Source organism: Streptomyces sp. ALB3 (genome assembly GCF_044385685.1).
In the GTDB taxonomy this organism is placed as follows: domain Bacteria; phylum Actinomycetota; class Actinomycetes; order Streptomycetales; family Streptomycetaceae; genus Streptomyces.
Window position 1 is genome coordinate 1 of the sequence record NZ_JBISCE010000043.1, and the last position, 48,649, is coordinate 48,649.

The 48,649-nt window shown below is 72.1% G+C and carries 41 protein-coding genes and 1 pseudogene; 14 read left to right on the plus strand and 28 right to left on the minus strand.

The window, feature by feature from the left end; translation table 11 throughout:
* Window positions 1-286: 286 nt before the first annotated feature.
* The 7 genes and pseudogenes from ACHFIV_RS28360 to ACHFIV_RS28390 all read right to left on the minus strand — a co-directional run bounded on the left by ACHFIV_RS28360 (window position 287) and on the right by ACHFIV_RS28390 (window position 6,498).
* Window positions 287-1,282, minus strand: a complete 996-nt coding sequence (locus ACHFIV_RS28360) for a cation diffusion facilitator family transporter (RefSeq protein WP_398974865.1) — start codon at window positions 1,280-1,282, stop codon at window positions 287-289.
* A gap of 86 nt (window positions 1,283-1,368) precedes the next feature.
* On the minus strand, window positions 1,369-2,559 hold the full coding sequence (gene manA, locus ACHFIV_RS28365) for a mannose-6-phosphate isomerase, class I (protein ID WP_398974868.1): 1,191 nt from the start codon (window positions 2,557-2,559) through the stop codon (window positions 1,369-1,371).
* Window positions 2,560-2,614: 55 nt separating this feature from the next.
* Complete coding sequence (locus ACHFIV_RS28370) at window positions 2,615-3,751, minus strand: SIS domain-containing protein (RefSeq protein WP_398974871.1); 1,137 nt, start codon at window positions 3,749-3,751, stop codon at window positions 2,615-2,617.
* Window positions 3,752-3,791: 40 nt separating this feature from the next.
* Window positions 3,792-3,974 carry a Trm112 family protein gene (locus ACHFIV_RS28375; RefSeq protein ID WP_398974873.1) on the minus strand — a complete coding sequence of 61 codons (183 nt, stop codon included), beginning with the start codon at window positions 3,972-3,974 and terminating at the stop codon, window positions 3,792-3,794.
* A 205-nt stretch (window positions 3,975-4,179) separates the two neighbouring features.
* Complete coding sequence (locus tag ACHFIV_RS28380) at window positions 4,180-5,547, minus strand: phosphomannomutase/phosphoglucomutase (RefSeq protein ID WP_398974875.1); 1,368 nt, start codon at window positions 5,545-5,547, stop codon at window positions 4,180-4,182.
* A gap of 145 nt (window positions 5,548-5,692) precedes the next feature.
* Window positions 5,693-5,885 (minus strand): annotated as a pseudogene (locus tag ACHFIV_RS28385) (L-lactate permease); the annotation flags it as partial.
* 241 nt (window positions 5,886-6,126) lie between these two features.
* Window positions 6,127-6,498 (minus strand): DUF3499 domain-containing protein, encoded by a 372-nt coding sequence (locus tag ACHFIV_RS28390; RefSeq protein WP_398974877.1) that lies wholly within the window; start codon window positions 6,496-6,498, stop codon window positions 6,127-6,129.
* A gap of 322 nt (window positions 6,499-6,820) precedes the next feature.
* On the opposite strand from ACHFIV_RS28390, the gene ACHFIV_RS28395 reads away from it, so the two are divergent.
* Window positions 6,821-7,249, plus strand: coding sequence for a metallopeptidase family protein (locus ACHFIV_RS28395; RefSeq protein WP_398974953.1), 429 nt, complete (start codon window positions 6,821-6,823; stop codon window positions 7,247-7,249).
* A gap of 18 nt (window positions 7,250-7,267) precedes the next feature.
* Here the strand turns inward: ACHFIV_RS28395 and ACHFIV_RS28400 are convergent, their stop codons facing one another.
* From ACHFIV_RS28400 to ACHFIV_RS28410, 3 genes are all read right to left on the minus strand, one after another.
* Window positions 7,268-8,824: a DUF5719 family protein gene (locus ACHFIV_RS28400; protein WP_398974879.1), complete on the minus strand. Its 1,557-nt coding sequence runs from the start codon at window positions 8,822-8,824 to the stop codon at window positions 7,268-7,270.
* A complete protein-coding gene (locus ACHFIV_RS28405; RefSeq protein ID WP_398974882.1) occupies window positions 8,821-12,642 on the minus strand; it encodes a glycosyltransferase in 3,822 nt (1,273 codons plus the stop codon). The genes ACHFIV_RS28400 and ACHFIV_RS28405 overlap by 4 nt, the downstream gene beginning before the upstream one ends.
* A gap of 274 nt (window positions 12,643-12,916) precedes the next feature.
* Window positions 12,917-13,180, minus strand: a complete 264-nt coding sequence (locus ACHFIV_RS28410; RefSeq protein ID WP_031093859.1) for a WhiB family transcriptional regulator — start codon at window positions 13,178-13,180, stop codon at window positions 12,917-12,919.
* Between the two features lie 650 nt (window positions 13,181-13,830).
* Between ACHFIV_RS28410 and ACHFIV_RS28415 the strand changes: the two genes are divergently transcribed.
* From ACHFIV_RS28415 to ACHFIV_RS28425, 3 genes are all read left to right on the plus strand, one after another.
* The gene (locus ACHFIV_RS28415; RefSeq protein ID WP_398974885.1) at window positions 13,831-14,331 is read left to right on the plus strand and encodes a cysteine dioxygenase; all 501 of its coding nucleotides are present in this window, start codon (window positions 13,831-13,833) and stop codon (window positions 14,329-14,331) included.
* A gap of 67 nt (window positions 14,332-14,398) precedes the next feature.
* Entirely contained in the window at window positions 14,399-15,355 is a 957-nt protein-coding gene (gene cofD / locus ACHFIV_RS28420) for a 2-phospho-L-lactate transferase (RefSeq protein ID WP_398974886.1), read from the plus strand.
* The gene (locus ACHFIV_RS28425; protein WP_398974888.1) at window positions 15,352-16,677 is read left to right on the plus strand and encodes a coenzyme F420-0:L-glutamate ligase; all 1,326 of its coding nucleotides are present in this window, start codon (window positions 15,352-15,354) and stop codon (window positions 16,675-16,677) included. The genes cofD and ACHFIV_RS28425 overlap by 4 nt, the downstream gene beginning before the upstream one ends.
* A gap of 9 nt (window positions 16,678-16,686) precedes the next feature.
* Here the strand turns inward: ACHFIV_RS28425 and ACHFIV_RS28430 are convergent, their stop codons facing one another.
* The 3 genes from ACHFIV_RS28430 to ACHFIV_RS28440 all read right to left on the minus strand — a co-directional run bounded on the left by ACHFIV_RS28430 (window position 16,687) and on the right by ACHFIV_RS28440 (window position 20,397).
* The gene (locus ACHFIV_RS28430) at window positions 16,687-17,691 is read right to left on the minus strand and encodes a DNA-3-methyladenine glycosylase family protein (protein WP_398974890.1); all 1,005 of its coding nucleotides are present in this window, start codon (window positions 17,689-17,691) and stop codon (window positions 16,687-16,689) included.
* 95 nt (window positions 17,692-17,786) lie between these two features.
* The gene (gene manB / locus ACHFIV_RS28435) at window positions 17,787-18,878 is read right to left on the minus strand and encodes a mannose-1-phosphate guanylyltransferase (protein ID WP_398974893.1); all 1,092 of its coding nucleotides are present in this window, start codon (window positions 18,876-18,878) and stop codon (window positions 17,787-17,789) included.
* Window positions 18,879-18,957: 79 nt separating this feature from the next.
* Window positions 18,958-20,397: an N-acetylmuramoyl-L-alanine amidase gene (locus tag ACHFIV_RS28440; RefSeq protein WP_398974896.1), complete on the minus strand. Its 1,440-nt coding sequence runs from the start codon at window positions 20,395-20,397 to the stop codon at window positions 18,958-18,960.
* A 139-nt stretch (window positions 20,398-20,536) separates the two neighbouring features.
* Between ACHFIV_RS28440 and ACHFIV_RS28445 the strand changes: the two genes are divergently transcribed.
* The 3 genes from ACHFIV_RS28445 to ACHFIV_RS28455 all read left to right on the plus strand — a co-directional run bounded on the left by ACHFIV_RS28445 (window position 20,537) and on the right by ACHFIV_RS28455 (window position 25,012).
* On the plus strand, window positions 20,537-21,289 hold the full coding sequence (locus ACHFIV_RS28445) for a TIGR03089 family protein (RefSeq protein ID WP_398974899.1): 753 nt from the start codon (window positions 20,537-20,539) through the stop codon (window positions 21,287-21,289).
* Window positions 21,290-21,476: 187 nt separating this feature from the next.
* Window positions 21,477-22,847, plus strand: coding sequence for an LCP family protein (locus ACHFIV_RS28450; RefSeq protein ID WP_398974901.1), 1,371 nt, complete (start codon window positions 21,477-21,479; stop codon window positions 22,845-22,847).
* A gap of 485 nt (window positions 22,848-23,332) precedes the next feature.
* Window positions 23,333-25,012 (plus strand): LCP family protein, encoded by a 1,680-nt coding sequence (locus ACHFIV_RS28455; protein WP_398974904.1) that lies wholly within the window; start codon window positions 23,333-23,335, stop codon window positions 25,010-25,012.
* Window positions 25,013-25,069: 57 nt separating this feature from the next.
* Here the strand turns inward: ACHFIV_RS28455 and ACHFIV_RS28460 are convergent, their stop codons facing one another.
* Window positions 25,070-26,092 carry a glycosyltransferase family 2 protein gene (locus ACHFIV_RS28460; protein ID WP_398974907.1) on the minus strand — a complete coding sequence of 341 codons (1,023 nt, stop codon included), beginning with the start codon at window positions 26,090-26,092 and terminating at the stop codon, window positions 25,070-25,072.
* Between the two features lie 190 nt (window positions 26,093-26,282).
* Between ACHFIV_RS28460 and ACHFIV_RS28465 the strand changes: the two genes are divergently transcribed.
* Window positions 26,283-27,791 (plus strand): LCP family protein, encoded by a 1,509-nt coding sequence (locus ACHFIV_RS28465; RefSeq protein WP_458575936.1) that lies wholly within the window; start codon window positions 26,283-26,285, stop codon window positions 27,789-27,791.
* A gap of 178 nt (window positions 27,792-27,969) precedes the next feature.
* Here the strand turns inward: ACHFIV_RS28465 and ACHFIV_RS28470 are convergent, their stop codons facing one another.
* Window positions 27,970-28,527 carry an acyl-CoA thioesterase gene (locus ACHFIV_RS28470; protein WP_398974911.1) on the minus strand — a complete coding sequence of 186 codons (558 nt, stop codon included), beginning with the start codon at window positions 28,525-28,527 and terminating at the stop codon, window positions 27,970-27,972.
* A 119-nt stretch (window positions 28,528-28,646) separates the two neighbouring features.
* On the opposite strand from ACHFIV_RS28470, the gene ACHFIV_RS28475 reads away from it, so the two are divergent.
* Window positions 28,647-29,924 carry an LCP family protein gene (locus tag ACHFIV_RS28475; RefSeq protein ID WP_398974913.1) on the plus strand — a complete coding sequence of 426 codons (1,278 nt, stop codon included), beginning with the start codon at window positions 28,647-28,649 and terminating at the stop codon, window positions 29,922-29,924.
* 71 nt (window positions 29,925-29,995) lie between these two features.
* On the opposite strand, the gene ACHFIV_RS28480 is transcribed toward ACHFIV_RS28475, so the two are convergent.
* Together ACHFIV_RS28480 and ACHFIV_RS28485 are read right to left on the minus strand one after the other, a co-directional pair.
* Window positions 29,996-30,205, minus strand: a complete 210-nt coding sequence (locus ACHFIV_RS28480; protein ID WP_398974916.1) for a DUF397 domain-containing protein — start codon at window positions 30,203-30,205, stop codon at window positions 29,996-29,998.
* A complete protein-coding gene (locus ACHFIV_RS28485; RefSeq protein WP_398974918.1) occupies window positions 30,202-31,074 on the minus strand; it encodes a helix-turn-helix domain-containing protein in 873 nt (290 codons plus the stop codon). The genes ACHFIV_RS28480 and ACHFIV_RS28485 overlap by 4 nt, the downstream gene beginning before the upstream one ends.
* A 162-nt stretch (window positions 31,075-31,236) precedes the next feature.
* Here ACHFIV_RS28485 and ACHFIV_RS28490 point away from each other — a divergent pair, with 162 nt between their 5' ends.
* A complete protein-coding gene (locus tag ACHFIV_RS28490) occupies window positions 31,237-31,662 on the plus strand; it encodes an ATP-binding protein (RefSeq protein WP_398974921.1) in 426 nt (141 codons plus the stop codon).
* 213 nt (window positions 31,663-31,875) lie between these two features.
* On the opposite strand, the gene ACHFIV_RS28495 is transcribed toward ACHFIV_RS28490, so the two are convergent.
* Window positions 31,876-33,033, minus strand: a complete 1,158-nt coding sequence (locus ACHFIV_RS28495) for an acyl-CoA dehydrogenase (protein WP_398974955.1) — start codon at window positions 33,031-33,033, stop codon at window positions 31,876-31,878.
* Window positions 33,034-33,230: 197 nt separating this feature from the next.
* On the opposite strand from ACHFIV_RS28495, the gene ACHFIV_RS28500 reads away from it, so the two are divergent.
* The gene (locus tag ACHFIV_RS28500; protein ID WP_398974923.1) at window positions 33,231-34,574 is read left to right on the plus strand and encodes a UDP-glucose dehydrogenase family protein; all 1,344 of its coding nucleotides are present in this window, start codon (window positions 33,231-33,233) and stop codon (window positions 34,572-34,574) included.
* A gap of 54 nt (window positions 34,575-34,628) precedes the next feature.
* Here ACHFIV_RS28500 and ACHFIV_RS28505 read toward each other — a convergent pair whose 3' ends face one another.
* Genes ACHFIV_RS28505 through ACHFIV_RS28515 form a run of 3 tightly spaced genes read right to left on the minus strand, consistent with a single transcriptional unit; the run spans window position 34,629 to window position 37,495 of the window.
* A complete protein-coding gene (locus ACHFIV_RS28505) occupies window positions 34,629-35,822 on the minus strand; it encodes a dipeptidase (RefSeq protein WP_398974925.1) in 1,194 nt (397 codons plus the stop codon).
* 9 nt (window positions 35,823-35,831) lie between these two features.
* Window positions 35,832-36,368 carry a 5-(carboxyamino)imidazole ribonucleotide mutase gene (gene purE / locus ACHFIV_RS28510; RefSeq protein WP_398974928.1) on the minus strand — a complete coding sequence of 179 codons (537 nt, stop codon included), beginning with the start codon at window positions 36,366-36,368 and terminating at the stop codon, window positions 35,832-35,834.
* On the minus strand, window positions 36,365-37,495 hold the full coding sequence (locus ACHFIV_RS28515) for a 5-(carboxyamino)imidazole ribonucleotide synthase (RefSeq protein ID WP_398974958.1): 1,131 nt from the start codon (window positions 37,493-37,495) through the stop codon (window positions 36,365-36,367). The genes purE and ACHFIV_RS28515 overlap by 4 nt, the downstream gene beginning before the upstream one ends.
* 195 nt (window positions 37,496-37,690) lie before the next feature.
* Here ACHFIV_RS28515 and ACHFIV_RS28520 point away from each other — a divergent pair, with 195 nt between their 5' ends.
* Window positions 37,691-38,209 (plus strand): GtrA family protein, encoded by a 519-nt coding sequence (locus tag ACHFIV_RS28520; RefSeq protein ID WP_398974931.1) that lies wholly within the window; start codon window positions 37,691-37,693, stop codon window positions 38,207-38,209.
* Window positions 38,210-38,226: 17 nt separating this feature from the next.
* On the opposite strand, the gene ACHFIV_RS28525 is transcribed toward ACHFIV_RS28520, so the two are convergent.
* The gene (locus ACHFIV_RS28525; protein ID WP_398974933.1) at window positions 38,227-39,495 is read right to left on the minus strand and encodes an ATP-binding protein; all 1,269 of its coding nucleotides are present in this window, start codon (window positions 39,493-39,495) and stop codon (window positions 38,227-38,229) included.
* A gap of 14 nt (window positions 39,496-39,509) precedes the next feature.
* Entirely contained in the window at window positions 39,510-40,187 is a 678-nt protein-coding gene (locus tag ACHFIV_RS28530) for a response regulator transcription factor (RefSeq protein WP_329210334.1), read from the minus strand.
* 489 nt (window positions 40,188-40,676) lie between these two features.
* Here ACHFIV_RS28530 and ACHFIV_RS28535 point away from each other — a divergent pair, with 489 nt between their 5' ends.
* A complete protein-coding gene (locus ACHFIV_RS28535) occupies window positions 40,677-42,167 on the plus strand; it encodes an oligopeptide:H+ symporter (protein ID WP_398974936.1) in 1,491 nt (496 codons plus the stop codon).
* A gap of 107 nt (window positions 42,168-42,274) precedes the next feature.
* Here ACHFIV_RS28535 and ACHFIV_RS28540 read toward each other — a convergent pair whose 3' ends face one another.
* Entirely contained in the window at window positions 42,275-42,766 is a 492-nt protein-coding gene (locus ACHFIV_RS28540; protein ID WP_398974939.1) for an ATP-binding protein, read from the minus strand.
* A gap of 199 nt (window positions 42,767-42,965) precedes the next feature.
* Window positions 42,966-43,334, minus strand: coding sequence for an STAS domain-containing protein (locus ACHFIV_RS28545; protein WP_398974941.1), 369 nt, complete (start codon window positions 43,332-43,334; stop codon window positions 42,966-42,968).
* A 293-nt stretch (window positions 43,335-43,627) separates the two neighbouring features.
* Between ACHFIV_RS28545 and ACHFIV_RS28550 the strand changes: the two genes are divergently transcribed.
* Window positions 43,628-44,620 carry an RNA polymerase sigma factor SigF gene (locus tag ACHFIV_RS28550; protein WP_398974944.1) on the plus strand — a complete coding sequence of 331 codons (993 nt, stop codon included), beginning with the start codon at window positions 43,628-43,630 and terminating at the stop codon, window positions 44,618-44,620.
* 184 nt (window positions 44,621-44,804) lie between these two features.
* Here ACHFIV_RS28550 and hutI read toward each other — a convergent pair whose 3' ends face one another.
* From hutI to ACHFIV_RS28565, 3 genes are all read right to left on the minus strand, one after another.
* Window positions 44,805-45,977 carry an imidazolonepropionase gene (gene hutI / locus ACHFIV_RS28555; RefSeq protein ID WP_398974947.1) on the minus strand — a complete coding sequence of 391 codons (1,173 nt, stop codon included), beginning with the start codon at window positions 45,975-45,977 and terminating at the stop codon, window positions 44,805-44,807.
* A 75-nt stretch (window positions 45,978-46,052) separates the two neighbouring features.
* Window positions 46,053-47,423 (minus strand): formimidoylglutamate deiminase, encoded by a 1,371-nt coding sequence (locus tag ACHFIV_RS28560; protein WP_398974950.1) that lies wholly within the window; start codon window positions 47,421-47,423, stop codon window positions 46,053-46,055.
* Window positions 47,414-48,637, minus strand: a complete 1,224-nt coding sequence (locus ACHFIV_RS28565) for an allantoate amidohydrolase (protein ID WP_398974961.1) — start codon at window positions 48,635-48,637, stop codon at window positions 47,414-47,416. The genes ACHFIV_RS28560 and ACHFIV_RS28565 overlap by 10 nt, the downstream gene beginning before the upstream one ends.
* Window positions 48,638-48,649: the final 12 nt, after the last annotated feature.

Sequence of the window (48,649 nt, forward strand, 5' to 3'; positions counted from 1 at the left end):
CTGGCGATTGGCGGCCGTCGTCATAACGGGCTGCTCCTCGTAGTGGGTCGAGGGTGGATGGCTGGCTCTGCGGCGGCCACGGGGCACACGAATGCCCGGGCGATCCGCAGTGCAGTCCGTCGGAGGCCCTCTCTCCCTCGGCCGGCCCGCTTCCGCGAACCGATCGACCGCCATCAGCAGCGACGTCTGGTACTCCCCCGAATCTACACCGAACGGCCCAGTGAGCCCCAGTCCGCCTGGGCGGCGGAGTGGGTCACGGGGCCGTTCGGGGCTGATGCCCGGCAGGTCAGTGGCCGGATCCCGCCGGTGTGCCGTCGGGGGTCGTGGGGCCGCCCGGAACCTTGCCCGGGTTGGTGCCGGCCGCGGCGGCCGCCTCGTTGTAGATGTCGGGCTCGAGGTAGATCACCCGGGCGATCGGGACTGCCTCACGGATCCGGTTCTCGGCGGCGTTGATCGCTTCGGCGACCTCGGCGGCGGACTCCTCGGCCCGCACCGCGATCTTGGCGGCGACCAGCAGTTCCTCCGGGCCGAGGTGCAGCGTGCGCATGTGGATGATGCGGGTGACGGTGTCGCCGTCGACCACCGAGGCCTGGATCTTCTCGACGTCCTCGACGCCGGCGGCCTCACCGAGCAGCAGCGACTTCGTCTCGGCGGCCAGGACGATCGCGATCACGATGAGCAGGACGCCGATGCACAGGGTGCCGATGCCGTCCCACACCCCGTTGCCCGTGCCCAGCGCCAGGCCGACGCCGCCGAGGGCCAGGATCAGGCCGACGAGCGCGCCGAGGTCCTCGAGGAGGACGACGGGGAGTTCGGGAGCCTTGGCGCGGCGGACGAACTGCGTCCAGGACAGCTTGCCGCGTGTCGCGTTGGACTCGGCGATGGCCGTGCGGAAGGAGAAGCTCTCGGCGATGATCGCGAAGACCAGCACCCCGACCGGCCAGTACCAGGCCTCGATCTCGTGCGGGTGCTTGATCTTCTCGTAGCCCTCGTAGATGGCGAACATGCCGCCGACCGAGAACAGCACGATGGACACGAGGAAGGCGTAGATGTAGCGCTCGCGCCCGTAGCCGAAGGGGTGCTGGGGTGTCGCCTCCCGCTTGGCCTTCTTGCCGCCGAGCAGGAGGAGTCCCTGGTTGCCGGAGTCCGCCAGCGAGTGGACGCTCTCCGCCAGCATCGACGACGAGCCACTGAAGAGGAACGCCACGAATTTGGCCACCGCGATCGCGAGGTTGGCGGCGAGTGCCGCCACGATCGCCTTGGTTCCGCCTGACGCGCTCATGGGTGCCTGGTGTCCCTTCCTCGGTGCTGCGGCACGGCGCCGCGTTACGGCCGGACATTGTTGCAGCCGCTGGTGCGGACCGTACGTCAGACCACCACGGTCGCGCGGAACAGCGTGCCCGTACCGGTGACTTCGACCGTTTCGTCCGCCGGTACGAACACGGATTCGCCGGGCGCGAGGTCGATCCGCCCCGCCTTCGGTGCTCCTGCCGTGCAGAGCAGGATCTGGGGGGTGGCGGCGGTCAGTTCGACGGAGGCGCCGCCGGGCGGAAGGACGAAGCGCGACAGCCGGAATTCGTCGACCGGCGTCTCGTACAGCTCCTCGCCGCTCGGCGCGGCCTCGGGGCGCAGGATGCGGGGCTCGGTGGCTTCGAAGCGGACGATGCGCAGCAGTTCGGGGACGTCGACGTGCTTGGGGGTCAGGCCGCAGCGCAGCACGTTGTCGGAGTTGGCCATGATCTCGACGCCCAGGCCGCCGAGATAGGCGTGCGGCACGCCGGCGCCGAGGAACATGGCCTCGCCGGGCTGGAGTCGTACGTGGTTCAGCAGCATGGCCGCGATGACGCCCGGGTCGCCGGGGTAGTGGTGGGCGATCTGGGCGTACGGAGCGTGGGCGCCGCCGAGCCGGGCCGCCGCCTCGGCCGCCTCGTCGACCGTCTTCGCCATCTCGTCGGGGTCGGCGGTGAGGATCGCCGTCAGGACCTCGCGCAGTGCCCCGTCCTCGGGGCGGGCGCGGAGCAGGTCCACGTAGGGCTTGAGGGAGTCGACGCCGAGGGCCGCCATCAGACCCGCGGCCTCGGCCGGCCTGCGGAAGCCGCACAGCCCGTCGAAGGGCGTGAGCGCGCAGATCAGTTCGGGCTTGTGGTTGGCGTCCTTGTAGGTGCGGTGCGGCGCGTCGACCGGGACGCCCCGGCGCTCCTCGTCCGCGTAGCCCTGCTGTGCCTGGGCGAGGTCGGGGTGGACCTGGAGGGACAGTGGTGCTCCGGCCGCGAGCAGTTTGAGCAGGAAGGGGAGCCGGGGGCCGAAGGCGCGGACGGCCGCGGCACCGAGTTCCCGCTCGGGGTCGGCGGCGATGAGGTCCGTGAGGGACTGCTCGCCCGTCGCGGCGTGCGCGGTGTCCGCACCGGTGGGGCGGGTCAGGCGGGAAGGAGCTCCCGGGTGGGCTCCCATCCACATCTCGGCCTGCGGTTCGCCGGTCGGGGCCGTGCCGAGCAGCTCGGGGATGGCCGTGGTCGACCCCCAGGCGTAGGGGCGCACGGTGTTGGAGAGCCGGTCCATGGAGATTCGTCCTCGTGGATGCGCGGGGGCGTGGTGCCCGGGGGAGGCCGGGTCGTCAGGCCCGGTTGTCGGAGGCCAGGGAGGCGTAGACGGCGGCGAAATCGGTGACCGCGAGGAGCTCGGCGAGGGCTTCGAGCTCGCTGCCCTCCTCCGGCTCCAGTTCGCTGATGGCGGTGTCGTGGCTCAGGGCGAGCTCGCGTGCGGCCGGGCTCGCGGTCAGGCCGCCGGCGGGCCGGTCGCGGAGCAGGACGACTCGGGCCCTCATGGCTTCGGGCTCGTCCACCCGGTCGCGGAAGAAGTCGTCGGGGTCGGCCCCGGCGGCGAAGGCTCCGGCGAGCAGTCCGCCGTGGAAGGGCAGCGCCTCGGGCAGTTCGGCCACGAGGGCGGGGCGGCCCGCCAGCTCTGCCAGGACGGCGGCGAACCGGCGTCCGACGGGGCCCGCGGCCTCGCCCTCGGTCCAGACGAGGGGCAGGCTGTCGGCGAGTTCCGCCGCGAGGGTCTTGGCCGGGTTGCTGTAGGTGGCGATGGCGGGCCCGCAGCGCTCGGCGGTGCGGTCCAGGCGGTCGGCGACCTTCTGCAGCGTGTCCGGGGGCGCGTCGATCAGGCCCACACGGTCCAGCAGGGCGAGCAGCGGGGTGAGCAGGGCCCAGAGCGTGCCGGGTCCCGCCGCCGAGGTCTCGGCGTCGTACTCGCCGTGCGGGGCGGCTGCCATGGGCACGACGAGTCCGTGCACGCCGTCGACGGCTTCCCTCAGCGGGGAACGGACGGGTGCGACGGCGACGACCGTGCAGCCGCGGCGGTAGGCCTGCTCGGCGAGCAGCGCGAGGCCCGGCTCCGAACCGTCGGCAGTGGCGATGAGTAGCAGGTCCACGGACCCCGCCCAGCCGGGCAGTGTCCAGCGCAGCGCTCCGGCGGCTGCCGCGACGCCGGTGGGGCGGATCGCGGTGACGGGCGCGGAGGCGCCCGCGAGGGCGCCGATCAGGTCCGCCACACCGGCTGCGGCGGTGCCGGGCCCCGCGACGAGGACGGCACGGGGCCGGCCTTCGGGAGCCAGGGCACCGATTCCCGCCTCGGCGGCGTGCCGGGCGGCGGTGCGGACGCGGGCTCCGGCCTCGGCGGCGCCGCGCAGCAGGCCCCGTCTGTCGGCTCGGGCCAGGGCTTCCGGTGCGTCGAGCAGCGACTCGTCGAGCATGGTGGTGGGCCTCCGATCACCGTGCTGATCAGGGTGCGGGTTACGCGGGGCGGCGGGCCTCGTCGACGAGAAGTACCGGGATGCCGTCGCGCACCGGGTAGGCGAGACCGCAGTCCGTGCCGGTGCAGACCAGCTCGGGGCTTTCGTCCGCGGACCGGTCGTCGAGCCCGGCGTGGCAGGCCGGGCAGGCGAGGATCTGCAGGAGTCCGGCTTCGAGCGGCATGGGGTGGGTCCCTTCGGGCATGCGGTGCGGATCCGGTCCGGACCCCGTTCGGGTCCCCGGAGCCTGGGGCGTGGTCAGCCTACCGCCGGGCCGAGGGGGTCGCGGCCCGGCAGGCCCCGCGCGACGGGGCATGCGTCGGGCGGCATGCTCCGTGGGCGCCTCGCCGTGCGGGTGGCCACGGGGCGTGTGCCCCGGTACGCGCCGGTCACGCGCGGACGAGGGCGAGTACCTCGTCGCGGACCGCCGTCATGGTCTTCTCGTCCCGCGCCTCGACGTTCAGCCGCAGCAGCGGCTCGGTGTTGGAGGCGCGGAGGTTGAACCACCAGTCCCCGCCGGTGACCGTGAGCCCGTCGAGCTCGTCGAACCGCACGTCGTCGCGGTCGTCGTACGCCGCCCTGATCGCCGCCAGCCGGCCCGCCTGGTCGGCGACGGTGGAGTTGATCTCGCCGGAGCCCGTGTAGCGGTCGTACCGGTCGAGGAGACCGGAGAGGGGGCCCTGCTGCCCGCCGAGCGCGGCGAGTACGTGGAGGGCGGCGAGCATGCCCGTGTCGGCGTTCCAGAAGTCACGGAAGTAGTAGTGCGCGGAGTGCTCGCCGCCGAAGATCGCGCCGTGCTCCGCCATCTCGGCCTTGATGAAGGAGTGGCCGACACGGGTGCGGACGGGGGTTCCGCCGTTCTCGCGTACGACCTCGGGGACCGACCAGGAGGTGATCAGGTTGTGGATGACGGTGCCCTCGCCCCCGTTGCGGGCCAGCTCTCGTGCGGCGACCAGGGCCGTGATCGCGGACGGGGACACGCCTTCGCCGCGTTCGTCGACGACGAAGCAGCGGTCCGCGTCGCCGTCGAAGGCCAGGCCGAGGTCGGCACCCTCGGCGAGGACCCGGGCCTGGAGGTCGACGATGTTCTTCGGGTCGAGGGGGTTGGCCTCGTGGTGGGGGAAGGTGCCGTCGAGCTCGAAGTACATGGGTACGAGGTCGAGGGGGAGGCCGGCGAGGACGGTGGGGACGGTGTGCCCGCCCATGCCGTTGCCCGCGTCCACGACGACCTTGAGCGGCCGGATCCCGGAGAGGTCCACGAGGCCCAGCAGGTGCGCGGCGTAGTCGGTGAGGGTGTCGCGCTCGGTCACCGTGCCCGGGACGGTGACGGTCGTGGCGGGCAGGCCGTGGTCCGACCACTGTTCGACCAGTGTGCGGATCTCGGTCAGGCCGGTGTCCTGGCCGACGGGGGCCGCCCCGGCGCGGCACAGCTTGATGCCGTTGTACCGGGCGGGGTTGTGCGAGGCCGTGAACATCGCTCCGGGCAGGTCCAGCGCCCCGGACGCGTAGTAGAGCTGGTCGGTCGAGCAGAGCCCGATGAGGGTGACGTCGGCGCCGCGGGCGGTGGCGCCGCGGGCGAAGGCGGCGGCCAGACCGGGCGAGGACGGCCGCATGTCGTGGCCGATCACGATGGCGTCCGCGTCGGTGACCTGGACGAAGGCTGCGCCGAACAGTTCGGCGAGCGGCTCGTCCCACTGGTCGGGCACGACTCCGCGCACGTCGTACGCCTTCACGAGCTGCGACAGGTCAGCAACCACGGCCGGTCCTCCTGGGATCTTTACGGACCGCCCAAACTACCCGGCGCCCCCGGGCCTCCCGTCAGGGGAGCATCCAGCCCGGTACCGCGGTGCTCCGGGCCGGCACGACCAGCACATCACCGGCAGCAGGCCGAGGCTCTACTGGACCGGACAGGTTCATGACGTTGGCGAGGGCGAGTACGGACCACGGTGAGGACGGCGTACCGCAGTTCGCGCACGGTGGCCGCCCGCTCCCGGGCGGCGGTACCGGCCCGCACGCCGAGCACGACGGCGGTGACCGGTCCCGCGAGCAGGACGAGGGCTCCGCCGGTGCCGACGAGCGGGAGGGTGAACACGTCGGCCCGTCACCAGGGGCAGGGAGGCGACGTGAGCGGACAGGACGAGCGAATCGGCCACGGGTCCGAGTTGCTGGACGAACACACAGACCTCCCCGGATCCCGTGGCGCGGAAGTGATCTCTCACGGGTGGGGGAATGGTCATGTCCGCGACAAGTCACCGTCGACGCTCCGTACCGGAGAACTTCTTCCGGACGACGGAGGGACGACGGGGTCCGGCTGAGGGGACCGACGGTGCGGGGGGTCAGGAGTCCGGGGAGCGCAGCACCCGGAGATGCCCCCGGCGCGCGACCTCGACCGGGTCCGCCGATCGCGGTCCCCTGCCGCCCTGCGGCCGGTCCTGGGGCCGGGCCGCCTCACGCACCGCGTTGGCGAGCGCTTCGAGATCGTCACCACTGGGACGGGTGGGGACCGACGGGTCGGAGAGCCGGACGACTTCCCAGCCGCGCGGCGCGGTGAGCCGCTCACCGTGCTCGGCGCACAGGTCGTAGCAATGGGGCTCGGCATAGGTGGCGAGCGGGCCGAGGACCGCGGTCGAGTCGGCATAGACGTACGTCAGTGTCGCGACGGCGGGACGGCCGCACGCGGTTCGCGAACAGCGACGTACAGGGCTCACGATGTTGGACGGTACCGCACTCTTGAGCGGGCTGCGACGACTCTCCCTCAGCTCACCCGCTCGTGTCGTCCCGGGGACCGGACCCGTCAGGGCTCCGGCGCGACCTCTCCGACCTGCGCGGGAGCCGGAACGCGCGGGTGCGGCCGGGGCGGCTCCCGGCCGCCGGGGGGAACACAAGCCGTCGTTCGACGGCTGGTCCGTGATCGCGGCAAGGTCCAAAACCGCCCCCGACCGTGGCCGGAATGCTCATCCTGAGACATCCGGCGGGCCTCCGGAGAAGCCGTGATCGCCCCGGCCCGAGGAGGGTTACGCTGCGTCGGTGATGGACAGTTCCGTGCCTCCCCTCCCGTCCGACCCACGGCCCCGCCGCCGCGACCGCCATGGCCGCGGGATGCGGGGACCGCTCGCGCCGCCCCAGGTACCGCTGTCCGTCAGCAGGGCCGAGAGCTTCCGCGATCTCGTCCAGGATTCGGTGGAGCGGCTGGAGCGGCGCTGGCCGCAGCTGGCGGACGTCGACTTCCTGGTCCTCGACGTGCCGGGTTCGCTGGAGGAGACCGTGCCGCTGGGGCGCGCGCTGTCCGCCGCGAAGGGGCAGCCCGCGCAGATCGTCATCTACCGGCGGCCCGTCGAGATCCGCACCAAGAGCCGCGACGAGCGCGCCCTGCTGGTGCACGAGGTCGTGGTGGAGCAGGTCGCGGAGCTGCTGGGGCTCTCGCCCGAGTCGGTCGACCCGCGCTACGGACAGGACTGAGCCCGCCCGGACGGGGCCTCAGTCGTCCAGGACGGACAGGTCCTGCTCCACGGCGGGCACCTCCACCGTGCCCCCGTCGTCGGGCAGCGTCTGCACCGTGAACATGCCGACCCCGCCCTCCGCGATCGTGAGCGTGCGGGCGGCGTGCACCGGGCCGCCCGACTCGGTCTCCACGGTCAGGGCGTAGCCGCCCTTGAGACCGGGCGGAGTTTCGGGCGTGACCTCGGTCGTCGTGCCGCCCTTGACCGTGTACGTCTTGACGGTCGCCTCGCCGCCCTCGCTGCCCGCCGATGCCGTGACCTTCACCTCGGCGGTTCCGCCGGGGGCGGTCAGGGAGAGCACGGAGCCCTTCGCCCGGTTGTCGGCGACGCTCGCCCGTTCGCCGACGGGACCGGTCGCCGGGATGAAGGCGACCTCCTGCTTGGCCCCGGTGCCGCGCACCACGCGCAGCGCGGCGACCACCGGGGTCGTCCCGCCGTCGGCGGGGGACAGCCTGAGCGAACCGGGCTCCCCCCTGGTGACGTCCTTGAGGTCGACACTCGTGGTCATCTGCGACTTGATGTGCAGGGTGGCGTTCCCGGCCGGCGCCAGCGGCCCGTTGCTGCCCAGGAGCTGGATCTTCACATCGGCGTCGTCCTCCCCGGGGGCGAAGGCCACCAGGCGTACGGACGTGGCGTCGGCGGGGATCCCGGGCAGGACCTGGGTGCCCGCCGGGTCGGCGGAGGCGGCCAGCCAGTCACTGCCCACCTTGTCCTCGGCAGCGCTCACGACAGCGCCGACACGGCCGGTCCTCGTGGTGACGTGCACCGTCACGTTCTCGGCGGCCTCGCCGGTCAGGGTCGAGATCAGCATCGGGACGCTCGACCTCGCGGGCACGGTGACGCCCTCCCCCACGGCGGACTCGAGAGGGCCCTCGGCGCCGTACAGCTCGATGTCGGCGACGGCGGCGGTGTCGTCGGGGTTGGTCAGGTGGACGTAGTCCTGGCGGGTCGCTCCGGTGCTCGCGCCGGGGAACCAGAAGTCCGTGTCAGGGGCGGTGCAGCTGACGCCGAGCAGGCCCCGGGCTCCGCCCGCGGCGGCCGTGGTGGTCTGCTGGGCGGTCCATCCGGGCGCGAGCCTGCCGGTGGCCGTGCCGACCAGAGCGGGTGCGTCGGACCTGGAGGTCTCGGCGGTGGCCGGCTCGCCCAGCTCCTTGAGGGAGACGACGGGCTTGCCGTCCGGTGCCTTCTCCTTCTCCGCGTCGTCCTTCTGCTCGTCCGCGTCCTTGTCCGCGTCGTCCTTCTCCTCGTCCGCCGGCGCGTCCTCGTCCGCGGGCAGGGGCTCGGCCGGCTTCAGCTCGGCGGCACCGGCCGCTCCGCCGCCCTTGCCGGCCGGGGTGAAGGACGTGTACGTCGTCTCCGCCAGGTCGGACGTGCTCGGCTCCGGGCAGAGCAGGCTGGTGCGCTCTACGGGAAGCCGGGCAGCGGCCTTCGCCTGGACCGGGGCCTCCTCGCCGGGCCCGGTGAGCGCGGCCAGACCGGTGACGGCGGCAAGGGCGACGACGCCCGCGATGAGGGACATGGGGGTGGACTTCACTCGGACTCGCCTCGCGATGCGTTGCCGTTGCCGTTGGTCGGCCACGGGTCCTGGCCCGGGGCCGTGTTCTCGTCGTGCCCTTCACTCCCGTCGTAGGGGGCGGCCTCGCCGCTCCCCGTGGCGTGGGGCTGCTGCTGGGCGTAGCCGTACGGGTCGTAGGCGCCCTGCTGCTGGTAGGGGTCCTGCTGTTGGTAGGGATCGGTCTGGTAGTACTGGCCGGCGTCCTGTCCGCCCTGGTACTGGCCGTAGTCGGCGCCCTGGTACTGCTGCTGCGCCTCCCACTCCCCGTAGTGCTGCTGCGGCACCGCCGCGTAGGTGCCGGTGCCGTCCTGGTCCTGCGGGACCGCCGCGTAGGTGCCGGTGCCGTCCTGGTCGCCCGGGGCCGCCGCGTACGGATCGGTGCTCTGCTGCGCCGGGATGTACTCCCCCGGTACCTGCTCCGGAAGGCCGGCAGGCGCCTCGCCGTACCCGTTCGCCGCGCCGTCCTGCGCGAGAGCGGCCTCGTCGCCCGCCGGCGCCGCGTCCGCCTGGGCGGCCGCGCGCAGCCTGCGGGCCCGGCGTCCCTCCCCGGCGACCGGCTCGGGCGCGACGGCCTCGGTCTCCTCGGGCAGGTCGTCGTCGATCTCCCGGCGGCGGCCCGGCAGGGCCATCACCACCAGGACGAGGCCGAGCGCCACCTGTGCCCAGACCCAGGCGGTGTGCGCGAGGGGCTCGTCGTACGTCAGGTCGAGCCTGCCACCCCCGGCGGGGAGCTCGAAGCCCTGGGCCCAGCCGTCCACGGTCTTCGGGGTGAGCGCGCGCCCGTCCAGCGTGGCCCGCCAGCCCGGGTCCGCCGCGTCGGCGATCCGCAGCACCCGGCCGGAGTCGCCCTCGGGGATCTCGGTGTGCGCCTCGACGGGCATCGACCCGACGGGGACGGGTTCGACGTCGGTGCCGCTGCCGCTGCCGCTGTCGCTGCCGGAGGGGATGATGGCGAGCCGGGAGACCTGGCGGTCGACCCGCCACAGAGCGCTGCCGTCCAGCTGGCTGAGCCTGCTCAGGCCCGGGGTCGAGTCCAGCACCCGGCTCATCTGCCGGGGCGCGCCGTCGCGTACGAGGACGTAGCGGATCGCGAAGCCGCTGAGCTGGCTGCCCTGGTCCGCGCCGGAACCCGCCACCAGGTTGGCGACGACCTTGTCGAGATGGGTGTTGCCGCCGCCGGCCTCGGTGAGCTCGGCGTCGCCCAGACGGGCGCCCGAACCTCGGACCAGGCTGTAGGACACGGCGGCCGGTGACGTCCCGCCGAGCACCAGGGTGCGCGCCTGGTCCCGCGTGCTGCTCTCCTCCGCCACGAAGGCGGGCACCTGCACGGGGTCGCGGCGCTCCACCGGGCCGGCCGCACCGCCGATCATCCAGCCGGCCGCGGCCAGGACCGGGGCGAGCCCGGCGGCCAGGGCGATCAGCGCGGCGACCGGCTGGCGCCAGCCGAAGCTCAGCGCGGCGACGCGGATCCGGGCGCCGTCCGCCCCGAGCAGCGCGGCGGTGAGCAGGGCGATGCCGTAGACGAGCGTGGCGGGCCCCGCCCAGGTGGAGCCGTTGGAGATCCCGGCGAACGCCAGGGAGACGAGCACGACCACCCAGGCGGTGCGGATCGCGAACCGGCGCTCCCCGCGCAGCAGGGCGGCGAGTGCCGCCAGCACGATGCCCAGCAGCAGGACGCCGCCCGCCGCCTTGGGGCCGCCGGGGCTCATGCCGAGCAGGTCGAGTGCGGACGCCGTGCCCGTGCCGATGTCGAGTCCCGCCTCCCGGAGGAAGCCGGACGGGCTGGTCAGCAGGGACAGCGACCAGGGCGCGAGGATCAGGACGGGGGTGCCGGCCGTGGCCAGGAAGCGCAGGCCGTAGGCGGTGATGTCGTTGCGGCGCAGGATCAGCACGCCGACGCCGAGGACCACCGCGAGTGGCCAGACGATCGGCGTGAAGGCCGTCGTGAAGGTGAGCAGCAGGGTGTACGCCCAGGTGGCGCGCCAGCTGCCGCGTGCGGTGGAGCCGTCACCTCGCAGCCCGTGGGCGGCGACGGCCGCGCGGGCGATCAGCGGGAGCAGGACGGCCAGGACGGCTGTGCCGAGACGCCCGGTGGCCAGCGCTCCGGTGGCGGCGGGCAGGAAGGCGTACGCGACGCTCGCCCAGGCCCGCAGGAGCCGGGACTCGAGCAGCGGCCGGGAGGCGAAGTACGCGGTGAGGCCGGCGAGCGGGACCGAGCAGACGAGCAGCAGGGTGAGCGCGAAGCCCGTGGAGCCGAGGAACAGCGCCGACAGGGCGGCGAGCATGCCGAGGTAGGGCGGGGCGGTCTGGGTCCCGCCGGTACCGACGGGGTGCCAGCCGTCCGCGTAGCGCCCCCAGAGGTCGGAGACGTCGGCGGGGGCGGGCAGCAGTGCGCCGCCGGCGAGGGATCCGCCGCCGAGGAGTCCCCGGCATGCCACCAGCGAGACGAGGAGGAGGAGCGCGAAGAGCACGGGGCCGGGCTTGCGGCCGACCTTCTTGAGCCGCGCGAACTGCTCGATCTCGAGGAAGTCGGCGTCGTCTCCGCCGGGTCCGGATTCGACGGCGCCGTGCCGTGAACCGCCGGAGTCGGAGTCGGTGCGGCTGCCGAAGTTGCCGGCGACCTGTTCGACGGTCGCCCGGACCGTGGCACCCGCCGGCGGGAAGAGGGACCGCAACTCGGCCGCGTCCACCGTCGCCCTGCCGCGCGCGCGGCGGGCGGCGAGGATCCGTCCGGGGCGCAGCAGGGTGCCGAGGAGCCCGGCGACCTCGTCGAGTGCCTGTCCGGGGACCTTGCCGACGAGGTAGGCGAGCGTGCGCAGCAGGGTTCCGACGACGAGGCGGAGCAGGGCCCACGGCAGCTGCTTGCCCCGGGCGTTGACGAGCATGGTGTACACCGCGCCCGCCTTGTCGACGCGGTGGGGGCTGGCGACGGAGCGCCCGGCGCAGTCGATGGGGCGGCGTTCCCTCGCGGATGCCTCGGCGTGGCGCAGGACGGCGTCGGGGGCGACGAGCACCCGGTGACCGGCCATGTGCGCGCGCCAGCAGAGGTCGACGTCGTCGCGCATCAGGGGGAGCCTGCGGTCGAAGCCGCCGAGCTCCTCCCAGACGTCTCGGCGCACGAGCATGCCGGCGGAGGACACGGAGAGCACCGTGCGGACCTGGTCGTGCTGCCCCTGGTCCTGCTCGCGGCGGTCCAGCCCGGTCCAGCGGCGCCCGCTGTTGGCGATGGAGACGCCGACCTCGAGGAGTTGCTTGCGGTCGTACCAGCCCCGCAGCTTGGGGCCGACGATGGCGGCGTGCTTGTCGTTGTCGACGACGCGGAGCATCTCCGCGAGCGCGTCCGGCTCGGGGGCGCTGTCGTCGTGCAGCAGCCAGAGCCACTGGACGGGCTCCCCGTGCGGAAGGTCCGGCAGGTCGTACGCGTCGTCGCGCCAGGTGCGGGTGACCGGGTCCCAGCCGCTGGGGCGCTTCAGGTACGGCAGGTCGTCCGGGGTGAGGACGCCGGCGGTGCGGGTCGCCTCCTCCACGGCGGTGCCGAAGCTCGTACGCCGTGCCAGATGGAGGACGCGCTCGCCGCCGAGCGCCTCGGTGACCAGGCGGGCGGAGTCGTCGGCGCTGCCGGTGTCCGCGGCGACGACGTTCTGTACGGGGCGCTCCTGCCCGAGCAGTCCGCCGAGCACGCGGGGCAGCCAGCGTGCGCCGTCGTGCGAGACGAGCACGGCGGTGACGACGTGCCGGGGGAACTCTGGGGCGGCGGCGGCCGCGTTCGGCGCCGCCGAGTGGCTGTGCACGGACATCGGGGTACGGGCCCTCCGGCCGGGTCCGGAGGGGGTCCCCCCGGGGGCTGCATCGGTGTACACGCGCGCCGCGGCGGGGCGTTGGCGCGTCTCTCGGACGGGGCCCCACACTAACGGTACGGATGTCCGCCCCGCGCCGAACGGTTGACCGGCGGGAACGCGGGACGGCCGGACATGCCGGAGATGGCCGGACATGCCGATGGCCTGGGGGCCGCACCCTGCGCGCAGGGTGCGGCCCCCAGGCCATCGCGGTAGCGGCGCGCGGAGCGCTGCGTCAGATGGCCGCCTTCTTCAGGCGTCGCCGCTCACGCTCGGAGAGGCCGCCCCAGATCCCGAACCGTTCGTCGTTGTTGAGGGCGTACTCAAGGCATTCGGAGCGGACCTCGCAGGCGAGACAGACCTTCTTGGCCTCGCGGGTGGAGCCGCCCTTCTCAGGAAAGAAGGACTCGGGGTCGGTCTGGGCGCACAGCGCGCGCTCCTGCCAGCCGAGCTCCTCGTCCGCGTCCTCGACCAGCAGTTGCTGGAACAGCTCGGTCATGTGCGCCCCTCGTCTGTCTCTTGCGTCCCCGTGATGCGGCCGTTACCGGTGCGGCCGAACGACACGAGTGAAATTACAAGTGTGTAGCTTCGGGCCAGTCAAGCGAAGATCTGCTATTGGCCCCGGTATTCACTCTGCGGAACCAAGCGTATGCAGAAAGTGTGCAAATCACCAAAAACCTGACATATGCCATCGGCGCCACCCGGCGCCGTTTCTCACCGAGTGAGACGGCCGGGGCCGTCTCGATGTTTCGATCCGATCACCGAAGCGACCAAGATCACAGTAGGGTCACAGCGCATCAACCGCGTTTACGGACACGGTTGATGCGCCACCTTGCCGGTCCGGCGGGTGCCAAAACCTTTCTCCACCCTCGGCAACCGGATGGGGTGAAACATTGCCGCCAAATCGGGCAATGAGTTGACAGGTGGCGGATCCAGCCGGTCTCCTTGACTCCATGCCAGCGACCACAGCGATGTACACGACCCACGTCCGTGGGTTCCGTACCGCTGTCCAGGCCCGCTGTTGCTGTTCCAGCTGTCACAGCTGTTGAAGCCCTGGCGCTCCAGCTCTGATCCAGCTTCGCCCCACCGCGTTCCGGTCTCCGCGACACCCCCCGCACGCGCATCCGATGCCGAGGAACCACCACACCCATGAACAGCGACAGCGACCTCTCGATCGCCGGCGACCTCCTCGAGGTCCAGCACCTCCTGCGGCCGGCCAGCCCCCACCCCTCCACCGTGGCCGGGTTCGCCGGACTCGCCCGCTCCATCGCCGCCGACCGCGCCCGGTGGGCTCCGCTCGTCCGGTACGACGCCACCACCCGCTGGTACCACCGGCTGCAGACGGGGCCCGGATACGAGGTGTGGCTGCTCAGCTGGGTCCCGGGCCAGGGCAGCGGCCACCACGACCACGGCCCCTCATCCGGGGTGCTCACGGTCCTGCGGGGCGAACTGACCGAACACACGGCGCGCGGGGCGCAGGCCCTGGGCTCCGGCGCGCAACGCGTCTTCGCTCCCGGATACGTCCACGAGGTCACCAACGACTCCCTCGAACCCGCCGTCAGCCTGCACGTCTACTTCCCCGGCCTGACCGACATGCCGATGCGTTCGGCGCGGTGCGCTCCGGCCGCCGAGGACGTCGTACCGGCCTGACGGGCTGCCGCGCCCCGCCCCGCCCCGGGGAGCCCGCCACCACCGTCGCCCTGACAGACTGTCGGGCATGCGCATTGTGGTTCTGGCCGGCGGCATCGGTGGTGCCCGTTTCCTGCGCGGCCTCAAACAGGCCGCGCCCGACGCGGACATCACGGTGATCGGCAACACCGGCGACGACATCCATCTGTTCGGGCTGAAGGTCTGCCCCGACCTCGACACCGTGATGTACACCCTCGGCGGGGGCATCGACGAGGAACAGGGCTGGGGGCGTACCGACGAGAGTTTCCGGGTCAAGGACGAGCTCGCGGCGTACGGGGTGGGACCCGAGTGGTTCGGCCTCGGCGACCGTGACTTCGCGACCCACATCGTCCGTACGCAGATGCTCGGCGCCGGCTATCCGCTGAGCGCGGTGACCGAGGCTCTGTGTGCGCGGTGGAAGCCGGGGGTCCGTCTGATCCCGATGTCCGACGACCGTGTCGAGACGCATGTGGCGGTGGACGTCGACGGCGAGAGCAAGGCCGTCCACTTCCAGGAGTACTGGGTGAAGCTGCGTGCCTCCGTGCCCGCGCAGGCCGTGGTGCCGGTGGGCGCGGAGCAGGCCGAGCCCGCGCCGGGCGTGCTGGAGGCCATCGCCGGGTCCGACGTCATCCTCTTCCCGCCGTCGAACCCCGTGGTGTCGGTGGGCACGATCCTCGCCGTCCCCGGGATCCGGGAGGCCATCGCCGAGGCGGGGGTTCCCGTGGTCGGGCTCTCCCCCATCGTCGGCGACGCGCCCGTGCGGGGCATGGCCGACAAGGTGCTGGCCGCTGTGGGTGTCGAGTCCACCGCGGCGGCCGTCGCCCGGCACTACGGATCGGGGCTGCTCGACGGGTGGCTCGTCGACAGCGTGGACGCCGGAGTGGTCGACGAGGTCGAGGCGGCGGGGATCCGCTGCCGTGCCGTCCCGCTGATGATGACGGACGTCGACGCGACCGCCGAGATGGCCCGCCAGGCTCTGGCGCTGGCCGAGGAGGTACGGGCGTGAGCGGGACGCCGGCCGGCGGTGCGCCCTCGTACCGGGTGTGGGCCCTCCCCGGGATGCCGGAGGTGCGGGAGGGGGACGACCTCGCGAAACTGATCGCCGCCACCGAGCCCGGCCTGGTGGACGGTGACGTCCTGCTGGTCACCTCGAAGATCGTCTCCAAGGCGGAGGGCCGGATCGTCGAGGCGGTGGACCGGGAGGCGGCGATCGACGCCGAGACCGTCCGGGTGGTCGCCCGGCGCGGGACGCTCAGGATCGTGGAGAACCGGCAGGGGCTCGTCATGGCCGCTGCCGGGGTCGACGCCTCGAACACCCCGGCCGGGACGGTGCTGCTGCTGCCCGAGGACCCGGACGCCTCGGCGCGGCTGATCCGGGACGGTCTGCGGGACGCGCTCGGCGTCGAGGTCGGGGTCGTCGTCACGGACACCTTCGGGCGCCCCTGGCGCAACGGCCTCACGGACGTGGCGATCGGCGCCGCGGGGGTCAGGGTGCTCGACGACCTGCGGGGTGGCACCGACGGGTACGGCAATCCGCTGAGCGCCACGGTCGTGGCCACCGCCGACGAGCTGGCCTCCGCCGGTGACCTGGTGAAGGGCAAGGCGTCCGGGCTGCCGGTCGCGGTGGTGCGCGGACTGCCGCACGTGGTGGCGGCCCCCGGCACGCGCGAGGAGGGCGCCCGGGCGATGGTGCGGGTCGCGGCCGACGACATGTTCCGGCTGGGTACGTCCGAGGCGGTGCGGGAAGCACTGAACCTGCGGCGCACGGTGCGGGAGTTCACCGACGAGCCGGTCGACCCCGGTGCCGTACGGCGGGCGGTGGCGGCGGCGGTGACCGCGCCCGCTCCCCACCACACCACGCCGTGGCGGTTCGTCCTGCTGGAGTCGGAGCAGTCGCGTCACCGCCTGCTGGACGCCATGCGGGAGGCGTGGATCGCCGATCTGCGGCGGGACGGGCGCAGCGAGGAGTCGGTGGCCAAGCGGGTGCGGCGGGGCGACGTCCTGCGCAACGCGCCGTACCTGGCGGTGCCGTGTCTCGTGATGGACGGCTCGCACACCTACGGGGACGAGCGCCGGGACACCGCCGAGCGCGAGATGTTCGTCGTCGCGGCCGGCGCGGGCGTGCAGAACTTCCTGGTGGCACTCGCGGGTGAGCGGCTCGGCTCGGCGTGGGTGTCCTCGACGATGTTCTGCCGGTCCGTGGTGCGCGAGGTGCTGGACCTGCCGGACTCCTGGGATCCGCTGGGCGCGGTCGCCGTGGGCCATCCCAAGGGGACACCGCCGGTCCGGGCGGCCCGGGACGCCGGGGCCTACATCACCGTGCGCTGAGGCGTACGGCTACAGCCGGGCGATGTCCCGTGGCGTCATCCGGGGGGCCCGGCGGGCCGGGGTGCGGCCCGAGAGCATGATCAGGCGGGTCGCGCGGTGCCGCTGGCCCGCGTAGGGGGCGAGGAGCTCCAGCATCTCCTCGTCGTCGGCGTCCCTGTTCCCCGCGAGCGCGTGGCCGACGATGCCCGGCAGGTGGAGGTCGCCGACCGTCACGGCGTCGGCCGCGCCGTTGGAGCGCTGGAGGGTCTCCGCCGCGGTCCACGGTCCGATGCCGGGGATCAGCTGGAGCCTGGCCATCGCCTCGGGGAGCTCCATCGCGGCCGCCTCCTCCATGCGCCGGGCCACCCGTACCGCGCGCAGGATCGTGGCGGAGCGTTTGGCGTCCACGCCCGCGCGGTGCCACTCCCACGACGGGATCAGCGACCAGGTCCTGGCGTCCGGCATGACGTACAGGCCGTGCGCGCCGAACGCCGCGTCGGCGGGTCCGGGGGCGGGGGTGCCGTAGGTGCGGACCAGGAGCCGCCAGGCACGGTAGGCCTCGTCCGTGGTGACCTTCTGTTCCAGGACCGACGGGATCAGGGACTCCATGACCAGCCCGGTGCGCAGCAGTCGCAGGCCGGGCAGGCGGTGCTGGGTCAGGGCGAGAAACCGGTGGCGCGGGCGGAAGACGTCCGGGGCGTCGCCCGCCCCGAGCAGCTCCGGCAGCCCGTCCAGGAGCCACTGGGCGCCCGGCCCCCAGGCGGTCGCCGAGATCCGGCCGTCGCGGGACGCCGCGACCCGCAGCGTGCCCGGGCCCGCCGGGGTGCGGGTCGCCCGCCAGTGGGTTCCGTCGGGCAGCGCCCGGTAGGCGGGGTCGGCCGGGCCGCGCCGCAGCGGACTCAGGACCAGCCGCAGGTCGAGCGGGCCCGGCGGTGTCCAGGTCCGGGTCTGCGGCGGGGCGGACGCGGAACCGGCACCGGACACCGGCTCCTGTCGGGGCACGGCGGTGGTGCGGGGTACGAAGCGTCCTGCCACGGGTGAGGTCCTCGGTCGTCGGGGGGTGCCCCTCGAGGGTACGGCCGACGCGGACCGTTCTCAGGCCGGAGGGGCCGGTCCGCCTGCCGGGCCGTTCACTGGTCGGACGAGAAGCGGACCGAGGCGTCGGGAAGGACCGCCCCGCACCAGACACGGATCCCGTCGCGCAGTTCGTTGTCGGCACCCACCTGGGCGCCGTCGCCGATGACGGCTCCGGTGAGGACCGAACGGCTGCCGATCCGGGCACCCGCTCCGATCAGTGAGTCGGTGATCACGGCGCCCGGCTCGACGACGGCGCCGTCCAGCACGGTGGAGCCCGCGATCCTGGCGCCCTCGCCGATCAGCGCGCCCTCGCCGATGACCGTGCCGCCGGTGAGCTTGGCGTCGGCGGCCACCGAGGCGGTGGGGAGGACCAGCCGGTCGCCGCAGCGGCCGGGGACCGCGGGGGACGGGGCGCGGCCGAGGACCAGGTCGGCCGATCCGCGTACGAACGCCTGCGGGGTGCCGAGGTCCAGCCAGTACGTGGAGTCCACCATGCCCTGGAGGTGGGCGCCCGAGTCCAGCAGACCGGGGAAGGTCTCGCGTTCCACGGAGACCGGCCGGCCGGCCGGGATCGTGTCGATGACCGACCGTCGGAAGACGTACGCCCCCGCGTTGATCTGGTCGGTGACTATCTCCTCGGGTGTCTGGGGCTTCTCCAGGAAGGCCGTCACCCTGCCGGTGGCGTCCGTCGGCACGAGGCCGAAGGCGCGCGGGTCCTCCACCCTGGTGAGGTGCAGGGACACGTCCGCCCCCGAGGTGGCGTGCGCCGCGACCAGGGCCCGGATGTCGAGACCGGTGAGGATGTCCCCGTTGAACACGATGACGGGCTCGTCCGGGCCCGAGGCCAGCCGCGACGCCACGTTCCGGATGGCTCCGCCGGTACCGAGGGGTTCGTCCTCGGTGACGTACTCGATGGAGAGGCCCAGGGACGAACCGTCGCCGAAGTACGGCTCGAACACCTCCGCCAGGTAGGAGGTCGCGAGCACGATGTGCTCCACCCCGGCCGCCCTGGCACGCGCCAGCTGGTGCGTGAGGAACGGCACCCCCGCCGCCGGGACCATCGGCTTGGGGGTGTGCACCGTGAGCGGACGCAGCCGGGTGCCCTTGCCACCGACCAGGAGGATCGCTTCTTTTGCCTCTGTCACAGCACCGTCTCTGCTTCCTGCTGGGGCCGGGCCTCGTTTCGGCTGGCCAGTGTATGCAGACCGGTCGGATCCCTCCCGGTCAGCGGCCCTGCAGCTTCGCCGAACTGGTCCGGGCCGTGCCGAGCTTCTTGTAGAGACGGATTCCGGGGCATTCGGTTGCGAACCCGTCGCGGTGCCCGGAGATGACGTGGAGCCGGGCCTTCGCGCCCTTCTTGTACTTGCCGCTGCCGCCGGAGACCAGTGTGATCTTTCCCTTGGGGTTGCGGCCGAACAGGCCGAGCTTCCAGGCGGTGAGCTTGGCGACCGCGGTCACCGCGGCGGCGGGCGGGTTCTTCGAGCTGTACGTGCCCAGTACGGCGATGCCCATGCTGTTCGTGTTGAACCCGAGGGTGTGGGCCCCGAGGACCGCCTTCGACACGCCCCCGGCGCGGCCTTCGTAGATCTTGCCGCACTTGTCGACGGCGAAGTTGTAGCCGAAGTCGCGCCAGCCGCTGCTCTTGACGTGGTAGCGGTAGATGCTGCGCAGGACGGAGGGTGCCTGGGCGCAGGTGTAGTTGTTGCCGGTGGCGCTGTGGTGGACGAAGGCGGCCTTGACCGTCGAGGTGTACGCGAAGGTGCGCTCGCGCAGGCTCTCGTCGGCGCCCCACCCCTTACGGGTGACGATGCCGGGGCGCGGCCCGACGAACGGCTTGGCGCCCGCTCCGACGACCGCCTGCTCCTCCGACTCGGCCTTGCTCAGTGCGGTGATCTCGGTGGCGCCCAGCGGGGCCAGGTCCGCGTTGACCGCGGAGCTCTCGGCGGCGGCCACGGTGAGGCCCGCGGCCTCCGGGAGCGCGCCCGGCTGAGGGGCGGTGGCGGGCGTCGCGGTGCCGGGCGACGGGGTGCCGACGGTGACGGCGCCCGGCGCACCGGGGGCCGGGGTGCCCTCGGCGCGTGGCTGCTCCGGGTCCTCGCCCGGGTCGACGAGTTCCACCCGGAGACCGGCGGGAAGCGGCGCGGTGCCGCTTCGGGGCCCGGCGGTCCCGGAGCGCACGCGTACCTCGACGCCGTCCGAGTCGCCCACCCACAGCGGCGCGGTGGAGCCGCGCACGGTGCCCGACTCGCGTTCGGGGCTGCCGGAGTCGGCGGCGTGGTCGGTGTTGTGGGTCTCGAGGGACTGCCACCCGGACCACCTGGTGGTGCCGGTCGCACGGGTGCGGACCTGGACGGTTCCGTGCAGCTCGGCGTCGGCGTCGTCCCAGACCACGCCGACGAGTGAGAAGCGGTGCGAGTCGCGCCGGAGGAGCCCCTGCCCGGCGGGCGGAGTCATGGGCTCGGTGGGTTTGCCGGTCCTCGGGGACGCTTCGGTGAGCGGCCGCAGGGGCAGGGACTGGGTCGAGCCGGCCGGTTCGGCGGAAGCTGCCGCGGGCGCCTGCGCGACCGGGGGCCGGGTGGGTGCGGCGGGTGCGGGCGCGGCGAGCGGGAGGGTGAGTGCCGTCGCGCAGGTGACGCCGATGGAGGTTGCAAGAAGTGCACGCATACAGGAAATACTTGGCAGAGTCCGGCATTCCCGGCTACTGGAGTGCACCCGCTGCCAGTTGACGCCCCGTCTGCCGACCGGTGTACGAGACAGCCGTCACGCCCTGGCGCGCCGACGTCCGCCGCGTACCCTTGCGCGGATGAACGCCAGTGATCGCACCCCCGCCGACCTGCTGCGATCCGCGCTCGCCGCGGACCCCGCCCGTCCACTCGTCACTTTCTACGACGACGCAACCGGAGAGCGCGTCGAACTGTCGGTGGCCACCTTCGCCAATTGGGTGGCCAAGACCGCCAATCTGCTCCAGGGCGACCTGGCCGCCGAGCCGGGCGACCGGCTCGCTCTGCTGCTCCCCGCGCACTGGCAGTCGGCCGTCTGGCTGCTGGCCTGCTCGTCGGTGGGAGTCGTCGCCGAGGTGCAGGGCGATCCGGCCTCCGCCGATCTCGTCGTCAGCGGACCGGACACCCTCGACCTGGCCCGCGCCTGCCGCGGCGAGCGGGTCGCGCTGGCCCTGCGCCCGCTGGGCGGCAGGTTCCCGCAGGCTCCCGAGGGCTTCGCGGACTACGCCGTGGAGGTGCCGGGCCAGGGCGACCGCTTCGCACCGTACGCCCCGGTGGACCCGGCGGCCCCCGCGCTGACCGTCGGGGGCGTCGGCCTGACAGCGGACCAGCTGGTCGCGCGGGCCCGTGAGGACGCGGCGGAGCGGGGCATCGGCCCGGGTTCCAGGGTGCTGACGGGCCGCGCGTACGACACCTGGGAGGGGCTGTCCGCCGGGCTCTTCGCACCGCTGGCCGCGGGGGGTTCCGTCGTCCTGTGCCGTCATCTGGACCGGCTGGACGAGGACGGTCTGGCCAAACGGGTCGAAAGCGAGCGGATCACCGTCACGGCGGTATGACAAGCGCCCCCGAGGCCACCCGTCCGGCCCACGGCGGGCCGAGCCCCCGGGACTGAGCACCGACGGCGGTACATGATCGGGCGGGTACGCAGCTCCACCGGGAACGCCGCCCGAATGCACAACCAAGCGTGAGGTTCAGCCGTCTACTCCTGCGACCGGCGGCCCCTCGCGCCGCCGAACGTGAAGGATGGACGCAGACGTGAGCGACAGCCCCGGTACCCCGGCCGAACCGGACCGCCCGGACGACCCGGCCGGGGGCGGGCCGGCGGGCGGGTCCCGGAGCGCGTCCGGGGCGGGCGGGCGGGGCGGCGCCGCCGGTGAGGCTCCCCGGGCGTCCGCGCCCGGCGACGGCGGGCCGGCGGCGGGCGGGGCCGGGACCTGGGGTGCGCGGCCCGGGCACGGCCCCCGGGCCGGCAGGCGGCGCTGGCTCCGCCGGACCGCCCTCGCCGCCTCGTTCGTCGTCCTGGTCGCCGCCGGAGCGGGCTGGTGGCTGTACAAGAAGCTCGACGGCAACATCACGACCGACACCAGCGCCGCCGCCGAGCTGAAGGCGTACGAGAAGGAACGCCCCCTGCCGGTCGCGGGGGACGCCCAGAACATCCTGCTCATCGGGTCCGACACCCGCTCCGGCGACAACAGCGCGTACGGACGTGACGACGGCGGGAGCCAGCGCTCGGACACCACGATCCTGCTGCACCTGGCGGCCGACCGCAGGAGCGCGACGGCGGTGTCCGTCCCGCGCGACCTGATGGTGGAGATCCCCGGCTGCCACACGGACGGCGGCAAGGAGACGAAGGAGCGGTTCGCCCAGTTCAACTCGGCCTTCGAGCTGGGCGGCACGGCCTGCACGATCCGCACGGTCGAGAAGATGACGGGCATTCGCGTCGACCACCACATGGTCATCGACTTCAACGGTTTCAAGGACATGGTCGACGCGGTCGACGGCGTCGAGGTGTGCCTCAAGGCACCGGTCGACGACGCCGACGCGCACCTCAAGCTCCCGGCCGGCCGCCAGAAGCTCGACGGCGAGGAGGCCCTGGGATACGTGCGGGCCCGCAAGTCGATCGGAAACGGCAGCGACACCGAGCGCATGGACCGTCAGCAGAAGTTCCTGGGGGCGCTCGTCAACAAGATGCAGAGCAACGGCGTGCTGCTGAACCCGACACGGCTGTACCCGGTGCTCGACGCGGCGACCAAGTCGCTCACCACGGACCCGGGTCTGGACTCCCTGAGGGACCTGTACGACCTGGTGCGGGGGATGCGGAACGTGCCGACGGAGAAGGTGCAGTTCCTCACCGTGCCCCGGAGGGCCTACCACGCCGATCCGAACCGCGACGAACTCGTGCAGCCGGACGCGGACCGGCTGTTCGACCAGCTGCGCAAGGACGAGCCCGTGGCCGTGGTCCCCGCCGAGGTGGCCGGTTCCGGGGATCCACAGGAAGACCACAGCTCCGGGAAGGACCCCTCCGGCCAGGAGCCCGGCGACTCGCGGGAGAGCCCCACGCCCGCCCCCACCTATTCGGGATCCAACGCGGCGGACGACCCGTGCGCCTCGTGAGTCAACTGGCGCCTCACAGAAGGCGATCGGAGCGGAATATGTGGAATGCCCGGCTATGAGGAGTGTGGAATCGGGCACGCGCGTCCCCCGTGGCCGATTCCGCCGGATAGTGTGACGCGATCCGGCGCTCGCGGCCACCGGACCGCGCACGTCCGGAGCGAACGGCCGAGCGCCCCGGGGAGGCGCCTCGCCCGGCACCGACGGAGGACTCAGGCAACCGTGGACGCGCACAGCCGTGGGCGGGCGACACCGCTCCCGCCGGCCGAGTGGGTCCTCGACTCGCGGACCGCCGGTCACGCGTTGCGACGGGACGACTCCGGAAGAGAGCCGTCCGGCCCTCCTGCTGTGCCGGGACGACCGGACCACCGGGCCGGATTCCAGACAGAACGTGCGAAGAGCCGGCGCCCGCGCCGGCCAGGCGGAACGCGCGAAGTGACGACGGGTCGTCGCGCCACAGGGGAATTCTGAGGAGCAGGGGGGTCCTGGTGGGACGGAGCAGCATGCGCGGGGAGGGGACGCGGCCGCGCGGCCGGCACGACGGGCCGCCGGGCGACGGCACCGGTGTCGCGTCGGGCGGGCGGCCGGGCCGCAGCGGACACGGCCGGCGGGAGCGGCCCGCCCCGCCGGAGGGCGGCCAGGGCGGGGCAGGTCCCAACCGGCGTACGCGCCGGGCAACCAAGGGCGGCAGACGCCGGATACTGCGCTGGGCGGCGTCCGTTCTCGCGCTGCTCATACTCGGCACCGGCGGCGCCGGATACGTGTACTACAAGCACCTCAACGGCAACCTGCGCAAAGAGGACCTGACCCTCGGCGACAAGCAGATGGCCGATCACAAGGCCAACGCCGCCGGTCAGACACCTCTGAACATCCTGCTCATCGGATCCGACGCCCGGGACTCCACGGCCAACCAGAAGCTGGGGGGCGCGAAGGAGACCTTCGGCGGCACGCCGCTCGCGGACGTGCAGATGCTGCTCCACCTCTCCGCCGACCGCAGCAACATCTCGGTCATCAGCATGCCGCGCGACACCATGCTGAAGATGCCCAAGTGCACCGACCCCGACTCCGGCAAGGTGTACCCGGCCAGCACGGTCGACGTCCAGACCAACGAGAGCCTGGGCCGGGGCGGTCCGGGGTGCACGGTGGCCGCCTGGTACGAACTCACCGGCATCACCATCGACCACTTCATGATGATCGACTTCGCGGGTGTGGTCTCCATGGCCGACGCCATCGGAGGCGTCCCCGTCTGTGTCGACGCCAACGTCTACTCGCACACCGGCGACGGCAAGGGGTCCGGTCTGAAACTGGAGGAGGGCACCACCTCCGTCAAGGGCGAGCAGGCCCTCCAGTGGCTGCGCACTCGGTACGGCTTCGAGGACAACACGGACCTGGGCCGGACGAAGGCCCAGCACCAGTACCTCAACTCGATGGTCCGCGAGCTGCGCAAGGGCACCAAGCTCACCGACCCCGGGAAACTGATGGACCTCGCCGAGGCGGCCACCAGCGCGCTGACGGTCGACAAGGGCCTCGACACCGTCAAGAAGCTGTACGACCTGGCCGAGGAGCTCAAGAAGGCCCCCACCGACCGCATCACCATGACGACCATGCCCAACGTCTACGGCACCGGGCAGTTCAGCGGCCGGGTGTACCCGAAGCCCGAAGAGGCCGAGCAGGTGTTCCGGATGGTCCGCGAGGACATCCCGCTGGACGGCAAGGCGTCCAAGCGCAAGACACCCGTCGCCAAGGACCAGGCAGCCCCCGCCGCCGAGATCGCGGTCAGCGTGCGCAACGCGACCTCCACGGACGCCCTCGGTCCGGCCCGGGGCCGTGCGAGCACGGTCAAGGAGCTGCTCACGGACGCGGGCTTCGCCAGGGCGACGGTCGATGCGCAGAACGTCGAGGCGGCTGACAGGACCGGTGTCCTGTACCCCAGCGCGGACATGGAGGGTGACGCGCAGGCGGTGGCCAAGGCACTGGGGATCCCCGCGTCGCAGGTGAAGAAGTCGGCCGACGTCTCGGGCATCGTCCTGGCCGTGGGAGCCGACTGGCGGGAGGACGGGGCCTATCCCGCCAAGGCCGCCGAGGAGAAGACCCCTGACTCCGCGAACCCGCTCAACGGCGCGGACGAGAAGGCGTGCATGCACGTCAACCCGGGTTTCACCTGGTGATGACGTACAGGTGAGGAGGGCCCCGCCGAGGGGGCCCTCCTCCAGTGGCCGCGGCGGTCAGACCGTCTGCTCCCGCACGGCCGGACGGCGGCTGGCGATGACCTTCCTGGCCAGCGAGCGGGGACTCGTCAGGAAGCCGTACCCCCACGACATGTGCATGGTGGCCAGTGCCACGGGGATCTGTGCCCGTGCCTTCAGCGACAGGCCCCTGCCGGCGGGCAGCGACCCGGCGACGATCGCCGCCGCGTAACCGGCGGGGACGACGAACGCCCACGGGGTGACGGCCGCGCCCACGACGATGCCGGCCGCTATCGCGCACACGGCGGTCGGCGGGGCCAGATAGCGCAGGTTGATCGAGCCGGAGTGGTAGCGGGCCACGACGTGGCGCCAGCGGCCGTACTCCTTGTACTGCTTGGAGAGGGCACGGATGCTGGGCCGCGGGCGGTACTGCACCTTCAGCTCCGGCGAGAACCAGATCAGACCGCCGGCCTCGCGGATGCGGAAGTTCAGCTCCCAGTCCTGCGCGCGGATGAACTCGACGTTGTAGCCGTCGGCACGCTCCAGCGCCTCCCGGCGGAAGACCCCCAGGTACACGGTCTCGGCGGGTCCCGCCTTCCCTCCGGTGTGGAAGGCGGCGTTGCCGACACCGATCTTCGACGTCATCGCGGCGGCGACGGCGTCCTCCCAGGCGTTCTCGCCCTCGGCGTGCATGATGCCGCCGACGTTCTGCGCGCCGGTCTCCTCCAGGAGCCGCACCGCCGTCGCGATGTAGTCCGGCGACAGCATGCCGTGGCCGTCCACCCGGACCACGATCGGGTGGCGGGATGCCTTGATCGCGGCATTCAGCGCGGCGGGGGTGCGTCCGGTCGGGTTCGGGACGGTGTGGACCCGGGAGTCCTCACGGACCAGCTCGGCGGCGATCTCGTCCGTACGGTCACTCGAAGGACCGAGTGCGATCACCACCTCCATCTCGCCGGCGTACTCCTGCTCCAGGATGTGCCGGACCGAGTTCCTGAGATGGCGTTCCTCGTTGAGCACCGGCATGATCACGGAGACGGCTGGGTACTGCGCGGCAGACATGTGGTCCTCGGGGGGTCCTCGGGGGTGCCAGGGTTCCGGGGGTTCTCGCACCCCAGGAGGCGGCGTGATTCGGCCGCCACGTTACCGCGAACGGGGGACAGCGGCGCGCGCCGCCGGGTCTCCTCCCGGTCTGCAGATCGTATGGGCCTACCGTGCGAAAGTCCCACTCGCTCGCGCGGAGGTGTCCCTCGTGCCCACGCCGCACCGATCGCCCCGTCCACCGCACCCTCGCACCGCTCCCCCGCAGCGCAGGCCCCCATGGCAGCCCGGAGCCGGCGGCCGGACCGCCGGCCGGAACCGGGCCGGCCGACGGAAGCCGCCGCCCCGGTGGGGCATGAGGGTCGCCACCGGGCTGTCCGTGCTGGTGCTGGGCGCCGGCGGGATCGGCCATGCCGTGGTGAGCGGTCTGGAGACGGGGATCGACCGGGTCGACCCGTTCAAGGACATGAAGAACCGCCCCCAGGGCGGCCAGGGCCTGAACGTCCTGCTCGCCGGCACCGACGGCCGGGACGGGATCAGCCCGGCGGACAGGAAGAAGTACAAACTGGGCGGGGCCCCCTGCCACTGCACCGACACCCTCATGCTCGTCCACCTCTCGGCCGACAGGCAGCGGGCCAGCGTGGTCAGCCTGCCGCGCGACAGCTACGCCGAGCTCCCGGCCCACACGGACGGCACCACCGGCAAGGAGCACCCGCCTCATCCGGTGAAGCTGAACGCCGCCTACGCCGAGGGAGGGCCGCACCTCACGGTGCGGACGGTCGAGCAGATGACGGGCGTCAAGATCGACCACTACCTGGAGGTCGACTTCACCAGCTTCATGAAGACGGTCGACACCCTGGGCGGCGTGGAGATCTGCACCGCCAAGCGGCTCAAGGACTCGCACACAGGCCTTGACCTGGCCGCCGGCACCCACAGGCTGGACGGCGGCCAGGCACTCCGCTACGTGCGCTCCCGGCACCTCGACGGAGCCGCCGACCTGGGCAGGATGCAGCGCCAGCAGAGGTTCATGGCGGCCCTGATCAAGCAGGCGACCAGCAGCGGCGTGCTGATGAACCCCATGAAGTTCCAGCAGGTCGCCGCGTCGATGCTCGAATCGGTCCGGGCCGACAAGGGCTTCGGCACGGAACAGATGCTGGAGCTCGGCAAGGCGATGCGCGGCTTCACCCCGGCCTCGTCCGAGTTCGCCTCCGTCCCCCTGGAGGAGGAGGGCCACCAGGTCAAGGGTGTCGGCTCCACGGTGAAGTGGGACGCCGAGAAGTCGAAGAAGATGTTCCAGGCCCTGCGCGAGGACCGGCCGCTCTCCCCGCACCTGCCGAAACAGCCCAGGGCGACGCTCGTCGACGTGGCCCCGCAGCAGATCCGGGTCCAGGTCTACAACGGGACGCCGAAGGACGGGCTCGGCCAGGACGTCGACGCGGCACTCCGCAGCACCGGGTTCAACACCACCCGCTCCCCGCTGAGCAGCGGGAACCAGGATCTGCGACGGACGGTGGTCTCCTACGACCCGCGCTGGGACCGCTCGGCGAGGTCCCTGGCCACCGCGCTGCCGGGATGCGAGCTCAGGGCGGTGCGGGGGCAGGGCGGGACCATGAAGGTCACGGCGGGCTCGGACTTCACCGAGGTGCGGCGCGTGAAGGCGGAGGACCCGCAGCGCGGAGAGTTCGGCACGGTGACGGGCGACCAGGTGGTCTGCCCCTGACCGGCCGCTCCCCTACACGCGCTCCGGGCGGCGGGCCCGCCGGGGTCCGACGCTGCGAGGGCCCCTCCGGCCGCCGGCGACCGTCGCGGTGACCGGGCCGGCCGGACGCGCGACGGGTGTGCGCCGGCGGAACAGGCGCCGGCCGCCGCCGGTACACCCACCGGGCGTCATCCGGTCGTCAAGGCCGCTGGTCGTCGATGCCTTCCGCGGCCCGCTGCTCCCGCAGCTCCTTGATCGCACGCCGCCGGGCGAGGCGGTGCGTGCGGCGGATCTGAGCCTCCTGGTAGCGCCGCCGGTCGCGTTCCGTCTCCGGGGCCACCTGCGGTACGCGGCGCGGCTTGCCGTCCTCGTCGACCGCGGCGAACACCAGGTAGGCGCTGCCGACCTGCTGGGCCGGGGTGGACTCGTTCCAGCGTTCGGCCATGACCCGTACACCGACCTCCATCGAGGAGCGGCCGGTCCAGTTCACCTGGGCCCGGACGTGTACGAGGTCACCCACGCGGACCGGTTCCAGGAAGACCATCTCGTCCATCGACGCCGTCACGGCCGGCCCGCCGGAGTGGCGGCCCGCGACCGCCCCCGCCGCGTCGTCGACCAGTTTCATGATCACGCCGCCGTGCACCGTCCCCAGGAGGTTGGTGTCGTTGCCGGTCATGATGTGGCTGAGGGTCGTCCGGGAAGCCGAGGTGGGCTTGACCGGAATATCGTCCTCCGGTGGCTGGGGCTGATCTGTCATGGCGTCCACCTTATGCGGGGGCTTGCACCGGGTTGCATTGCATCAGCTTCGCAACAGCCGTGACCCGATCTCCCGTACACCCTGTAAGAGGCACAGGCCGAGACGGCACACTGGTCCGCATGAGCGATTGGCCCGAAGGACGGAACGGCGGACCCGGCGAGCGCTACGGACGGGGCAGTGGGAGCCCGCAGCCCGAGAGCGCCCGCGCCATGCCGCACGTCCGGCGGCGCCCCGCGCCGCCGCAGTCCCCGCCCCGGATCCCGCCGCAGCAGGGCCAGGGCTACGACGGCTACGGCGAGGCACCCGGCTACGACAGCGGCTACAACACGGGCCAGGTCTACGGCGGCGGCCAGCGCGGCGGCGCCCAGGGCGGCGGCCGTGGCGGTGACAGCGGTTACGTCCAGCCACGGTCCGCGCCCGACTGGGGCCGGCGGATCAAGGTCGGCACCCTGACCCTGGTCGTCGTGCTGCTCGCCGTCTCCATCGGCACGTACTTCTGGGCCGACGGCAAGCTCAAGCGCGAGGTCGACCTCGCCAAGGTCATCGACCGCCCCTCCGAGGGCGACGGCACGAACTACCTGATCGTCGGCTCCGACAGCCGCGAGGGCATGACGGCCGAGGACAAGAAGAAGCTCCACACGGGCTCGGCCGAGGGCAAGCGGACCGACTCGATGATGATCCTGCACGACGGCTCCAACGGCCCGACGATGATCTCCCTGCCCCGCGACTCCAACGTCGAGATCCCCAGCTTCGTCGGCTCGGAGTCCGGCAAGAAGTTCGAGGGCACCGGCCGCCAGGTGAAGCTCAACGCCGCCTACGCCGAGGACGGCCCGGAGCTGCTGGTCCGCACGGTGGAGTTCAACACGGGCCTGCGCATCGACCACTACGTCGAGATCGGCTTCGGTGGCTTCGCCAACATCGTGGACGCGATCGGCGGCGTCGAGATGGACATCCCCAAGGCCTTCAAGGACAAGAAGTCCGGCGCCGACTTCCAGGCCGGCAAGCAGACGCTGAACGGCGAGCAGTCCCTCGCCTTCGTCCGTACCCGCTACGCCTTCGCGGGCAGCGACCTGGACCGCACGAAGAACCAGCAGAAGTTCCTGGCCGCCCTGGCCTCCCAGACGGCCACCCCGTCGACGATCCTCAACCCGTTCAAGCTCTACCCGACGATGGGTGCGGGCCTGGACACCCTGATCGTGGACAAGGACATGTCGCTCTGGTCGCTCGGCAACATGTTCTTCGCGATGAAGGGCGTCACCGGCGGCGAGGGCACGTCGATGAACATCCCGCTCTCGGGCCAGAGCGTGAACGGCAACCTGGTCTGGGACAAGGACAAGGTCAAGCAGCTCGTGGAGCAGCTGAAGAACGACGAGAAGGTCACGGTCAAGGGCAGCTGACCGCCCCCGGCCCACGGAGGCCCCTCACCCGTCGGCGGGTGAGGGGCCTCCGTCCGTGCCGGCCCGCCCGGTCAGCTCCCGGCCGCGTACGTCACGAAGGCCGCCCAGGTCTCGGGTGCGAAGCCGAGCCGGGGGCCGGGTGGCTGCTTGGAGTCGCGGACGTGAACGGCGCCGGGAGCGGACGCGACCTCGACGCAGTCGTTGCCGTCGCCACTGCTGCTGTAACTGCTCTTGAACCACTGCAGCTCCGAGGGGGCCCCGGCAGAGGGCTTGCGGATCATGTCTCTCCCAGCACTTGCTCGATGAAGGCCGACGACTCACGTGGCGTAAGAGCCTGGGCCCGGATCATCCCATAGCGCAAGCCCAGGACTCTGAGCTGCTTCGGATCGGACACCGGACGGCCGCTGAACGCACCGTCCGAGCGCCCCACCGCGCTGCCGTCGGGAAATCTCAGGATCTCGATCAGCCCGCCCGTCCCGGGATGTTCCTCTCGGTGTGTCGGCATCACCTGAATCGCCACATTGCGCAACCGCCCGAGCTCCAGGAGGCGTTCGAGCTGTCGGCGCAAGACCCTCGTGCCTCCGACCGGACGACGCAGCGTCACCTCTTCCTGGACGAAGCTCAGGGACGGGAGAGGGTCCCTGTCGAAGATTGATCGTCGCGCCATACGAGCGGCCACCACCCGGTCCATTTCGTCCTGGGTGTAAGCAGGCAGCCATGACGCGAAGAGGGCCCGCATGTGCTCCTCGGTCTGCAACAGACCGTTGATGTTGTGGTGGTGGTACGCCTCCAGCTCCACTGCCTTCGCTTCCAGCTTCGCCAGATCCCGCACCTTCTTGGGGTACCGCACCTCCGCCACGTCCCGTTTCATCGCCGCGAGCTTCCCACCCGCGCCCAGCACCTCGTCGGCCCTGTCCAGGAACTCCGGCCGGGGGATGCGCCGGCCGCCCTCCACCTTGTAGACCAGGTCCTCCCCGTAGCCGATGGCGGCCCCCAACTCACCGGCCCGGAGCCCGGCCGACTCCCGCCAGGCCTTGATCTGGCGGCCCACCGCGGCGACCACGGCGACTCCGGACTCGTCGTCAGGGTCGACGTCCCAGCCGGGCTCGTCCGCGTCACCGTGCTCCGTACCGGCCTCAACCACGCTCATCCGTGCCCCGCTTCCCACGCGCATGCCGTTCCCGTTCAACCCCTGTGTCCCCCGCACGTCACCCCGGACAGCCAGGACAGCCCTGGACAAGCACGGGACAATCACCGTACGTAAGCGGGTTGTCGCTGTTCACGGTACGCAGAGCCGACCACTCTGAGTGACGTGAACTCAGAAACCGTCCGCACCCGACGCCCCGCTCCCGCATGGGAGTTCACCGTGCTGCTCTCCCCCACCCGGCGGGGAGCCCGGCTGGCCCGGCTGCTCGCCACGGCCCATCTGGCCGCCTGGGGACTCCCCTCGGAACGGGCCGCGCACATCGTCGCCGAGCTGGCCACGAACGCCATGGTCCACGGCCGCGTACCGGGCCGGGACTTCCGGCTGCGTCTCGCCGTGCACCACGGCGAGCACCTCCGCATCGAGGTGACCGACACCCGGAGCGAACGGCTGCCGGCCCCGCTGTCCCCCGCCGACGACGCGGAATCGGGACGCGGCCTGCTCATCGTCGAGGCCCTCGCCGACCGGTGGGGCGTGGCCCCAGGGCCCTTCCCACGCAAGACCGTCTGGGCCGAGCTCGATCTCGTTCCGTGACCGTTCCACCGGGTCGCGGAGAGCCACGATCCGGCGGAACGCGTCCCGGTGCCCCGCGACATGTGTAGGCTCCGGGGCGCCCCGGACGCCAGGTTCTGCCCGAGTGGCTTCTGCGTGCCGCCACCGCGACCTCGTCCGACGACGTGTTCCAGGACGCAACGCACTGTGCCCCCGGCGGCTGCCGGGGGCACAGTGCGTTGTCGTGAGGAGCCGTTACGGCAGGTTGCGGGCCATGACGATCCGCTGGACCTGGTTCGTGCCCTCGTAGATCTGGGTGATCTTGGCGTCGCGCATCATGCGCTCGACCGGGTAGTCACGGGTGTAGCCGTAGCCGCCGAGCAGCTGCACCGCGTCGGTGGTGACCTCCATCGCGACGTCGGAGGCGAAGCACTTGGCCGCCGCGCCGAAGAAGGTCAGGTCGCCGTCGAGGCGCTCGGACTTGGCCGCTGCCGCGTAGGTGAGCTGGCGGGCCGCCTCCAGCTTCATCGCCATGTCGGCGAGCATGAACTGGACGCCCTGGAAGTCGCCGATCGGCTTGCCGAACTGCTTGCGCTCCTGGACGTAGCCCTTGGCGTAGTCCAGGGCGCCCTGGGCGATGCCGATGGCCTGGGCCGCGATCGTGATGCGGGTGTGGTCCAGGGTCTTCATCGCGGTGGCGAAGCCGGTGCCCTCCTCGCCGATCATGCGGTCGGCGGGGATACGGACGTTGTCGAGGTAGACCTCGCGCGTCGGGGAGCCCTTGATGCCGAGCTTCTTCTCCGGGGCGCCGAAGGACACGCCCGGGTCGGACTTCTCGACGACGAACGCCGAGATGCCCTTCGAGCGCTTCGTCGGGTCGGTGACGGCCATGACCGTGTAGTACTCGGACTCGCCCGCGTTGGTGATCCAGCGCTTCACACCGTTGAGGACCCAGAAGTCGCCGTCGCGGACGGCCTTGGTCTTCATGCCCGCCGCGTCGGAACCGGCGTCCGGCTCGGACAGGGCGTAGGAGAACATCGCGTCGCCCTTGGCGAGCGGGCCCAGGTACTTCTTCTTGAGGTCCTCGGAACCGGAGAGGATCACCGGGAGCGAGCCCAGCTTGTTCACGGCCGGGATGAGGGAGGAGGACCCGCAGACGCGGGCCACCTCCTCGATCACGATGACCGTGGCGAGCGCGTCGGCGCCCGCGCCGCCGTACTCCTCCGGGACGTGGACCGCGTGCAGGTCCGAGGCGACCAGGGCGTCCAGCGCCTCCTGGGGGAAGCGCGCCTCCTCGTCGACCGCGGCGGCGTGCGGGGCGATCTTCGCCTCGGCGAGCGAACGGATCGTCTCGCGGAGCATGTCGTGCTCCTCGGCCGGACGGTACAGGTCGAAATCGGTCGAACCCGCCAAGATGTTCACTCCCCAAGAATGCTAACTACCGTTAAGTAACCCAATTTTAGTGGCCCTGCGGAGCGAAGGCATACGGGCCGGACACGTGAGCTTGCCGACAACCGCGGGGACGGCGCCGGACGCGGCCGGAAACCAGCGTTCCGCACGCCCGGATATGCTCGGCTCCGCACGTCTGTCCGCATCGTTCAGGAGCACCCATGGCCCTCAGGATCACCGTGATCGGCACCGGCTACCTCGGCGCCACCCATGCCGCGGCCATGGCGGAACTGGGCTTCGAAGTCCTCGGGCTCGACGTCGTGCCCGAGAAGATCGAGATGCTCTCGGCCGGCAGGGTGCCCATGTACGAGCCGGGGCTCGAGGAGATCCTGCACAAGCACGTCGCCGGCATCGAGGGGTCCACGGGGCGGCTGCGGTTCACCACCTCCTGGGAGGAGGTCGGCGCCTTCGGCGATGTGCACTTCGTCTGCGTGAACACGCCCCAGAAGCACGGCGAGTACGCCTGCGACATGAGCTACGTCGACAGCGCCTTCGAGTCGCTGGCCCCGCAGCTGACCCGCCCCGCGCTGGTCGTGGGCAAGTCCACCGTCCCGGTCGGTTCCGCCGCACGCCTGTCGGCGCGGCTGGCCGAGCTGGCACCGGTGGGGACGGACGCGGAGCTGGCCTGGAATCCGGAGTTCCTGCGCGAGGGCTTCGCGGTGAAGGACACCCTGCACCCCGACCGGATCGTCGTCGGGGTCGAGAGCGAGCGGGCCGAGAAGCTGCTGCGCGAGGTCTACGCGGGACCGATCGCGGAGGGCTCGCCCTTCGTGGTGACGGACTTCCCGACCGCCGAGCTGGTGAAGACCTCCGCGAACTCCTTCCTCGCCACCAAGATCTCCTTCATCAACGCCATGGCCGAGGTCTGCGAGGCGGCGGACGGCGACGTGGTGAAGCTCGCCGAGGCGATCGGCCACGACGAGCGCATCGGGAAGAAGTTCCTGCGGGCCGGGATCGGCTTCGGCGGGGGCTGCCTGCCCAAGGACATCCGGGCCTTCATGGCGCGCGCCGGCGAACTGGGCGCCGACCAGGCACTGACCTTCCTCCGGGAGGTCGACTCCATCAACATGCGCCGGCGCGGGCACATGGTGGAGCTGGCGCGCGAGGCCGTGGGCGGAGGGTCGTTCCTGGGCACGCGGGTCGCGGTGCTGGGTGCCACCTTCAAGCCGGACTCCGACGACGTACGTGACTCGCCGGCCCTGAACGTCGCCGGGCAGATCCACCTCCAGGGCGGCCAGGTGACCGTCTTCGACCCGAAGGGCATGGACAACGCCCGGCGGCTCTTCCCGACGCTCGGCTACGCGGACACGGCGCTGGACGCGGTGCGCGGTGCGGACGTGGTGCTGCACCTGACGGAGTGGCGCGAGTTCCGGGAGCTGGACCCGGCGGCCCTCGGCGAGGCCGCGGGGCGGCGGATCATCCTGGACGGCCGCAACGCGCTGGACCCCACGGTGTGGCGCGAGGCCGGCTGGACGTACCGGGCGATGGGCCGCCCGAAGGCCTGACGCGAGGAGGCGGCGGCCCCCCGGGGCCGCCGCCTCCCTGCCGGGTCCCGCCTGTCAGTGCGCCGGGCCGTCCAGCTCGTCGATCGTCGCGTGGGACGGGCCCGTCCTGGCACTCAGGCCGCGGGCCACCGCTTCGGCGTCGCGCAGGACGCGTACGGCGTTCTGCCACGTCAGCTTGGCCACGTCGCCCTCCGACCAGCCGCGCGTGAGCAGCTCGGCGATCAGGTTCGGGTAGCCCGACACGTCCTCCAGTCCGAGCGGGAGGAACGCCGTGCCGTCGTAGTCGCCGCCGAGGCCGACGTGGTCGATGCCGGCGATCTCACGCATGTGGTCGAGGTGGTCGGCGATCGTGGCCACGGTGGCCATCGGGCGCGGGCTGACCGCCTCGAAGTCCGCGTGGATCCGCATGGCCGCCGGAGTGGTGTCCAGGTGGTGCAGGCCGTGCTCCCGCATGTTGCGGTCGGCGGCGAGCGTCCACTCGACGGCCGCCGGCAGGACGAACTTCGGGACGAAGGTCGCCATCGCCACGCCGCCGTTGGCCGCGAGCATCCGCAGCACGTCGTCGGGAATGTTGCGCGGGTGGTCGCAGACCGCGCGGGCGGAGGAGTGCGAGAAGATCACCGGTGCCACGGAGGTCGCGAGCGCGTCCCGCATCGTGGTGGCCGCCACGTGGGAGAGGTCGACCAGCATCCCGACGCGGTTCATCTCGCGTACGACCTCACGGCCGAACTCCGACAGGCCGCCGACCCGCGGGGAGTCGGTCGCCGAGTCCGCCCAGTCGGTGTTGTCGTTGTGCGTCAGCGTCATGTAGCGGACGCCCAGGGTGTACAGGGCGCGCAGGGTGCCCAGGGAGTTGTTGATCGAGTGACCGCCCTCGGCACCCATCAGGGAGGCGATGCGGCCCTCGGCGCGGGCCGTCTCCATGTCGTCGGCGGTCAGGGCCCGCCGAAGGTCGTGCGGATAGCGGGCGAGCATCTCGCCGACCACGTCGATCTGTTCCAGCGTGGCGCTGACCGCGGCGTCGCCGGTCAGGCGGGGCGGGACGTAGACGGACCAGAACTGCGCGCCGACGCCCCCGGCCCGCAGCCGCGGGATGTCCGTGTGCAGCGACCCGGTCTGGTCCGACGAGATGTCGCGGGCGTCCAGGTCGTAGCCCACCTGCTCGCGCAGGGCCCACGGGAGGTCGTTGTGGCCGTCGACCACGGGGTGGTCGGCGAGGAGCAGCCGGGCGCGGTCCAGGTCGTCCATCGTGACCGCCTACTTCCCGAAGCCGAAGGAGTCCGCGCCCTGGACCTTGGCGCGCAGGCGCTTGCCCTTCTCGGTCGCCTGCTCCTTGAGCTCCTGCTGGAATTCCTTCATCCGCTCCAGCAGCGCGCTGTCGTGGGCGGCGAGGATGCGCGCGGCGAGCAGGCCCGCGTTGCGGGCGCCGCCGACGGAGACCGTGGCGACGGGCACCCCGGCCGGCATCTGGACGATGGACAGCAGGCTGTCCATGCCGTCGAGGTACTTCAGCGGCACCGGCACCCCGATCACGGGCAGCGGCGTGACGGAGGCGAGCATCCCGGGCAGGTGGGCCGCTCCGCCCGCCCCCGCGATGACCGCCTTGAGACCGCGGTCCGCGGCCCTCTCGCCGTACGCGATCATCTCGTGCGGCATGCGGTGCGCCGAGACGACGTCGACCTCGTAGGGGATCTCGAACTCGTCGAGGGCCTTCGCGGCCGCTTCCATCACGGGCCAGTCGGAGTCCGAGCCCATGACGATGCCGACGACGGGGGCGGAGCCTGGTGCGGTCATTCGGTGATCGTTCCTCGCAGGTAGTCGGCCGCGTGCCGGGCGCGCTCCCGCACGTCCGCCAGGTCGTCGCCGTAGGTGTTGACGTGGCCCACCTTGCGGCCCGGCTTCACGTCCTTGCCGTACATGTGGATCTTGAGCTGCGGGTCGCGTGCCATGCAGTGCAGGTACGCCTGGTACATGTCCGGGTAGTCACCGCCGAGGACGTTGCACATGACCGTCCAGGTGGCGCGCGGGCGCGGGTCGCCGAGCGGGAGGTCCAGGACGGCCCGCACGTGGTTGGCGAACTGCGAGGTGACCGCACCGTCCTGGGTCCAGTGCCCGGAGTTGTGCGGTCGCATCGCGAGCTCGTTCACGAGGATGCCGGGGGTCCCGTCGGGTCCGCGCGTCTCGAAGAGCTCGACCGCGAGGTGGCCCACCACGCCGAGTTCGGCGGCGATCCGCAGGGCGAGCTGCTGGGCCTCGCCCGCGAGGCGTTCGTCCAGGCCCGGCGCCGGGGCGGTGACCGTGTCGCAGACCCCGTCGACCTGGACGGACTCGACGACGGGGTAGGCGACCGCCTGGCCGTGCGGCGAGCGGACGATGTTGGCCGCCAGCTCCCGCGTGAAGTCGACCTTCTCCTCGGCGAGGACGGGGACACCGGCCCGGAAGGGCTCGGCGGCGTCCGCCTCGGAGCGCACCACCCAGACGCCCTTGCCGTCGTAGCCGCCCCGGACCGTCTTGAGGACGACGGGGAAGCCCCCGACCTCCTCGGCGAAGGCGGCGGCGTCCGCCGGGTCCGTGACCAGGCGGTGCCGGGGGCAGGGCGCCCCGATCTCGGTGAGCTTCGCGCGCATCACCCCCTTGTCCTGGGCGTGCACGAGAGCGTCGGGGCCGGGGCGGACGGGAATCCCGTCCGCCTCCAGGGCCCGCAGGTGCTCGGTCGGCACGTGCTCGTGATCGAAGGTGATCACGTCACAGCCGCGTGCGAAGGCGCGCAGTGTCTCCAGGTCGCGGTAGTCGCCGATGACGACTTCGCCGGCCACCTGGGCGGCCGAATCCTGAGGGGTGTCACTGAGGAGCTTGAATTTCAGGCCGAGGGGGATGCCCGCCTCGTGGGTCATACGGGCGAGCTGACCGCCGCCGACCATGCCGACTACAGGGAACGTCACGTCTCCAGGGTATCGGGCGTGCGGGAGCTCCCCTCACCCTCTCCGGCCGGGCCCCGGCCCTCGCCGGGGCGGACGCCTCGTCGCGCGGGCCCGCCTGCTCACCGGCATCACACGGGAGGGCTGGTTAGCATGGCCGGGTTGACGAAACCGACCGGACGGGGCTGAGCGATCACCATGAGCGAACGGGGCGCACTGCGGACCCGGCTTGATCTGCTGGCCCGGGAGGTCGCGAAGTTCGGTGCGGTCGGCGCACTCGGCCTGGTCGTGAACATCGCCGTCTCCAACCTGATCTGGCGCACCACGGACATCCCGGTGGTGCGTGCCGGGCTGATGGGGACGGTCGTCGCCATCCTCTTCAACTACGTCGGCTTCCGCTACTGGACCTACCGGGACCGCGACAAGACCGGCCGGACCCGGGAGCTGACACTGTTCCTGCTGTTCAGCGCGGTCGGCGCGGTGATCGAGACAGGCGTGCTCTACGCGGCGACGTACGGCTTCGGGTGGAACAGCCCGGTCCAGAGCAACGTGTTCAAGATCGTCGGCATCGGGATCGCCACACTGTTCCGCTTCTGGTCCTACCGCACCTGGGTCTTCAAGACGCTGCCCGCCAAGGAGGCCGTGCTCGACGCGGAGCGGTTTCTGGAACAGCGGCGGCCCTCCGACGAGGTGATTTCCGGCCCCGTGCCCCACTGAGGCCCGCGAGCCGGGCCTCAGCGCACCGGGCGTACGGATTCCTTGCGGCCCGGCGCGACCCGGCTGAGGAAGAGGGCGAAGACCGGGGGCTGCTGCTGGAGCAGTTCGAGCCGGCCGCCGTCGGCCTCGGCGAGGTCCCGGGCCACGGCGAGGCCGATTCCGGTGGAGTTGCGGCCGCTGATGGTGCGCTCGAAGATCCGCGCACCGAGGTCGGCGGGCACGCCGGGCCCCTCGTCCGTGACCTCGACGACGACCTGGTTCCCGGTGATGCGGGTGCGCAGCGCGACGGTTCCGCCCCCGTGCATCAGCGAGTTCTCGATCAGCGCGGCGAGTACCTGGGCGACCGCCCCGGGCGTGCCGACGGCCTCCAGGCCGTGCTTCCCCGAGCAGACGACGGCACGGCCGGCGCTGCGGTAGGCGGGGCGCCATTCCTCGATCTGCTGCTTGACGATCTCGTCGAGGTCGAAGACGACGGCGGAGCCGGTGCGCGGGTCACGGGAGTTCGTCAGCAGGCGCTGCACCACATCCGTGAGCCGCTCGACCTGGGTGAGCGCGATGTTCGCCTCCTCCTTCACCGTCTCCGGGTCGTCGGTGACGGAGATCTCCTCGATCCGCATGGAGAGGGCGGTCAGGGGCGTACGGAGCTGGTGCGAGGCGTCCGCGGCGAGGCGCCGCTCCGCGGTCAGCATCCGGGCGATCCGCTCGGCGGACGAGTCGAGGACGTCGGCGACCCGGTCCAGCTCCGTGACCCCGTACCGCTTGTGCCGGGGGCGGGGGTCACCTGATCCGAGGCGCTCGGCGGTCTCGGCGAGGTCGGTGAGCGGGGAGGTCAGCCGGTCCGCCTGGCGCACGGCGAGGAGTACGGCGGAGATGATGGCGAGGAGCGCCACCGCTCCGATGATCAGCAGGGTGCGTCCCACCTCGCGGGTCACCGCGGAGCGTGACTCCTCGACCGTGACCTTCTCGCCCTGCTCCCCGGTCTCCGTGCTGCGGGTGACGTCGCTGTCCGTGGGGCGCTCGCCGACCTCGATGGGGGCCCGCCCGGGGATCTCCACGCGGGCGTAGCGGCTGGGGTCCACCTGCTCGGCGAGGACCTCGGGGGTGATCCGCTCGGCCCCGAGCAGCCGGCTCTCGACGACGCTGATCAGCCGGAAGGCCTCGGAGTCGACACTTTCCTGGGCACTGTTGCTGATGGTGCGGGTCTCGACGATGACGAGGGAGACGCCGAAGACGGCGATCACGACGAGCACCACGGCGAGCGTGGAGTTGATCAGTCGGCGGCGCATGAGTGTTCTGTACGTCAGCTCTTCTCGAACCGGAAGCCGACGCCCCGGACGGTGGCGATGTAGCGCGGATTGGCCGCGTCGTCGCCGAGCTTCTTGCGGAGCCAGGAGATGTGCATGTCGAGGGTCTTGGTGGAGGACCACCAGGTGGTGTCCCAGACCTCGCGCATCAGCTGGTCGCGGGTGACGACCCGGCCGGCGTCCCGCACGAGGACCCGCAGCAGGTCGAACTCCTTGGCGGTGAGCTGGAGTTCCTCCTCACCCATCCAGGCCCGGTGCGATTCGACGTCGATCCTGACGCCGTGCGTGGCCGGCTGGGGGGCGGACTCGGTGGCACCGCGTCGCAGGAGGGCGCGGACCCGGGCGAGCAGCTCGGCCAGACGGAAGGGCTTGGTGACGTAGTCGTCCGCTCCCGCGTCGAGACCGACGACCGTGTCGACCTCGTCGGCCCGGGCGGTCAGCACCAGGATCGGTACCGCGTGACCGTCGGCCCGCAGCCGCCTGGCGACCTCCAGACCGTCCATCCCGGGCAGCCCCAGGTCGAGGACGACCAGGTCGACGCCCCCCTGGAGGCCTGCGTCGAGCGCGGTCGGACCGTCCTCGCGGACCTCGACCTCGTAACCCTCACGACGCAGGGCGCGGGCCAGTGGCTCCGAGATGGATGCGTCGTCCTCGGCGAGCAGTACACGGGTCATGCAGTGATGGTAGTCCGCACGGGCCTGCTGGAGTGAGGCACTGGTCAAGCCCTGCGGGTCAGGGCCACGAATCGGGCATCCGCCTTTGAATATGGGAATGTGGTTCCACGTAAACCTGTGATCCATCTCTCAAGTCCTTCCATATCCCCGTGTGTCGTGTCGTATGGTGGCTCGACGCCTGTTGCACCGCCGAAGGACCTTTGGGCTGCTTTTAGCGCCAAGGGTCACTTTTGTGTACGGGCCGGTTCTCGCCGGCCCCGACCAGTGAATGACCTGTGGGCCGGGCCCGGAGCGCGAGGACGCGCGCCGGGCGTGGATCCCTGAGCGGTCGGTCCCACGACCCCGCCCCCGCACTCCCCTACGGATCGGGTGGCCGGATCGAATCCCTCGAGGCGTCAGGGGTGGGGCGCGTCCGCCCCGGTGCCGGCCACCCCCCACCGGGCGCGTACCGCTCACGAGGCGGCGCGTCCCGACCAGCAAGGATCGACCATGGCGTCCAGCCTGACGAAGGACTCGGCCAGTACTTCCGGCTCCGAGAAGACCTTCTTCGGCCACCCCCGCGGCCTGGCCACTCTCTTCATGACGGAGATGTGGGAGCGCTTCAGCTACTACGGCATGCGCGCCCTTCTCCCGCTCTACCTGATCGCTCCCAACGGGCTTCACATGAACCCCGCCACGGCCACGGCGATCTACTCGGTCTACCTGTCGCTGGTGTACCTGCTCGCCATGCCCGGCGGCTGGTTCGGCGACCGCGTCTGGGGCCCCCGCAAGACCGTCGCCATCGCGGGCGGCGTCATCATGCTCGGCCACCTGACGCTGGCACTGCCCTCGGAGGGCACCTTCTTCGCCGGGCTCGGCCTGGTGGCGATCGGCTCCGGTCTGCTGAAGTCCAACATCTCGACGATGGTCGGCCACCTCTACGACGGCCCGGACGACCCGCGCCGCGACGGTGGCTTCACGATCTTCTACATGGGCATCAACATGGGTGCCTTCGCCGCCCCGCTGATCATCGGCACCGTCGGCGAGAACGTGAACTGGCACCTGGGCTTCGCCCTGGCCGCCCTGGGCATGGGGCTCGGCGTCGCCCAGTTCCTGCTCGGCACCCGCCACCTCGACGCCCGCAGCCTCGTCGTGCCCAAGCCGCTCTCGGCCGACGAGCGCGCGTCCACCCTGCGCAAGTCGATGATCTGGCTCGGCGTCGCGGCCGTCTTCTACCTCGGCACGGTCGTCACCGGTGTCTACACGCTGAACTGGCTGCTGGTCCCGATCACGATCGCGGGCCTGGTCATCCCGGTGATGGTCCTGGCGCGCATCAAGCGCGACAAGGAGCTCAGCCAGACCGAGCAGAAGAAGATGTCCGGTTACATCTGGTTCTTCGTGGCCGCCGCCATCTTCTGGATGATCTACGACCAGGGCGGTTCGACGCTGGCGATCTTCGCCGAGTCCTCCGCGGAGAACTCGGTGCTCGGCTGGGCCTTCCCGGTCTCCTGGTACCAGTCGGTCAACCCGATCCTGATCATGGCACTGGCCCCGGTCTTCGCCGCCTTCTGGCTGGCGCTGAACCGGCGGGGCAAGGAGCCCAGCACCATCGTGAAGTTCAGCTCCGGCCTGGTACTGGTCGGCGCGTCGTTCTTCCTCTTCCTCGCACCGCTGGCCATCGCGGGCGACGGCCACAAGGCCGCCGCGATGTGGCTGGTCGCCATCTACTTCGTCCAGACGGTCGCCGAGCTGACGCTCTCCCCGGTCGGCCTCTCGGTCACCACGAAGATGGCCCCGGCCAAGTACGCCAGCCAGATGATGGGTGTCTGGTTCCTGGCCGTCACCGCCGGTGACTGCACCACGGGCCTGCTGTCCATCGCGGGTGTCGAGCTGAACGGCAACAGTGTGGTGGCCCTCCAGGCCGCACTCGCCGTCCTCGCCGGTGTCGCGATCTTCATGTACCGCGGCAAGGTCAAGGCGCTCATGGGCGACGTCCGCTGACACGGACCCCGCCCGCACGACCAGGGGCCCCGCACCGAATCGCGGTGCGGGGCCCCTGGTCGTAAGCGACGCGCGGCGTGTGCGGGGTGGCCGGGTGGCTGCCGGGGCTACGAGGGCACCGGGAGCTCCGCCCAGACGGTCTTGCCGGGCTGGTCCGGTGTACGCGACACGCCCCAGTCGAGGCAGAGCCGCTGCACGATGAACATGCCGTGCCCGCCGGGCCGCCCCGCGCGGTGCGGGGTGCGCGGCGCGGGCTGCCCGGCGCCGCCGTCGACGACCTCGACCCGGAGCGCCTTGGCCGAGAAGGCGATGCGGAGCTCCTCGGGACCGTCCGCGTGCAGGCAGGCGTTCGTGACGAGCTCGGAGACGACCAGCAGGACGTCCTCGGCGGCGGCCCGCCGGTCGGCGCCGGACGCGGGCAGCCAGCCCCAGTCGTGGAGCGCCTGCCTGGCGAAGTCGCGGGCCATGGGCACGATGCCCGTGGCCTCTCTCAGCGAGAGCGTGCGCCACTGCGCGTCAGCGGGCGCGGCAGGGGCCGGGCCCGTGCCGTCCGGCTCGCGGCCGAGGCCGCCCGGCGGATGCTGCCGGGTGGTGCTCATCAGCGCTTCACCTCACCGATTCACCGTGTTGCCATCGAACAGATACTGATCAAGTACAGCTTGTGCGGGTTTCATGCCCCCGACTGAATGTCTCCTGCCCGGCCGATTGGTGACGACACCCACTTCGCCTACGCCATGAGCGTGACGCGCGTGACGGCCGGGATGCCGGAAGCCGGGATTAAGCATGGGGAACGCCGAATCAGCTGCTCAGAGCGTCTTCGAGCGTGGCGTGGACGGCGAATACCGCCTCCGCCCCCGTGATCTCGAAGACCCGGGCCACCACGGGCTGCATCGCGGCCAGGTGGACGCCGCCGCCGGCGGCCTCCGCCTTCAGGCGCGCGCCGAGCAGCACGTTGAGCCCGGTGGAATCACAGAAGTCCAGCCCGGCGCAGTCGACCACCAGGCGCGTACGTCCTTGCTCGACCGCACTCTCCAGAGGCTCCCGCAGCAGATCGGCCGTGTGGTGATCGAGCTCACCCACCGGCGTCACGACTTCGCTGCGGCCCTCGGCCCGGACCTCGACCTGTAGCCGACCCCGGTTCGCACTGCCGACCGTCCCGCGGTCCATGCCCGTCCCTCTTCGCCGTCCGTCACTGCCCGCGCCCCTGTGCACGCGGCTTCATCGTGGCTGCCCCCGACGTGCGTGAAACATTACGCGTTTCCCTCGCCACACGGTAGTCGAAGAACTCAACAAACCGGACATATGGGCGTAATTGGCGCTTGTAACTCACCGCTGGGAGCGGGTAAGGGTAGGAGGGACATCCACCCCAAGGAGTTTCGACCGGCTTCGGAGGCGCCGCTACACCGCAGGAAGACGTATGGGCATCGGCAGCCATATGCCGAGAACGATGGAGGAGAACCATGTCACCCCGGCTCGACGTACCGCGTACCCACACCGCGACGTCGGCATGTCCTCAGGGACCGACCGATTCCTACTCCGCTGCCGCGAGCGCCGTACCCGGCCCGCGCGCCAGCACCCGCACCACCGGCACCACCACCGGCCTGAGCACCGACGATCTCCTTCCGGAGGACGCGTTCGAGGGCCTCGACGGACTTCCCGAGATCCCGCACCACGCCGAAGTCGGCGCGCTGGACGCGAGGGCCCTGTCGAAGACGCTCTTCGCGCGGCTCGAAGCCCTTGAGGAGGGCACCCACGAGCACGCGTACGTCCGCAACACCCTCGTCGAACTCAACCTGGCGCTCGTCCGGTTCGCCGCCTCGAGGTTCCGCACGCGCAGCGAACCCATGGAGGACATCGTCCAGGTCGGAACCATCGGCCTGATCAAGGCGATCGACCGCTTCGAACTCAGCCGGGGCGTGGAGTTCCCGACGTTCGCGATGCCCACCATCGTCGGCGAGATCAAGCGCTTCTTCCGTGACACCAGCTGGTCCGTGCGCGTCCCGCGCCGCCTCCAGGAGCTGCGGCTGGACCTGGCCAAGGCCGGCGACGAGCTGGCCCAGAAGCTGGACCGCGCGCCCACGGTCCTCGAACTCGCCGACCGTCTCGGACTCAGCAGGGACGAGGTCGTCGAGGGCATGGCCGCGAGCAACGCGTACACCGCGAGTTCGCTGGACGCCAAGCCCGACGACCACGGTGACGGCAACGAGGCCGCCCTCGCGGACCGCCTCGGTTACGAGGACAACGGCATCGAGGGCATCGAGTACGTCGAGTCCCTCAAGCCGCTCATCGCCTCGCTCCCCCTGCGTGACCGGACGATCCTCTCCATGCGGTTCGTCTCCAACATGACGCAGTCGGAGATCGGCGAGGAGCTCGGCATCTCGCAGATGCACGTGTCCAGGCTGCTGTCCCGGACCCTGGTCAAGCTCAGGAAGGGCCTGACCGTGGAGGAGTGATCCGGCGTCACCGGCACCGGCCGGTACGTTCGTTGCGGAAGGACCTGCCCGGGCCGTCGGGCGGGTCCTTCCGCGTTGCTGACGGAGTGGCACGACCGGGCCGCGTCACCGGGGGTCGCGGGGCCGGGCCCGGCCGGGCGCGCGCGGACGCCCCGGCAGGGACACCGGCCCCTCCCCCAGGAGGTCAGACCACCCGCTCCCCCCGCCGCCACACGGCGCGCACCAACGGGACCCCGGGCCGGTAGGCGAGGTGGACGTGGCTCGGCGCGTCGAGGATGACGAGGTCGGCGCGGGCGCCGGGGGTGACGCGGCCGACGTCGGTGCGACGGAGCGCGGCGGCGCCTCCGGCGGTGGCGGACCAGACCGCTTCGTCGGGGGTCATGCCCATGTCCCGGACGGCGAGCGCGACGCAGAACGGCATGGAGGAGGTGAAGGACGAGCCCGGGTTGCAGTCCGTCGACAGGGCGACGGTGGCACCAGCGCCGAGGATGCGGCGGGCGTCGGGCCACGCCGCGCGGGTGGAGAACTCCGCGCCGGGGAGCAGGGTGGCGACGGTGCCGCTCTGGCCGAGTGCCTCGAGGTCCGCGTCGTCGAGGTGGGTGCAGTGGTCGGCGGAGGCCGCGCCCAGCTCCACGGCGAGCCGGACGCCGGGGCCGTGACCGAGCTGGTTGGCGTGGACGCGGGGCTGAAGGCCCCTGGCCAGGCCCGCGGTGAGCACCGCACGCGCCTGGTCCTCGTCGAAGGCGCCCCGCTCGCAGAAGACGTCGATCCAGCGGGCGTGCGGGGCGCAGGCGTCCAGCATCGGCCCGGTGACGAGGTCCACGTAGCCGGCGGGGTCGTCGGCGTGGTCGGGGGACACGATGTGGGCCCCGAGGAAGGTGACCTCGTCGGTGTGGCGGGCGGCGACGCGCAGGGACCGCGCCTCGTCCTCGACGGTGAGGCCGTAGCCCGACTTGGTCTCGAAGGTGGTGGTGCCCTGCCGGAGTGCCTCCGCGAGGTAGCGCGCGACGTTGGCGGAGAGCTCGTCGTCCGAGGCGGCGCGGGTGGCGGCCACGGTCGTGCGGATGCCTCCGGCGGAATAGGGACGTCCGGACATGCGGGCGTTGAACTCGGCGGTGCGGTCGCCCGCGAACACCAGGTGGGAGTGGGAGTCGACGAAGCCCGGGATCACGGCACGTCCGCCCGCGTCGACGGCGTTGTCGGTGGCGGGTGCTCTGCTTGATTCACCGGTCCACACGACGCGGTCGCCGTCGATGACGACGGCCGCGTCCTGGACCAGGCCCAGGGGGGTCCCGTCTCCTAGGGAGGGGTCGTTGGTGACCAGGTTCGCGATGTGGGTGATGGCGGTCGTCGTCATCCGTGCACGGCTTTCGTCGGGGTTCTCCCGGCCGGACCGCCGGGGTCGTGGGCCGGGTGCGGGCCGGCGGGGCGCTCAGGCGTACAGGGCGGCGACGGCCGAGGCGAGTGCTCCGGGCACGTCCTCGACCCGCGTGTGCCTGCCGTCCTGGACGATGTGCCGGCCCGCCACCACGGTGTGCCGCACGTCGGCGGCCGTGGCGGCGAACACGGCTGCTTCGGCCGCCAGCCGGGGCACCGGCCCCGCTGTTCTGACGGAGTCCAGCGCGACGGTGGCCAGATCGGCGGGCGCGCCCGGTTCGAGCACGCCCGCGTCGGGCCGCCCGAGCGCGGCGTGCCCCGCGGCCGAAGCCGCCCTGAGCAGGGCTGCCGCCGTCCAGTGACCGCGTACATGGGTGCGCAGTCGTTCGTTGAGCTCCATCGCCCTGGCCTCCTCGAAGAGGTCGATCACGGCGTGGCTGTCGCTGCCCAGCGAGAGGGGGGAACCCGCGCCCTGGAGAGCGGTGGCGGGCCCGATGCCGTCGGCGAGGTCGCGTTCGGTAGTGGGGCACATGCAGGTGCCCGTGCGGGAGGAGCCGAGCAGCTCGATGTCCTCGGTGGTGAGGTGCGTGTTGTGGATCCCCGTGGTGTGCGGGCCGAGGACCCCGTGGTCGGCGAGGAGCCTGGCGGGAGTGCGCCCGTGGGCGGCGAGGCAGGCGTCGTTCTCCGCGGTCTGTTCGGAGAGGTGGACGTGCAGGGGGGCCGAACGCTCCTGTGCCCACTGCGCGACGGTGGACAGCTGACCCGCCGGGACCGCGCGCACGGAGTGGATCGCGGCGCCGATCACCACCAGGTCGCCGTCGCCCTTGAGGGCGGAGGCACGCCCGGCCCAGGCGTCGGCGGTGGTGTCGGAGAAGCGGAGCTGGTGCCGGCTCGGCTTCTCACCGAATCCGGCGGCGAGATAGGCGGTGTCGAGGAGGGTGATGCGGATGCCTGCCTCCGCCGCGGCGGCGATGAGCGCCTCACCCATGGCGTTGGGGTCGTCGTAGGGCGTGCCGCCGGGCGCGTGGTGCAGATAGTGGAACTCACCCACCGCGGTGATCCCGGCCAGCGCCATCTCGGCGTACGTGGCGCGGGCCAGGTCGTAGTAGGTGTCGGGAGAGAGGCGGGAGGCCGTCCGGTACATCAGCTCGCGCCAGGTCCAGAAGGTGCCGGAGCCCACCTGGACGGTGGAGCGCAGCGCGCGGTGGAATGCGTGCGAGTGGGTGTTGGCCAGCCCCGGCACGGTCAGCCCGTGCAGCGCGGTGGCACCGGGCGGCGGCGAGTCGATGCCCGTCCTGACACCGGCGATACGCCCGCCGGCCACGTCCAGGAGGACGCCCGGCTCGACGTGGGTGCCGAGCCAGGCGTGCGACAGCCAGTACGTCGCGGTGACCGGTGTGCCCGTCGGTTGCGTTGTCAGCTGCACGCGAGACCTTCCAGTACGTCGGCGAGTGCCCTCACCCCGGCCACGCAGTCGTCCTCGGCCGCGTGCTCGGCAGGTGAGTGCGAGATCCCGGTGGGATTCCGTACGAACAGCATGGCGGTCGGCACGGAAGCGGACAAAATACCCGCGTCGTGTCCCGCCCCCGTACCGAGCACGGGAACGGGGCGCTCCGCGCCGTCAGCACCGTGGCGGCCGCGCCCCTCCAGCACCCGGCGCATCTCGTCCCGCAGCGCGTGCTGGAAGTCCACCACCGGCGTGAACGACTCGCGTACGACGTCGAGTCCGATGCCGGCCCGCTCGGCGTGTTCCCGCGCGGCGCGCTCCACACCGTGCACGACGGCGTCGAGAGTCGCCTGGTCGGCGGCCCGCGAGTCGAGCCACGCCCGCACGAGTGAGGGGATCGCGTTGACCCCGTTCGGCTCGACGGAGATCTTGCCGAAGGTCGCGAGGCCTCCGGCGAGCTCCGCCTCGCGCCGGGCGGCGAGCACGGTCTCGGCGTACGTGAGCATCGGGTCCCGGCGGTCGGCGAGCCGGGTCGTGCCGGCGTGGTTGGCCTCGCCCCGGAAGTCGAACCGCCAGCGGCCGTGCGGCCAGATGGCCGAGGCGACCCCGACCGGGTCCCCGGTCAGGTCGAGGGCGCGCCCCTGCTCGACGTGGAGCTCGACGAACGCGCCGATGCGGGCCAGACGTCCGGGATCGGGCCCGATGACGCCGGGGTCGTACCCCGCCGCCTCCATGGCCTGCGGCAGTGTCACCCCGTCCCCGTCGCGCAGCCGGTACGCGTCCTCGGGGGTCAGCTGTCCGGCGGAGAGCCGGGAGCCGACACAGGCGAGGCCGAAGCGGGCCCCTTCCTCGTCGCCGAAGTTGACGATGGCGAAGGGCCTGGTGAACTCCGCTCCCCTGCGGCGGAGTTCGTCCAGGGCGGCGAAGGCGGACACCACACCGAGAGGGCCGTCGAACGCCCCGCCGTCGGGGACGGAGTCGAGATGGGACCCGGTGACCACGGCGTCACCGGCGAGCGGGTCGCCGTGCCAGGCCCACTGGTTGCCGTTCCGGTCGGTCTCGTGGACGAGCCCGCGGGCCTCGGCCTGTGCGCGGAACCACTCCCGGCAGTCCAGGTCGGCGCCGGTCCACGCGTACCGGCGGTACCCGCCGCTGCCGGGGTCGAGCCCGATCGGTGCGAGACCACGCCACATCGAGTCGGAAGG

Coding starts and splice junctions, on each gene's coding strand:
- hutI (WP_398974947.1), bottom strand. CDS start 45,977: ATGACGACGACCGCCATCACCCACATCGCGAACCTGGTCACCAACGAC.
- ACHFIV_RS28540 (WP_398974939.1), bottom strand. CDS start 42,766: ATGAGCACCACCCGGCAGCATCCGCCGGGCGGCCTCGGCCGCGAGCCG.
- ACHFIV_RS28530 (WP_329210334.1), bottom strand. CDS start 40,187: ATGACCCGTGTACTGCTCGCCGAGGACGACGCATCCATCTCGGAGCCA.
- ACHFIV_RS28360 (WP_398974865.1), bottom strand. CDS start 1,282: ATGAGCGCGTCAGGCGGAACCAAGGCGATCGTGGCGGCACTCGCCGCC.
- ACHFIV_RS28375 (WP_398974873.1), bottom strand. CDS start 3,974: ATGCCGCTCGAAGCCGGACTCCTGCAGATCCTCGCCTGCCCGGCCTGC.
- ACHFIV_RS28450 (WP_398974901.1), top strand. CDS start 21,477: ATGGACGCAGACGTGAGCGACAGCCCCGGTACCCCGGCCGAACCGGAC.
- ACHFIV_RS28460 (WP_398974907.1), bottom strand. CDS start 26,092: ATGTCTGCCGCGCAGTACCCAGCCGTCTCCGTGATCATGCCGGTGCTC.
- manA (WP_398974868.1), bottom strand. CDS start 2,559: ATGGACCGGCTCTCCAACACCGTGCGCCCCTACGCCTGGGGGTCGACC.
- ACHFIV_RS28395 (WP_398974953.1), top strand. CDS start 6,821: ATGGACAGTTCCGTGCCTCCCCTCCCGTCCGACCCACGGCCCCGCCGC.
- cofD (WP_398974886.1), top strand. CDS start 14,399: ATGCGCATTGTGGTTCTGGCCGGCGGCATCGGTGGTGCCCGTTTCCTG.
- ACHFIV_RS28445 (WP_398974899.1), top strand. CDS start 20,537: ATGAACGCCAGTGATCGCACCCCCGCCGACCTGCTGCGATCCGCGCTC.
- ACHFIV_RS28415 (WP_398974885.1), top strand. CDS start 13,831: ATGAACAGCGACAGCGACCTCTCGATCGCCGGCGACCTCCTCGAGGTC.
- ACHFIV_RS28545 (WP_398974941.1), bottom strand. CDS start 43,334: ATGGACCGCGGGACGGTCGGCAGTGCGAACCGGGGTCGGCTACAGGTC.
- ACHFIV_RS28405 (WP_398974882.1), bottom strand. CDS start 12,642: ATGTCCGTGCACAGCCACTCGGCGGCGCCGAACGCGGCCGCCGCCGCC.
- purE (WP_398974928.1), bottom strand. CDS start 36,368: ATGACCGCACCAGGCTCCGCCCCCGTCGTCGGCATCGTCATGGGCTCG.
- ACHFIV_RS28505 (WP_398974925.1), bottom strand. CDS start 35,822: ATGGACGACCTGGACCGCGCCCGGCTGCTCCTCGCCGACCACCCCGTG.
- ACHFIV_RS28565 (WP_398974961.1), bottom strand. CDS start 48,637: ATGTGGCGTGGTCTCGCACCGATCGGGCTCGACCCCGGCAGCGGCGGG.
- ACHFIV_RS28370 (WP_398974871.1), bottom strand. CDS start 3,751: ATGCTCGACGAGTCGCTGCTCGACGCACCGGAAGCCCTGGCCCGAGCC.
- ACHFIV_RS28515 (WP_398974958.1), bottom strand. CDS start 37,495: ATGGTCGGCGGCGGTCAGCTCGCCCGTATGACCCACGAGGCGGGCATC.
- ACHFIV_RS28520 (WP_398974931.1), top strand. CDS start 37,691: ATGAGCGAACGGGGCGCACTGCGGACCCGGCTTGATCTGCTGGCCCGG.
- ACHFIV_RS28535 (WP_398974936.1), top strand. CDS start 40,677: ATGGCGTCCAGCCTGACGAAGGACTCGGCCAGTACTTCCGGCTCCGAG.
- ACHFIV_RS28525 (WP_398974933.1), bottom strand. CDS start 39,495: ATGCGCCGCCGACTGATCAACTCCACGCTCGCCGTGGTGCTCGTCGTG.
- ACHFIV_RS28480 (WP_398974916.1), bottom strand. CDS start 30,205: ATGATCCGCAAGCCCTCTGCCGGGGCCCCCTCGGAGCTGCAGTGGTTC.
- ACHFIV_RS28470 (WP_398974911.1), bottom strand. CDS start 28,527: ATGACAGATCAGCCCCAGCCACCGGAGGACGATATTCCGGTCAAGCCC.
- ACHFIV_RS28485 (WP_398974918.1), bottom strand. CDS start 31,074: ATGAGCGTGGTTGAGGCCGGTACGGAGCACGGTGACGCGGACGAGCCC.
- ACHFIV_RS28410 (WP_031093859.1), bottom strand. CDS start 13,180: ATGACCGAGCTGTTCCAGCAACTGCTGGTCGAGGACGCGGACGAGGAG.
- ACHFIV_RS28475 (WP_398974913.1), top strand. CDS start 28,647: ATGAGCGATTGGCCCGAAGGACGGAACGGCGGACCCGGCGAGCGCTAC.
- ACHFIV_RS28440 (WP_398974896.1), bottom strand. CDS start 20,397: ATGCGTGCACTTCTTGCAACCTCCATCGGCGTCACCTGCGCGACGGCA.
- ACHFIV_RS28550 (WP_398974944.1), top strand. CDS start 43,628: ATGTCACCCCGGCTCGACGTACCGCGTACCCACACCGCGACGTCGGCA.
- ACHFIV_RS28500 (WP_398974923.1), top strand. CDS start 33,231: ATGGCCCTCAGGATCACCGTGATCGGCACCGGCTACCTCGGCGCCACC.